The following is a 57,671-nucleotide window of genomic DNA, read 5'->3' on the forward strand; positions in this document are numbered from 1 at the left end:
AAATCCTGCGAATAAGCGAGAATACATGAGAAAAAACCTTAAAACCGAGGGACGATATTTTCCATCTTTACAGACGAGAAGAAACGTATGGCATTAGACAAGGACCCGGCCTTGGGCCAGGTCCTTATCTCATACTGCGAAAGTATGTTTCAAATTCAATTTACAGCTTACGAGTAATTGGACTCGGTTCGCCTGAACCAACAGGGGTTCCATCATCTCCGATGACCGGAGTGACTTCGACTGTCGTGCCTATTATTCCACGTTATGATAAACCTGTTGCACATCCTCTAAATCTTCCAAAGCATCAATCAGTTTATCAAATTGAGCTTGTCCTTCTTCCGGTAAGGTAACGTTATTTTGAGCTAGCATTGTCAGTTCAGCAATGGAAAACTCCGTGATTCCAGCCTTTTTGAATGCTTCTTGAACAGCGTGGAACTGCTCCGGCTCAGCGTAAACCATTACGATCTCATCTTCTTCAACAATGTCACGAATGTCTACATCCGCTTCGAGCAAAATTTCCATAACCTCATCGATGCTTCTATCTTCAATACCGATAACAGCTGTGGCATCGAACATGTAAGCGACTGAGCCGTTTACACCCATATTACCGCCATTTTTACTAAATGCTGCTCGTACGCTAGAAGCAGTACGGTTTACGTTATTCGTAAGTGTGTCCACAATTACCATTGCACCGTTTGGACCGAAGCCCTCATAACGAAGCTCCTCATAAATTTCATCTGAGCTGCCTTTTGCTTTATCGATGGCACGATCAATAATAGCTTTCGGAACATTATAGGTCTTTGCCCGTTCGAGTACAACCTTCAAAGCACGGTTCGCTTCCGGGTCCGGTTCCCCCTTCCGTGCTGCTACATAAATTTCAAGTCCGAACTTAGCGTAAATTCGGCTTGTATTTGCATCTTTAGAGGCTTTCTTTTCTTTAATGTTATTCCACTTACGGCCCACGATTGATCCCACTTTCTATTTATATTTCATTATCTATAATAACCGATTTTCATTTTATATGGAAAAAAAATTAAAATCGCGTCATTTGTCGCCGAATTACGTGGGCCATAAGGTCAGAGTGTATAGAACAAAAGCCCCCGTCCAATGATGATCGGATACTTTTTTGTTTACATAATAATATTTATGTTATCATTCATTCACTTAAGGACTCTTTTTGATAGCATCGATCAGCGTCTTCAAGTAAGGCATATTTCGGTTTTTTAATTTATAGGCCAAATAAAGATCATTCGTTACCCTCAAAGCTTTCCCGATTATTTTTATTTGGTTTGATCGCAAAGCATTTGTCAGCATGTAAGTAGGCAGTATACTGATACCCGCGCCATGCTCGACAGCTTTCAAAATACTGTGTAAATCGGGCAATACATGTGCAGGCTGGATACGAGGACGTTTTTGGAAATGTTCCCGCCAATATCTTCGGATTATCGGCAGTTCATGACCGTAGCTGATCCATGTTTGTGAACATAACCAAGCTTCCATTTGCTCCATTTCATTGAAATCTTCTTCGTAGAATTCAATGGGCGCTACGACAACAAACTCCTCTTGAACATAATGAATGTATTCTACGCCAGGCGCCGATAGCTTTTGCGATGTCACAATCAAATCGAGTTTATCTTCCAATAACAGCTCAAGAATATTCGACGCAATGCCGTATTGAGCAATTATCCGCAAGTTATATTTCCCCAAAAAAGGAGCTATCTTTTCTCTAAAAAACTCGGGGGCTGAACCGATTCTTACGACGGGGCGTGCAGGCGATGAAGTCGCACTGAAGCTTAACGTTGTTTCTTCGAGCTTTTCAATAAGCGGTACTAATTGGGTATATAACTCCTTCCCTCTTTCAGTTGGAAACATTTTGCGCGGTGTCCGTGTAAATAATGGCTCACCTACTTCTGCTTCAAGAGCAGCCAAATGTTGGCTCATGGCGGGTTGAGTCATAATCCGATCTTTGGCGGCTTCCGATACAGAGCTATGTTTGTAGATACTTATAAAACTTCTGTACCATTCAAAATCAACCATGGCATGATCCTTTCCAATATGAGTTTCCACTTATTATACGGGAAATGGTTCGTGTACAGAAATAGGAGCCCCGATTTAAACTCGGGACTCCCTTGTATTTTGCCGACTCCCCCATAAGGTAAACAGAATACCGACGAATGTCACCAGTGCCGCAACCCAAGGAACGGATGGAAGGCCTCCCCCGAAATTGAATTGAATGACCATGCCTCCCAGGTAGGCGCCTAAGGCATTTCCGAGGTTGAATGCTGCGATGTTCAGGGTAGATGCTAAAGTTGGTGCTTCCTTGGCCGTATTCAACATGTGAAGCTGCAATCCCGGGACGGTCCCGAAGGCTGCGATTCCCAGTACAAATACGGTGATCAAAGCGAGAATCTTATGCTGATCCGTCAAACTGAATACCGCTAGAACAACCGCCAACAGGATTAGAATTCCAATAAGCGAAGGCATCAACCTTCGATCAGCCAGTTTACCGCCATAAATATTACCTATCGTAAGCCCGACGCCAAATAAGACAAGAATATAAGAGACTGAGCTGGGTGAAAAGCCCGTAATATCCACTAAAATTGGTGAGATGTAAGTGAAGGCTGTAAATACACCTCCAAAGCCAAACACGGTCATCAGCAATGCAACATGAATCGCCGGGCGCCGTAAAACGCCGAGCTCCTGTCGCAAACTCAACTGTGAAGCTTTGACTTGAGGGACAAGAAACATAACGCCGATCCATGCAATCAGCCCAATTACAGTAATAACCCAGAAAGTAAATCTCCAACCGAAAGCTTGGCCCAAGAAAGTACCAATTGGAACCCCCAGAATGTTCGCCAGCGTCAATCCAGTAAACATAATTGCAATGGCGCCAGCACGCTTCTCTTTCGGAACCAACTGCGCCGCAACAACTGATCCCACGCCAAAAAAGGACCCGTGTGTCAAAGCCGCGACGATGCGTGCCCCCATCAAAATCGTATAATTTGGTGAGAGCGCTGCAAGTGCGTTGCCTGCTATAAAGATGATCATAAGCAGCATGAGAAGTGCTTTACGCTGCATCTTATGAGTTGCCATTGTTATGAACGGAGCGCCGACAGCAACCCCAAGCGCATAACCGGTGATTAGCAACCCTGCTGAAGGGATGGAGACGTTGAGGTTAGCTGCCACTTCCGGTAGCAAACCCATGATAATAAACTCCGTCATGCCAATGGCAAATGCCCCCACCGTTAGTGCGTATAACGCCATTGTCGATCCTTTACTTGACACCAATGATGAATCATTGGGTTTGATTGTTGAACTCAAGTTATTCCCCTCCTTGCTAAAAACAGTAATGCTTAACTTAGTCTCTCAATAACAGCGTGAGTTACGGCTACGGTAGATTGAGGATTCTGTCCTGTTATAAGATTACCGTCGACCTCATAATGCGTTGACCAATTAGGGGCTGCTACAAAAATAGCTCCTAGGTCGCGAAGTCTGCTTTCCAGTAAAAACGGCAGATGTTGCTCTAACGTCGTATCGGCCTCTTCCCTATTTGTAAAAGCATTAACACGTTTACCGGACACAAGCGGTTGACCATTCGACAATGTGACACCAACCAATCCTGCCGGACCATGACATACAGCGGCTACAATCTTGTCTCCTTCATAAAATTCTCGCAGCAATTGTTGAAGTTTCTGACTTACTGGTAGGTCAAACATGGTTCCGTGGCCACCCGGTAAAAATATCACGTCATAATTTTCGGCGGATACGTCATCAATCTTCCATGTATCTTCCAAATATTTTGCCGCATCTAAAATCTCTTTATGTGTATTTTCATCTATACTGCTTGGGTCAATCGGCGCCTTTCCTCCAAGCGGACTTGCTACCTTAATGTCATACCCTTCATTTTTGAAGCCTAAATAGGCTTCGGAAAACTCAGATAACCAAATCCCTGTCATTTTACCTTCAATAATTTTTGCATGGCTCGTTACAACCATTAAAATATGTTTTGCCATCCGTATAGCCTCCCCACTAGGTTTGTTTTTTGCTACATCGCCATTCTAAACACTATATTTTCATAAAACAAATTATGAAATAATGTATCAATCATAAAAATATTTATAGCAAAAATGAAAAAGAGCCGCATCTTCATCAAATTCACATTTCCTACCTGCACCCCTCCCCACTTTCATATCGATCAGTATGTTTCAATTTTATGTTTATTGTACAAAATGTCAACAAATACGGTTGACAGCAAGATTATTTCCGTATATATTTACCTAAACGATTAACGTACCAATCGGTATAATATACTGATTGGTACGTATTTTTAATTTTCAATTAGGAGGATGAAAAATGAAAACACAAGAGGAAGAAGCGGTGCACGTTTCCGCCAAATCCATATCGCGACAAACCGCCACGTTGTTTGCAGCAGCATGCGGTTCAGCAGTTGCCAATATTTACTACGCACAACCGCTTCTTGACGAATTGTCCAAGGCGTTTGGTATTGATCATTCATCGATTGGCATTGTCATTACACTTACTCAAATTTGTTATGCTATTGGTCTTCTATTGTTGGTTCCGCTCGGCGATCTGTTGAATCGCCGCTGGATGATCCCCATTCAGATGCTCACATCCGTGGTTGGTTTGACCATTGTCGGATTGGCTCCGACAAGTACGATTTTGCTGATTGGCATGGCTATCGTCGGTCTTCTTGCCGTTGTGGTGCAAGTGCTAGTGGCATTCGCGGCGACTCTGGCCAGCCCTGAAGAGAGGGGGCGTGTTGTAGGATTGGTAACTAGCGGTGTCGTTATCGGCATTTTGTTGGCCCGAACCTTTGCCGGTATCGTGACGGATCTCGCGGGATGGCGTTCCGTGTATCTGGTCTCCGCGGCGCTTACTTTGATTATGGCTTGCGCATTATTTCGCGTATTACCACATCATGAAAACCAAAAATTGTTGGTTTCTTACCCACAGTTGGTGCGCTCGGTACTTATATTGTTCCTTCAGGAGCGGATCCTGAGAATCCGTGCCGTGCTTGCGATGTTTATTTTTGCAGCGTTCAGCATTTTATGGACGTCTTTGGTGCTGCCTCTCACGGAACCTCCGTTATCTCTTTCGCATTCTGCGGTCGGGGCTTTTGGTCTCGTCGGTGCTGCAGGAGCATTGGCAGCTGCTCGCGCGGGTCGGTTGGCCGACCGAGGTTTTGGTCAAAAGACGACCGGCATTGCTCTCATCTTATTGATGGTATCCTGGTTGCCTATAAGCTACGTCCAGCATTCCGTGACGGCACTGATCGCAGGTGTTCTTATCCTGGACTTAGCCGTGCAAGCCGTGCATGTTACCAACCAAAGTCTGATCCTCACCGTGCGGCCAGAGGCGCGCAGTCGGCTTACTGCCGGTTATATGATCTTTTACTCCATCGGCAGTGCAACGGGTTCGATAGCATCTACCCATGTCTACGCTTATGCAGGATGGCTTGGCGTGTGTGTATTGGGTGCCGTTGTCAGCACGCTTGCCCTACTATTTTGGGCGTTTACCCTTCGTTCACAGTCAACCGGAATCTTGGATCACAACAAAACGACAAAAACCTCAGGAATTTCCTGAGGTTTAATCGATTGCATGAAATCCCTATCCGGCCTTCCCGACTTGAAAACCTCCGCCGTTCCCGGTGGTTACATTCGTATCAACCGGCGTTCCCGCAATCGCGCTTCCCGATAGTTGCTTAATGTTCCAAGTATCGAACGAATGATAACCGCTCCAGCCGATAGACTCGGAGAGCCAGGCGTAAGTCACTTCAGGAAAAGCTTGCATAAGGCTTTGACACGTTAAGCCGGATCCGTATACGCCTACTTCGTAGCTGTAATCATCTTCACTGAGGGACTTGAACGAATCGATAACTCCGCGGATGTATTCCCTGATACCGCCTTGGATATCGGCCAAGGCAGCGTCATAATCTACGGCGAAATAAATGGGAGTTCCAAAAGGCTGACCAATCGTATCACGTGCGTACACGAACGCGTCCTTGCCATCCCTGTTTCCGCTAGTGTAGGAAAAATAACCGGCACTCGTCGGGAAGCCGTTCTCCCAAACGGCTACAATGTACAGGCCAGCTTGAGTAAGAGCGTTGGCTTCAGCACGCGTCAAATTTTTGCCAGGATTGTTTCGGTTATAGTATCTGCATACAAAATCATAACCTGATTCCTTGATTGCAGCTGCCAGCGAGGTGCAGTTCGTCGGTGTATCTACCCCTTTTGCCATAGAAAACCTTCTCCCCTATTAATCAGGATAATTGCGATTACAACTGTTTCATTAAACGGTCCACAAGCGACTGAACGCCAGCGATCGGATTTTGAAACAAGAAATCGATACTCAAGTTTTGTTGTTTATTCATGAAGACAATCTCCATCGCTAATGAGACCTTTCCGCTGCTAACCGCCTGCAATTGCCCTGTAAAGCTGGCAGAGCGTACAGCCAACAATGCTCCTAATCCATATTTAACGATATAATCCGAAACGCCTAACGCGCCGCGAACGGTTTGCTTAACGCCATCTAGGAACTGAGTAGCTACCTTCAGGGCTGCTGTGGCCGTCTCCAAACTGCCTAGCAGAGCAACAATCCTAGGATCCGAATCCACCGGATAAAGTTTGTTCGCGGATTGCGCGGCTGATAATGCCTGTTGAGCTACGGACAATGCCGCATCGGCTGTCTTTTTAGCGACATAAAGTGCTGCTAATTGTGTGCCGTAGTAAGCTTTGCGAGGATCGAACCTGCTCAAGCTATCGATTTTATGCTGCATATCGTTGATTTGATTTTGCAGGGAGTCCACCTTGTCTTTTGCATCGTTGACCGCGGACTGGGCGCTGGCAATATTATTGCGTGCCGTGCTTTGCTGCGAGGCAATCTGTTTTCTCGTATCGGCTATCGTATTATTCAATTGATTAACCTTTGCTTGAGCGTCATTCACTTTGGCCTGTGCGCCGCTAATTTGGGAAATAGCACTATCAGAGGCAGCTTTGAACGCTTTGCCTGCTTCACTTTCGATATACTTGAACAAATCGTCTTTAAGTGCTGCGGTGACGGAGAAATCACCGTTTGTAAAGTTTTTCACCGGTGCGTGCGCCTTGATATCCGCTTGGAAGGCATTAAATATTTTTGCGCCAATATTGAGGTCTACGCTTTTGCTGTTTATATTCACTTCGGCATAACGACTGAAGCCTAGAAGGTTCAATTGCCCGGATAAGTAGAACTGGAGCGGATTGGTTTTGTTGACCTGCAAAGCGAGTGCCGCACCATCTTCCGGGTGCACCCCAGTTAATTGGAAGTAGTTTCCAATACGAATTGGTGAAATAGTGCCTGCGACATCAATGCCGCTATCTCCAACCGCAATTTTCACGATGGCATCAATGCCATAAGCATGCAGCTTACCCTTGAGCGCCATACCTGGCGGGTAGGTTTCAGGACCGATTTTTGCGCCAAGCGGATTAGCCACGACATACACTTGCGCATCCGAGATGCTCACATCGGTTAAAGAAGCGGGGATCGCAGATAAGGAAGAGAACGATTTGACGATGTCGTGCAGCGATACCGTACCTTGAAGCTCTCCGTCCAGCAAATCCGGTACTTCTCCCTCCATCAGCTGACAGGCGACTTTCACTTTGATTGTCTCGTTAAAGTCAATTTCTCCAGCTACCCCAACCTTGAAATCCGGCGACATTTGCATGTCTAGAAACGTATTTCCAATCGCCAGGCCCTTGATCCCAAACGGGTTGTGCCAGATCCCTTGCATGCCGAATGACAGGTCAACCAAACCTGGTGCGACCGCAACATCACCGCGAAAATCCAGCGTGTCTCCATGGAGCTGCACTTCTACATCCGCGTGAAAATCGATTGTCAAAATCGGAGATGGTTTCAGCGCCAAACTTAACCCTTTAAAGACGACGCCGGATACGATTTGTAGATTTTCTTCCAAAGAGGCTTCGAGAATCGTTGATTTGAGGTCCGTTCCGATGGCAGCGTGCACATCTAAACCGTCGATCCGCAGCAGATGGCTGATGGCTTCAAGCCCCTGACTATCCAGTTGGAGCGTAGCAAAATAGTTAAGTCCCGAGATAACGCCCTCCTGTCCTTTGGGCAGCTCCACATTTGGTAATACATAACTGCTATCGGTAAAGGAAGATACAATTAATGTGGAATGCACGAAATTAAGTCCGGCTAATGGCTTGAATATATCGGAGATGTTAGACAGTCTCCAATTTGCATCCGTGACTACCCCTCCAGCAAATTCCCAAGAATCGCTTCGTTTCTGAATTTCTGCTTCAAGAACACCGAGATTTTGCGCATGGGTTCCAAAAACGAGATTGTACGTATCTGCCTGCTTTTCGATATAAATGTTCGTGTGATCGAAAGCAAAATCAGGTAAAACTGACGGATACGCATTTTTTCCGCAGAAATGCTCGATGATCGCTTTAAAGCTGATCGTTGGGATTTGCCCCGCCACTTTAAAGTCGCCCGGAAGCGCCAGACTAACCTGAAAATCAGCATCGGCAATCTGTGCTTGACCCGATAGATGACCTGCCATGGGTGGTTGATGGCTGCTGTCGTAATCGAGCTCCATGGCAATATGACCGATGCTCAGATTCGTTACGCCAAGGGGCAGCGTCCATGTATCGGAGCTTGTTGTCTCGATGGAATAGCTTTTGTTGCGGGGATCGGCTTTAACATTAAGCGTGGCTAGCGAAAGCTCAGGGATACTGGAAGCTGCCGCAGGCAGGAAGTGTTCCACAATCGCCGATACACTTAAAGTCTCTCCCTCAGCAAGATGACCGCTGATCACAAAATTCGGCAGTTCCGCGAGGACCCCGATTTGCACCCCTCCAACCTCCACATCGCCATCAATCTGGCATGCAAACGTACGTTTACTGCTATCGCCTGGTTGTTGAATGGTAACAGCAAGCTGTACCTTTGAAACTGATAATCCATTTTCAACGATAATCCACGGGGCTGTTGTACCGATCGTTGCCCCTACAGAAGTGATCGTTAAATTGTCAGGAATGAAACTAATTACTAATTTTTGAAGCGCAAGTCCTGAGAAATGCTGAATGGCATCCGGCAGCGACTTCCAGAGGTCTCCTTGCAGTTGATTCGCATCGAAAAGTGTGAAGCTGCCTTGAATCGTAATTTCGGTACCGTCTGCTGTGATAACCGGGCTTTCCAGCGTCAGATTGGCATTGGCCAAAAGTCCATTGATCGCTTGAAGCGTAAACGAGTGCTCGCTAAGATCGAGTTTGCCTGCCTTAATGCTGTTTTTCAGTTCGGTTACAATGTCTTGAATGGTTGTTGCGCTCATCGGTTCATTCCTCCTTAAATGTTGGGGCTGTTCTCGTTCTTCATTTCCCACATCTCAGTTATAGCTGTAGGAAATGTCATGTTGACAGTTACGTTTGTCATTCATCTGTCATATGACAGATAAAGCCAAAAAAAATAACCCCAACCTCTAAAGGTTGGGGTCTCTCTGCTCAAGCTCCTGCAGCAGCAACAGCGCTTTGCAACGATCATTGACGCCGAGTTTGCTGTAAATGCTGCTTACATAATTGCGTATCGTGCCTTCATTCATGTACATCGCTTTGGCCATTTGCTTATTCGTCAGTCCTTGCAGCATCAGCTTAGCAACATCCCTTTCTCTTTCGGATAAAGGGTTCAATCCCAATCCCGGGTGAGCTGTTGTTGCTGTAAATGCTGGAGCCGTAGATAGTCGGCTCACATTGGCCGCTAATCGTGCTGCGACCGCTGCCGGCATGATGAGTTTGCCGCTTGCCGCTTCGCGGATCGAGTGTATCAGCTGTTTGCTTTCCATATCTTTCAGCAAATAGCCATAAGCTCCCTGATTCAAGCCTTCGATGATATAACGGTCATTCATAAACGTCGTTAAAAGCAAAACGATCGTATCGGGAAGCACTTCCTTCAACCGTCTTGTGCAGGCAATCCCGTCGAGAACGGGCATTTGTATATCAAGAAGAGCCAAATGCGGCTTTTTCTCAAGTGCCATTTCCAGAGCCTGGCTTCCATTCTCGGCAGTGGCTACGACTTCCATATCCGGTTCCAAATCCAGGATGGTCTGCAAGCCGTCCCTCATCAGCGCCTGATCGTCAGCAATGAGAATCTTTAGTTGGCGCATCAACTCTCCCCTCTCCCAGTAGGATAGGTGGTAAGCGGGAAGGAAATCTGGAGCATCATGTCCCCGCTGCCGTCTGCATTCAAGGACATGCTCCCTTGAAGCTGCTCAACTTGCTCCCGGATCGCCTTCAGCCCAAACCCGAAACGAACATTGTCAGCCACAGTCCCGTTATTACTGAGCTTAAAATTCAGTTCCCCATGTGATACTTGTAACTTGAAGCTAAACCGGTCGCTTCCTCCATGCCGCATCCCGTTCGTCAATCCCTCCTGCAGCGCGTGCAGGACCAGCTTTTTCTGAAAAAACGTTAGCTCCGGCATCTCTTCCCACTCGTAATGAATCTGGATACCTGTGTGGGATATGGTTTCCTCAAGCAGTTGCATGAGCTGTGCGATAAGATCCACGCTTTCCGTCTCGGCAGCCAGGCCATGCACAGATCGCCGAATGTCATCCAACCCTTTCCGGACAAGCATTTGCGACATCTCCAGCTTATCCATCGCCTTACTCGCATCAATGCCGAGTAACCGTTTGCCGGCTTCCAACTGCACGATAGCTGTTGTCAACGTATGGCCGACGGCGTTGTGGATGTTGCGTGTGATGCGGCTGCGTTCTTCCAACACCGAAATCTCCGCCAAAGCCTCATACGTCAACCGCATTGAATCTTGGAGCTGCGTGCCACGCTGTTCAAGCTCTTTCGTCCGTTCAAGCACTTTTGTTTCCAATCTTTCGTTGGCATCCGCCAAAGAGCGCAATATCTGATAAGTACGAATCGAAGTATGAACGGAGGTAAAGAGCTTTTGACGGGTAAGTTCCGTCTTTTCCTTATAGTCGTTAATATCAAAGTCGCGGATGACGGAGCTTTCCGGCGCCTGCCCGGGTTGACCGGTACGCAAAATAATTCTCAACAGCGAGTTGTTAAGCGCCTCACGAACATAGCGAACGACTTGCAGACCGGCATCCTCCGTTTCCATGACCACATCCAGCAAGACCACAGCCGTATCCGGGTGCTCCTTCAGCAGGCGCTTTGCTTCCGCTCCGGAGTAAGCATGGAGGAAGGAAAGCCGGTGACCTTCAAATTTTTGACCTTGCAGGACGATCTTCGTGATGCGGTGGATATCTCGATCATCGTCCACGATCATGAATTTCCAGCCCGTTGATGCGTCTGCATGGAGGGATTGTTCCTCATTTTCGTCTTCGACAAGATCTAATAAATCATTCATGCAAGCTTCCTCCCAACCCCTGCAATTAGTGGAAGACGAATCGTAAATACCGTGCCCTCATTCAATTCGCTTTCACAACGAATGGAGCCTTGCCATAATTGCGTCACGATATTGTAAACAATGCTTAAGCCCAGTCCCGTGCCGCCTTGCCCCCTCTTCGTCGTCACAAACGGGTCAAATATGCGGGAAATCAGGCTGGAATCGATGCCTCTGCCATCATCCCGATAAACGAACTCCAACATTTCCCCATCCGCTTGTGCCTGGATCGTAATCGTTCCATGCTCAACACCTTCGAATCCATGCAAGAGCGAATTCAAGATCAAGTTCGTCATCAATTGGTAGAACGCTCCAGGATAACCAAACAGTTCAAGCGATTCGTCAACTTCAACAAAAAAGCGGTGATTGCTATTTTTCCATTTGGGTCGCAAACTTTGGAAAATGTCCATCAGGTACGACTTTACTTGAAAAACCCGCTCTTCCTCAGCGGTCTGATCGACGGCAACCTGTTTGAAGCTGGAGATCAGCTTCTCGGTTCTTTGCAGATTGGAAAGCAATAAAGACGATGTTTCCTCCAACTCGCTGATAAAGCTGGTCAGTTCCTTTCGGCTCAAAATCCCTTGGGCATACTTTTTGGCCATTTCGCCCGAAAGCGATACCAGATGTGAGGATGCCGTCACTCCAATCCCGATAGGACTATTAATTTCGTGGGCAATCCCAGCTACAAGTCCGCCAAGGGAAGCTAATTTCTCTGCTTGTATCAAGCGTATTTTAGCCTGATGCAAAGATTCCAGCGTATCTTCCAGCTGCACCGTTCGTTGCGTCACCCGATCCTCCAATGCCTGATTCCACTTCGAAATCTGTAAATGAAGCCGAACGCGGGCAAGAAGCTCCGATTTCATGACCGGCTTCGTTAAATAATCGTTCGCACCGGAATCAAAGCCTTCCATCAAATCTCTGCCGAGCGACTTGGCGGTTAACAAAATGATCGGCAACTCGCTTGCCGAGTATGATTTCCTAATCATGGAACATAATTCGAAGCCGGACATTTTAGGCATCATGACGTCTAGTATGAGCAGATCCGGCTTGAAGCCGCTTTCGATCAGGTGCAGAGCCTGCTTCGAATCGGCAGCCTCCGTCACCTTATAACGATCGAAATGCAGATGATCGCGGAGCACTTGGAGATTGACCTGCTCGTCATCGACAATCAAGATATGATGACTTCCGGCATCGCCGATACCTTCGAACTCCTCAACCAAAATTTCCTGAGGACGTACTACCAATTCCGTTGTCTCATTGTGGAGAACATCTTGATTACGTAGCAATGACGACGGCAACAATTCAGATTTAAGCGCTTGACCTCGAACGGTGGGAAGTTCAAACGTAAAGGTCGTTCCGCTTCCCGCAGCATTTTGTACTTGAAGTTTGCCTTCGTGCAGTTCTACCAGCTTTCTGGTAATCGCCAATCCCAGTCCGGTACCTGGCGTCAATGAATCACCAACCTGCTCATACGCTTGGAAGATCCGCTCGTGCTGCTCCTCAGGTATGCCTTCTCCCGTATCCCTTACTGAGATAGCAATCCTTTCTTCGGAAGCCCTGCCTACCGATACTGCAATTGTGCCCGCCTCGGTATGCTTCATGGCATTGCCAAGCAAATTGTGAAAAATCTGCTGCAGCCGATTCTCGTCAGCAAATACCGTCAACCCCTTCGGCACGCCATTCACAAGTTCGATTGGCTTTCCTTGAAGAAGAGGATTGATCAGTTGCATCACTTGATGAACTACATCGTGCAAATCCACTTCTGTGATATGAAGCCTCAGTTCTTTATGTTTTAAGCGGGAATAATCAAGTACATCGGCAACGAGATTGCCCAGACGCCTTCCGCTTCCCACGATGAGCTCCAAATGCCCTAGCGCCTTATCCGGCAAGCGTCCGGCTATCCCATCGAGCAATGACTCAGCCAGCCCGATCATGCCATGGAGCGGCGTTCGAAGCTCATGTGAAGTTTGAGCAAGAAATTCATCCTTCATCTTGTCCATGGACAAGAGCTTCTCCGATAATTGTTCAACGTCCCGGAACGCTCTTGAGAACTTTCGTGCCAAAATGATGGACTGTGCAAAAATAAAAATCAATAGGCCATACGGCGCTAAAGAACCGGTTCCGCTGATCTCGCTCATATAGAGAAAATCATGAACAATCGTTATGGATAGCCCGGTAAAGCCGGCGAAAAAAATCAGCGTATCTTCCCTTTTGATCCGAATCGCCATCCAAAGCACATAAAGGCAGTAGCCGATTAATCCGATCGTATATAACTCCATAGGAATTAGAATCTTGTCATAAATCCGCTGCGGCGTAGCCAGGCAAAATACAGTTGAAAGCGCACTGATCCATTGTGTCAGTCTCAAGACCCGTCGCGAGAAAAATTCGGGGTACAGTGAGTATACCAGCGTCATTACGAGGCTCAGACCGAAATAGAAAACAGCATAAGGAACTTTGCTGAATAGCTCCCAATTCAAATCAGGGAACCAGTTATAAATGTAGCGGTCATTGACAAACAAGATCCGGATGGACACGAGCAGGCAGAATACGCCGAAGTAAAGCGCTGATTGATAACCGCGACGAAGCATATACAACATGAGATGGTAAATCGCCATGAGCGAGCAGGCTCCGAAAGATAAATAAGCACCCTCCACATCCCGTTGATACCGTTCCATCACTTGTTTAGCCGACCCCAGAATCAGGCTGCCTTGAAGCCCGCTCTTGGTGTATGAATAATTGGATAACTGAATGATAATCTCCAAACGGTCCCCTCTCACATGAAAAGGAGCTACCTGCACGATTTGCTTCGGTACAGCAGACGCGGCAGTAGTGCCTACTTTTCCTGCGGCGGCGATCTCATTCCCGTTGACCCATATCCGGTAAGCGCTGAATATATTGTTCGTCTTGATCGCGAGCATCTCATCCATGTGCGGGATACGCGCTGTTAAACGGATTGTGGCGAAGCCGTCAGCAGGTAAGGAGGAGGCGACAGCTCCGCGGTTCCAATACCCTGGCGAGCGAAAATATCCCGATATATCGGGAAGGTTCGTTTGCTGAAAATCGCGCGGAGTCAAAAGACGGGACCAGTAAAATTCCCACTCCCCGTCCAGCGATACTAAGGAGTCGGCGTGAACGTCCCATTCGGACAAATCCAACTGTCCTTTGGCACTAAGTAGATCCGGGCTTTTCGCCCCAAGAACGGTATTGTTGCCGGCGAACAACACCACAATCAGCAGGCACACACCTACGGCAAACCGGACGACTGTCTTCATGATGGTACTATAAGGCAAACCTAAGCGGTGGCCGCATCCGCATCTGAAAGCTGATAGAGCACATTGCCGAGCCGGCACCCTTCAGCAAGCGGCAGGGACCGGCCATCTGCAAAGTCTTTCGGTTCAAAGCTGTTAGAGGCTCGCGAGCGATCCAACAGCCCAAGACGCATATACGTCTCAGCTACAAGCTCGCTGCAAAAGAAATTAGTATAGCCAGCCTGGATATTCAGCTTGCCTTCCAAAAGCTCCAATGCCATGCGAGTCATGGATGGAAAACTGGCACCATGAACCTCCTCAATGAATTGTTGCAGCTCTCGGTTCATTTCGTCCGTTCTTGGCGCCTCCAGCAGACGAAATGCAAATAGCGCATCATATTGCTCATTCACGTCAGTGATGAGCCGATCACGCAAAGATACGAGCATAGGACCGGTCTTGATCGTATGGAGTTCTACATCCTTCAACGTCTCCGTGGTCGTCGATTCCCACAATAGCAGCTCATCATAATCCGGAAGCCGTACGACCATTCCCATATGGGACCAAATCGAACCTTCGACCACCTCAACTTGAAGCGCCTCCTGAAAAAGCCCGTGACAAAACAGCAAATCTCCCGTCTGCAATTGCTGAGCCATATCCTTGTAATTCACACGTTGAACATTCATGAAGATATCCCCTTTCATTGGTAATATGCATACTTGATACATATTGTATCAAAACTAATGCAAAAAAAGGAGAGCCTCAGCTGAAAAAAGCGAGGCCCTTCATCAACTCGAATTAACCGGATATCTTCTCTTCAGTTCTTGAGCAGAGATCGCTACGATCCGTGGCGTTAGCAGTCCTCTTTTTAACTCCAGACGATCTCTGCCGTTCGGATGAATGATGAACAGCAACAACCTTAAATAAATTTGGCTAAGCACGTTAAACAGGCCCTTCGGAAGCTCTTCCACAGTAAAACCCAGCTGTTTGGATCCGCGATGGATCATGGTGATCCCGTAAATCCCTCTGACATTCTGATGGAAATGAACATATTGCGTCATCGCCGGCATAAATCGCTGAACATCGCGAATCATACTCACAGCGAGATGAACCATCGAGCTCGATTCCGAAATCAGTTGGAACAACTTCTCATTATTGAAGTGCAGCTCCACAACCAGATCTCCGGGACGAATCACTTCACCATTGGCCAATTCGATCGTTTTTCCTTTATATTTGCGGACTCGGCTATAAAAGATTGGATGATTCACATCAATGGGATGAATATTGAATAGCCAATGAAAGATTTGCTCCCATTTTAACCATAAGTAAATAAGCATTCTCTTCAGCGGTTTCAAGGTCTTCTGCCGCGCATATAAGTCTGCCTGATAGCTGGCATCTAGGCGCACCATCATAAATCCCCGCCGTGCGCACTCCTCCAGAAATTCCCCAAGTGCGTCCAGCATATAGCCCGGTGCACGCGGATCCGCTCCAAAAGTCTGACCGCTATCGTGAAGCACAATAACATCATTGCTTTTAACTCTGGCATGCAGTTTGGCCAGGAGAGCTTCCTTACCTCCCTTGCTCCTCCAATCCCCAACCATCAAGGACCAAAAAACAAAATGAAATCGTTTCATCAGCAAAAAGTCAAACAGATTGATAATTCCCCATGGCGGCCGGTAATATACCGGCTTGACGCCGATTATGTTTTCGATGATCCTTAGAGAATCGTTCAGCTGCCTACGGACCTTCCACGGCGTCATGAACGCATTGGCCTGATGAACGTAGTTATGAACGCCAATTAGATGTCCTTCTTGGTGCATCCGTACGATCAAGTCGGGATACATCTCCGCCTTGGATCCCAGTACGAAAAAGGTTGCTTTCACCTGATATTTCCCAAGAAGATCGAGCAGTTTTGGCGTATAATCCGGATCGGGACCGTCATCGAAGGTCAGTGCAATGCCCGGGGCCAACGTCCCTTTTTTATACACACCAATGCCGAACAGCCGAACTAGGACGGTCGGTATTAGGGTATATATCAGCAAAAGTATCGCAATCAACCAAAACCATACACTCATGCTCGATCACACTCTTTCTGCAAAGAATGGTCCTGCTCGTACTTTTATGAATATGGAACTTATCGATTTATATGATAAGAATTGGCGGCAACTCCTTTTTTAGAAAAGATACGAAAGAACGCAGCTTCCCCGGGCAGGGAGATCATACATCGTTTCGTGTTATAATAAGTAGGACATCATTAGTAAAGGAGAATCCCTCACAATGGCCTTCGGTATTCGGAGAGAAGAACTTATCTCATGGAAAGCGGCCGTAAGTCGCGGCGAGCTTGCTTTTCTGACCCATTATTGGCTGGATGAACGGTTTCCAGGTATCCGTACCGTGACGAAAGCGGGATGCTCGGATCTAGAGAGATTAGCGAAGTGGTGCGTTAATCATGGTCTGAATCCACAATACATTCATCATCGCCCGCCTTATCCCCACTATGACATTATAGGTCCAAAGCAAAAGGAAATTTTAATCAAAGAAGGTCAATGGGATCAGATTAATCGATTTCATCTTTGAGGTTTTCAAGTATTGATTTTATTTCGACTAAATCATCTATAATGCGATCCGGTTCAACTTCTATTGCGCCGTGATCATTCCGCTTCCATACCCCAATCGCGCCTGCGTTCATAGATGCCTTAACGTCGTTAATCGGATGATCCCCTACGAATATGCAGTTGGAAGCGTGGACTTTCAATCGATTGAATGCCCTCCTGAATATTTCTGGATCCGGTTTGCGAACCCCTTCTTCTTCTGAAATCAAGATTTCATCAAAATAACCCTCGATATGGAGTGAGCCCAAATTAGCCTGTTGGAATTTCGTAAAGCCGTTTGTGATCAAACCGATTTTGATATTCTGATTCCGCAGCCACTTCAGGACCTCTTCTGTGTTCGGGAATGCGACTGTGAATCTGGGGAAATGATCCAAATAGTCTTGAAGCAGTCCTTCCCAGGTTAATCCGACTGGCTCACACTCATGGATCAGCGCTTGATATACTTTATCTTTCCATACATAACCGTGGTTATCCAGCTCAATAAATCTATCGACAAAAATAGTCTTGGGAACATGGTTGAGTTTATCCAAGTAACGGTCATATTGGTCCTGAATAAATAATTTAAGTGAAGTATCCCGATCTAATAGCGTTCCATCTAAATCAAAAAGAACTGCCTGAATCATGGAGTCACGTAATGTCATCCTTCTCCTCCCTTTTTTACATAATGTCTATATCTACCAATTATAATCATTATAAAATAATAGATAAATATTCATTTTTATTTTGTTTACATAATTAATTTTATGTAATCTTTTGAAGCACCGATGCAACTGCCCAAAAATGAAAAAATTTTAATATTCGCCATAGACTTTGCTCCAAGTCCGTTTATCCGTGTTGAATATGATATTAGGACGACATGGATCAAACGAAAGGTGGACATTGCATAGTGCGTATATTAATCATCGCGCCGGAGCAAATTCCAGTCCCTCCTCCTGTTGGGGGTTCAGTGGAACATTGCATTTATCAGATCGCCAAACAAATATCGCCCAAACATTCGGTAACGATTGTCAGCCGTTTGCGTTCTACTCTTCCTAAGAAGAGCGTTCTTGGTCATGTAACCATAATTCGCGTACCCGGAGCTACGAAAAAAGCATATCTTTCAAACGTATTAAGCACGATACGAGGCCGGCATTTCGATGTGATTCAAATAGATAACCGTCCCCGCTTTGTTCATCCTGTTAAAAAGGTGTTCCCAAATACGCCAATCTCTGTCTTCTTACATTCTACAACGTTCATATCGCCTCCGATGACAACGATCAAACAGGCCGCGGCAGATCTAAGCGGCGCTGACCGAATTGTCGGAAACAGCCGATCCTTGCAAAATCATCTAAAAAAAACATTCCCTTCACAAAGCCATAAGGTTCGTTTCGTTCATCTCGGCGTTGATTTACACCAGTTCAAACCCCGGCAAAAACACAAAACGAACGGCCAACCGTTCGTCATTCTTTTCGCTGGCCGGCTAATCCCCCGTAAAGGTATTCCTGTATTAATGAAGGCTACGCAAATCGTTCGAAGATCCGTTCCCAATGCGAAGTTAGTGATCGCCGGAGGTACAGGGCGCCCCAACTACAAAGCGCATTTAAAACGTCTAGCCGCTTCATTACGTATTCCTGTGGCATTCAAAGGGTACGTACCGCGCAGCAAAATGCCGCAGTTTTACGCCTCTGGGGACTGCTTTGTATGTCCTTCCCAAGGCCATGAAGCATTTGGGCTTGTCAATGTGGAAGCGATGTCGTCCGGCATTCCTACCGTCGCTTCGCGCAATGGCGGCATCCCGGAAATTGTTCAACACGGGCGCAACGGGCTGTTAGTTACGAAATACCGCAGCCCCGAAGCTTTTGCCGCACAAATCTTGGTAATTGCGAAAAATAAAGAAAGAGCCAAGCAGCTCGCGAAGCAGGCTCGGCAAGATATGTTGCGAAGATTTAGTTGGAAATCGACGGCAAAGAAATTAACAGGCATTTATTCATCTAAATTTTAAAAGTTGAGGTGCTTAGATGAGAACAACCCGCTCCCGCACGCTGGGCAGTAAATGGACGAAAACAAAAATGCTCTTGTCGAATAAAGAATTAAGCCAATTTGTACCTGAGACAAGAATCTTTAACCATACCAATCTGCTCGCGATGCTCAAGAAATATAAGATGGTGTACGTAAAACCGGTTAACGGCACCTTTGGTCAAGGGGTTATACGGGTAGATAACGTGAGCGCAAAGATCTATCGTTATCGATCCGGTACAGTAACCCGGACCTTCGCGACCTATGACGATTTATTCAAAGCTTTAAACAAAGCCAAGATGAATCGAGCCTATTTAATTCAAAAAGGGATTCATTTGTTAACCTATCAGAAGCGGATATTTGACATTCGTATCATGGTTCAACAAAATCCGCAGCAGGAATTGGAAACAACCGGTTATATCGGTCGTGTCGCCCATCCCCATAAGATTGTCACCAACTTCCATAACAGCGGCAAGCCATTGCCTCTGGAATTATTGCTCAGCCCCTACCTCAATGAGTCTAGGAAGAAAGAATACATCAAGAAACTTAAAGGAATAGGCTACCAAATCGCCAAACAATTTCAAAAGTATCATCCAGGGTTTAAAGAAATCGGGGTTGATGTGGGGATCGACCAGAAGCTCAAGCCATGGATTCTTGAAGTGAACACGGCCCCGGATCCGTTTATTTTTAATCAATTGAAGGACAAACGCATGTTTTTCAAAGCGCTCCGGTATGCGCGATTGCATGGAAGGTTCATCCAAGCGAAGCGAAGAAAATGAAGTATGTTGTCTGAACATTCATGCGAATTGCTTTCTCATTCCGCATTATGTTAATTTTATATGAAGCTATCCGAGATGGATCATTGGAGGCTAAACATTCCACTACAGGTGATTGACGACCATGACTCCTAAACTTAAAGTAACCTTTGTTTTCGTACTCAGCATTCTTTCATTCCTTTGCTTCATCTTTGTCGCTTCACTTTTCAAAGGACCTTGGGTCGCGAAACTCGACAGCTCGATCATTTCCTCCATTCAAGGATCGGAGGCTCCGTGGCTCACAGCGGTGATGAAATGCTTCACATTTATTGGTTCCACCCCCATAGTCATTCTTCTTTCTATCGTTGCCATGGTTTTTCTGTATAAGGTATTACATCACCGATTGGAACTCACTTTTTTTGTGAGCATCATTGCCGGTACTGCAATTTTCAATCAAGTTCTCAAGCTAATCTTTCAGCGGCAGCGGCCCAGTCTGCACCGGCTCATTGAAGAGACCGGTTACAGCTTTCCAAGCGGGCACTCGATGGAAGCTTTTGCTCTCTATGCATCCCTTGCCTTCCTGCTTTGGCGACATATCTCGACTCGCCGCGGAAGAACGGCCGTTGTCATTTTTAGCGTTGCGATGATTCTTCTCATCGGAATAAGCCGCATTTATTTAGGCGTCCATTACCCCAGTGATGTTGTGGGTGCTTACTTCGCAAGCGGGTTTTGGTTTGCTTTATCCGTCTGGATTTTTCAGTGGTATAAAGAGTATCGAAATTACAAAAAGAAAGTACAAAATAAAACCTCCAATCGCATTTAATGCGGATTGGAGGTTTTGCTTTTTAATGAGTATGAGCGTTGCCGAAGAATGACTTTCAAACCCACAATTAGTGCGACTATGAGAATAGCAAGAACGATCCAAAGAGGATGATGAAGCTGCGCATAGTAATGATGCCACGCCTTGCCTAGTTTCTGCCCAATAAATACAAGGATCATGATCCAGGCCAGTGCCCCTGCGCTCGCGATTCCTATGAATTTAAGGAAGCGCATTTTAATGGCTCCAGCGATAAATGGCGATGCATGTCGAAGACCTGTTACATAATAACCAACCAACAGCAAGAGTGATCCGTACTTCCGGAATTGATCGGCCCACTTGTCTAATTTACTTTCCGGAAGGTGAATCCACTTCGTCAAATAGCTAATCCGTTTCAATCCGATTTTTCGTCCAAGATAATAGTTGAAGATCATCCCCATACAGGCGCCAATCCATGCAAAACTGATTAACCATCCAAAATGAAGATTTGTCTTAAGCGCCAGAGTACCGGCACTAAGCAATATGATTTCAACAGGGATCGGTATCCCCACAATACCTATGAAGAGCAGCAAGAACACCGCTGCGTACCCGTATTGAGCAATAAAGAGTAGAAAAGAATGTCCCACTGTATGCCACCTGCCTTTGTATCTTAAGAATACCATATATAAAGTCAAGGTGCATGAGTAGATGATGAGAAAAAGAATGATCTTTCTATGCAACATCCCCTGAACATTCAGGCGGTGATTTGAAGTCTAGATGGATAGCGAAACAGGTTGATTAATGTGATGAATAATATCCGTTACAATATGTACGCTTGCTTGTCTTTTTTGCATGCCCAGCATGCGCGTTCTCACTTCATCATGCAAGCTGGGATGCTCGAGTAATCGTATGATGCTGTTCGTCAAGTCTTGTATACTATCGGAGATCGAGGCGACACCGCGGCTGGAAAGATATTTGGCATTCTCTCTTTCTTGTCCCGCGTATGGTTTATAAATATAAATAGGGAGCTGTATGGCTATCGCTTCCGATAACGTAAGGCCTCCTGCTTTCGTAATAATGCAAGTTGCAGCTGACATGATTTCATGCAAATTGTTAACAAACCCAAGAATGTTTAAATGCGGTTGATTCGGAAAATGGGATTCCAGCTTGAGTTTCAGCTTCTCATTTCGCCCGCAAACGACGATTACTTGACAATTGTCAATGGTAATCAGTGATTCCAGCAAATCTTCGGTATAGCTTGAGGCCCCCTGATCGGAGGCCATAACCAGTATCTTTTTTCGATGCTGTTTCTTGAAGTTCGGTAATTCCATAAACTCATTGCGCACTGGGATCCCGCTGACTTCCACACGATCTCTCGGGAATCCCTTGAAGACAATTTGCTGCTTCAGCTCTTCCGTAGCCACATAATATTTATCAACGGCTGGATGCAGCCAAGTGGCGTGCAGTGCAAAATCCGTTAGCACGGTATAATTATTTATGCCCATGGAACTGCAAATTTCCGGTGATGCGCCAAAAGGGAACGTATTTACGACAGCGTCAGGACGCCCTTCATGAAGGATTTCCTTTAGCTTCTTCTTGCCAAGAGCCGTCATCGAGCGTTGAAATAAAGCGGTCCGCTTCGTTTCCCTCGTTAAATAATAGCTCCACCCGTAATAATCCAGTCCCATTCGGGATATTTGCGTACTTTTGTTCACAAGGGAAGTCGTAACCATATTGATAAACGGGTGACCCTCTTTCATGAGATCGACGACTTTCACTTGTTCCACACCTTGCTTGAAAAATTGCTGCTGCAAAGCTTGCGAAGCTTGGATATGCCCATTGCCATAGCTTGCCGTTAGAATTAAAATGCGTGGATCGCTATTCATGATCAAGGCAGCCTCCTTGCCATTAATTAGATGAGTTACTCATAACCGAAAGCGATAGCCTGCTCCCCAGACAGTTTCGATGTACTCGGATTTAGAGGTATCCACTTCAATTTTCTCCCGCAGTTTACGAATATGAACCGTGACGGTTTGAGAATCCCCAAGCGCATCGATTCCCCATATTCGCTCGAAAAGGTGATCTTTACTAAATACCCGATTCGGATTCATTGCCAGGAAATAAAGCAAATCAAATTCTTTGGTGGTTAGCGAAATCTCTTGCTCATGCAGAAAAACTCTGCGCGAGCCGTAATCAATGAGGAGTCCGCGTATACGGATGATTTCCTTATTCTCTTTCTCCCCGATGAGTCGTTCATACCGGGCTAGATGCGCCTTAACACGCGCTACTAATTCTCCAGGTTTGAATGGCTTTGTGATATAGTCATCAGCACCGAGTCCCAATCCTTTGATGACGTCAATATCTTCTTTTTTTGCAGTCACCATTAGGATCGGTATGTTATGCTTCTCACGTATTTGTTTGCATACCTCAAAACCGCTAATGATAGGAAGCATCAGATCTAGGATGATCAAATCATACTCCCCGCTCATGCCAAGTTTCAAGCCTTGCTCCCCATCTATGGCGATATCGACTTTGAAGCCGCTGACTTCCAAGTAATCTCGCTCCAATTCCGCAATGAGCTGTTCGTCTTCTACGATCAGGATATTCTTCATCTGTCATCACCATCTTCATTCGTTCTAAGCGGCAAGGTGATACTGATGCATGTTCCTTCACCCTTTTTGCTGCTTGCTCGTATCGTACCGTCATGGCCTTCGATTATTTGTTTCGAAATGGCTAGACCCAGTCCGCTTCCGCCGGTATCGCTGTTTCTCGAAGGATCAGCGCGATAGAAACGATCGAAAATAAGCGGGAGCGCATCCGCGCTAATACCTTGACCGTTGTCCTTGATCTCGATGACGACATGGTGGCCGGATCTGTAGGCTCGCAGATCGATTTGTTTCTCCGGTTTATTCATATATTTCATACAATTGTCCATTATGTTGGAGAATACGCGTTTGATTTTATCCCGGTCGATCGATATATAGGTTTGCTGTTCGAACGCGATATCTGACGTATAATGAACGCCGTGTTTTCCAAGCTCAAAGTCAAGTTCATCGGACCAATCCAGCAAAAAAGCACGTAAATCAACAATTTCAAAGTTAAACGGCAGCCGTTTCAAATCCAGCTTTGAATACAGAAATAATTCGTCGATCAGATGATCCATCTCTTCGGCTTTGGATGAGATGATCTCGATATACTTTTGCCTTTTCTCGGGTGTATCTGCAATGCCGTCGCCAATCCCGTCCACATAGCCCCTGATCGCAGTCAGCGGTGTTCTTAAATCGTGGGAGATGTTAGAGACAAGTTCTTTGCGGTTTTCTTCATACTGCATCTGGGTTTGAATGGATTCCTGCAATTGCTTGCGCATCTGCTCAAAAGCCTGACTAAGTTGTCCTATTTCATCTTTATTCGTAATCTCTACCTGAAAGTCCAAATCGCCTAATTTCAATCTCCTCATTGCATGTTTCAGTTTCTGTAAAGGCGTTATAATGCTTCTCGAAACAAAATAAGTGAGCAGCGAATGTGTGAGTATCAGGATAATTAATAAGGTGATAAATAAAATGGGAAAAAACTTTTGCGCGAAATTAACCAGCGGATTTACCGTGGTGACCACAAGCACACTTCCCGGTTGATGGTCTGAATTCATATAATCAAAATGGACCACTTCAAACAGTTGATTGCCGTATCGCTTAGGCTCTTCTTTCTCGATATGACCGGGATGATCGCTTGCCGGCAGCTGATTGAACATCTCCTTGTTTTGAAAGGATGGCGATACATAGGCTATAACATTATTCTTACGTACAATCAGATCGGATTTATTCGTTTGAAGCTCCTGGTTCATATCAGCAAGATACCCCGGATCGGATAAGATCGCCGGATTGGTTTCCGCGGTACGTTTCATTTCTTTCACAAGCCGCTCCACATTGTGGTTCTCGAACAAGCCGCTGTTTGATCCGTATTGGTCGCGGATGCTTTGAAAATCGCCTCGAAAGACGACAACGAGGAGCGCGGCAGTTATGATCATCATCACAAGAGGAATGATGAGCATGGCGGCATACGAAAGCAGTAATTTTAGACGAATAGACATGCCAACATCCCTTTATTAGACTTCTTTACGATCAAATTTATAGTAGCCAAGTACAAAAAATAAGATGCAGCTGGAGAGTAAGAACAATGTCGACGTCAATAGTTTACCGGAAGAAACCGTAGAACTTAGCCATAACATGTGCCAATCAGTATAAGCTGTCGGTGAAAATGCCGAGAAAGCACTGGACAGGAAAGGCGCTATTTTCGCCGCGGCATAGAACACGATGGCGAAAACCATAAAGCCGCTGGCGCTTTTAAAAAACTGGGCGACAAATATAAAGACGGAAGCAATCGCGAGCATGGAAATAAACGCTGCAAAATATGCTTTTAGCATACTTATTCCTTCGGCAAAGCTTACCGCAGTCCCTGCAAACAGATTACAAAAAAATGTAATAATTCCAAGAACAATGAGCAAAACTGCTATCCCTGTTCCGATTGCCGCTACCTTTGCTCCAAATACCTGGTAACGTGTATTCGGCCTTAACAAGGCTAATTTCAAAGTCCGGGATGCCACTTCATTGGGAAATAAATCGGCTGTAAGGGTCAGAATAAACAGCGGGATCCAAATGCCTGTATAAATCGACAGCATCTCAATAGGAAATGAAGGGCTGACGGCTAGCAAACCAAGAATCGGTTGCAGAGCGTTCAGAGAAACAGCCAGCAATATCGGAAGAATAGCTGAGAAAACGGCAAACATAAGCACTTTCTTTCGATAAAAGAGCAGATAAAGCTCGTTGATATAACCCGCTTTCCACCTATGCACGCTCTAATCCCTCCTTCGTAAGTTGTAGTTCATCGATATAAAATTGTTCAAGCGATTGATTATTTTGCAGCAATTCGGACACATAGCCTTCCCGCTTCAATTGCCCATTGACAACGACGCCAACCCGGTTGCAGAGCTGTTCCAGTTCATGAATCATATGGCTCGAGATGATGAATGACGTGCCCTTTTGCTCGGAAAGCTGCTTAACCACTTTACGGAACAAAACGGTCCCTTCGATATCCAGACCATTCGTAGGCTCATCCAGGATGACGAACTTCGGTTCCGGCAAAACTGCGGCTGCGAGAGCTAGCTTTTGTTTCATGCCGGTCGAGAACCCTTTAATCTTCTCTTTTCGAACTTTTTGGAGGCCGACGATGTCCAAAAGCTCATCAATCCGTTTATCTGGGATTCCGGGGTAAAACCGGGCTACAAGCTGCAGGTACTGCTGAGCGCTTAAAAAGTCGTGAAAATCTGCCGATTCAATCATACAGCCGACATGCTGCATACCTTGCTCGAAATGTTCGGCGATATTGGCGCCAAATAGATGGACCGTTCCCTGATCGGGACGAATTAAACCCGTTATCAGCTTCAGAAAGGTTGTTTTCCCTGCCCCATTAGGCCCAAGCAAACCATAGATGTCCCCTTCATGTAGTTGCAAGCTGATATCACGGATTCCCCTCTCCTTGCCGTAAAGTTTACTAAGATTGTTTGTTTCTAGAATGGGCTTCAACTAACATTCCTCCTCTTCATTGGTTTTCACAGGAAAAGGTATACCATAATAAGCAGCAGATAGGCTTTCAAAAGAAAACCTATCTGCGTCTTGTTTTGGATCTACTTACTCATTTTGTCCGTTTTTCTTGCCTTCGTGTCCATGTTTCAATTGTTGAACGGTTTTGCCAGTCAGATCGATGGTATCCGGTGTCGTGCTGTTGAAACCGGACAGATCGGCTTGTACATGGATCGTAACTTGGTGAGCGGTGCCGTTATCGTCTTTACCGGAGACAGTTAAGTCGGCTTCTTGATGTTCCAGGTAGTTAGCTGCATTAACAGTCGCTTTGATCGCTACTTTTTCAATTTTAATATCTTGCGTCAGTTGAGGCGCGGCTTCTTTCAGAACATCTTTTTGGAACGGAATTTCATTCGGTTTATTGCCATCCTGTTTCTCGCCGTCATTCTCCTGTTTCGTTGCTTCTTTGATGGCAATAGGCGCGATCGCGTTCACAACTGCTGGGAGCTGCGCATTGTCGAGCTGCACGGAAATTTCTTTGGATCCGTCCGTTTGGGTATTTACATTCACATAATCTTTCAAGTTACCCACTAATGCGTCTATGACCGTTTCCACTTGTTGAGGGATTTGTCCGTCAGTAGATTCCGTTGCTTTCTTGTGCTTCTCTTGGCCCTCTTGTTTCACATAGTAAGTATCGCTTGCGCTTGATTTCAATATAGTTTGATTGTTTTGCTTAAAGAAGCTCAATGATTGCTTTGTACCATTTGCGGTAATATCAGCGCTTCCGCTTGCCGTTTTAGCAGCTACGCTCACTTTAAAATTCCCGGTTGCATTGGCAAGAACGTTGCCATTGTCTTGAAGGGATGCAGCAGCTTGTACGGCTACGTTTTGAACCGTTTTTGTGTTTTTCAGCGCAGACTTATATGCATCATAGCCCGATGTACTGGCCAGTGCACTAAACCCGGTAGTAACCATCACAATACTGCTAATTCCAACAGCGCTTCCTAGCATTAACCATTTCTTCTTCATTGTTTCCTCCTAAAATGATATAAATTTGATTACATAATCATCATAGGCGCCAAAAATGAAACGCTTGTGAACCAATTCTTAAAAATTTCTTAAATGTTCACCCGCCGTCGTAAATATAAAGAACAGTAAAAACACCCGTTCGACAGGCGACCGAGTGTTTTCAGAATGCTATAACGCATCAATTTGTTCTTCCTCAACTTTTTTCAGATGCGTTTCTTTTATTGAGATCATGATTAGAGTATATTCACCGAATGCAAGAATCCGCTCACGGTAGGACGATGGAAATCCAGGACCGTCAATATCTAATGTATCATCCAGCTCATTATACCAGGGCAGCAGGTTATGCTTAATGACCAGCGTGTCTTTTTTCACTTCTATCCACCTCTAGATTGTCAATTGTCTATGATTCCTATTAGTTTAGTATATGTACAACTTGGAAGTAGGAATTAGACTTATTCAGGGATGGCAAACGAACATCTTTTGTTGGCACGCATAAGATATAGGAGCGCTTCTAACCATTATCCTACCTGCGAATTGGGTGCTGTTGATGCCAAATAGAATCCTTGTCGTTGAAGATGAGGCAAAAATAGCTAGACTGCTGCAATTAGAGCTCACGAATGCCGGGTATATCGTCGAGTTAGCCTTCGATGGTGCAGATGGACTGCGGAGCGCCACGCAAAGCTTATGGGATCTTATTCTGCTCGATATTTCACTTCCCATCTACAATGGGTTTGATTTGATTAAATCGATCAGATCCGCCCATATCGAAACACCCATTATCGTGGTGTCTGCCCGTAGTACCACTTCGGATATTGTGAATGGACTTGATCTGGGTGTACAGGATTATGTTACCAAGCCTTTTCACATGGAGGAATTGCTTGCTCGGATACGTGCCTGCCTTCGTCAACAAAGCGGTGGAACTGAAGTCAGACCTCAGCAGCCGACGGCCTTTACGATACAAGAAACTACATTGAATCTAAGAACTAGAGAAGTCATGCAGAGCGGCAATAAAATTGATTTTTCGCCCAAAGAATTTGAACTGCTGCTTTATTTAATCGAACATCGAGGTGAAATTCTGAGTCGCGAGCAAATTATGAAAGATGTATGGGGATACGGCTTTCTTGGAAATTCCAATCTCGTGGATGTGTATATCCGTTATGTGAGGAAAAAATGGCTTGTTCCGAATCTCCGTATCCGAACCGTCCGAGGTGTCGGTTATTGTCTTGAGGTCCATGAAAAGTGAATGAAAAACCTCCCATTTCATCGTCTGAAATGGGAGGTTTTTCGACTGCTATTCGCCTTAGGATTTCCAGATCGCCTGGATCGACGCCACATCTTCTGCACTGCCCGTATAGGGCAGTTTATATAGGTCCTCTAACGTACGCAGTACGTTAGAATGTGTGATCCGCTGGTCGTAATGTGCAGCTTTAACCATCGGACCCACAAAAATCGTCGGGATATGATTATCCTTGGAAGAATCATCCTCATCCCAGGTAAGTATGAACAGACTATTGTGGCTTTGCGCCCAATCGATATAGGACCCCATATGTTTCTTCAGCCATTCGTCGGCTGATTGAATCGTTCCATCGTGCATATCATGGTCCATGTTAGGGATCACGAACGAAACGGTTGGCAACTTGCTGTAATCGCTTGGAAAGCTTTCTAGCGGCATATTGGCTTCCTTAGGCACATTGGTAAAGTTTACCCAAGGGCTGTGTTTGCGGCCGTACTGTTTATGTGTACAAGCAGTGGAGCCCACGGATGGCAAGTCCTCTGAATAGCCGCCAAACGTATAGCCTGCTGATAGCAGCTCGCTAGCCAAATTTGGTGCCTTGAACGTATGTCCGCAGGAATCGTCCTTAACCCCTTGATTAGAACCGGAGAAAAGGACTAAGTAATTGGGCTGGCTGGGATGCGTAACAGCGTAGGATTGCGTAAAGAACGCTCCCCGCCCAGCTAACGCATTCATATACGGAGCCGAAGCATTTCCGATGATTTTTTCATAGGAATGATTTTCTTCCACAACGATGACGACATGATCGGGCCTTAAGGTCGCAGAGGAATCTTTAGGTGCCTCCGCCTTGCTCGCAGGAGAACTAGGCTGAGGCGTAGGAGCCGGAACCGTTGTTTGAACGGAAGGATTTGCAGGAGCGGAAGTTGAAGCAGCTGCAGCTGCCGTCGCCGTTGGTTGGGGACTCTGAGAAGTGGTTACAGACTGCCCCTCATTTCCGCTGTTCGGATGCGAACATGCTGTTAGAACGAGAAGAAATGATATAAAGAAATATTTGCTTCGCAAATAAATTCACATCCATCTTTAACTAATTAAAACGTTTCTGTGTGTTCGGCCAAACTTTCGCTTCCAATTTTTCATAAACATCGATACATGCATCTCTTAGTTTTTGTACCTGCTTGGAACGAGCGATTAGCTGATGTACGATCGCCGCGGCCAACATCCCGATTACGGCTCCTGCGATGACGTCCGTCGGATAATGAACTCCGGTCCAGACCCGGGATAAAGCAATACAAGCCGCTAAACCAAACCAAACTTTCCCGTCATTTCTGCGGAATAACCAAATCGAAGTCGCGATCACGAAGGCGCCTATCGCATGATCGCTTGGGAAGGAAGCATTAGCGGGGTGCGCAATCAATTGCAAGACGGTGTGGCTGACAAATGGCCGGTCCCGGTAAAAGAAATGGCCCACCAGTCCACTCATCAGCAAACCGACGCATGCGGAAACGAGTGCCTCTGCGACCATTTTCCGATTCGCCTCTCTTCTTGTAAACCAATAGACGGCAATACCTAAGTAGAATAAGTATTCCGCATCCTGCGCAAAAAAACGCATAAGCGGATTCAAGAACGAAACACTCACACCCAAGTGATTAATGATTTGAAACAGTTGATAGTCTAGCTGTCCGATACTCATTTTCATCATCCTTTATATGTTTCTCACTCGTGCCGAGCGATTTACAATTACCTTACATCGCTAACATGAAAAACAAATGAGAAAAGGAAATGAAAATTTAACAAATCGGCAGCTTGATTGTCACTTTGGTACCCTGATTCTCTGCACTGCTGATCAACATCTCGCCATGGTAGTTGTGTACGATCTGCTTCGCAATGGATAAGCCGAGTCCCGTTCCACCGATTTCCCGATTTCGGGCTTTGTCCACGCGATAGAAACGATCGAATACATAAGGCAAATCTTCATGAGGAATTCCTATCCCTTGATCTTGGACAGAAATGAGCACGTGCTTATTTTCAAGATGAGCTTGTACGACAATCCTCTTATGCTCAACCGAATATTTAACGGCGTTATCCAGGACAATGAGCAGTACTTGTTCCAAATGGAGGGGGTTTATCTCGATATCGACGCCGCTAATCTCAGCAGTTTCCACTTGGTAGACAAAGTCAGGGTGGATATTTTCCACACGCTCGACCGTTTGGATGAGCACAGGTTCAAGTGAAACAGGCTCATTATTTACCCATAATCGCGGGGATTCTACTTTGGTAAGTGTCAGCAGCTCTTGCACGATACCTTTCAACCGCCGTACTTCCAGCAGCGAGGCTTCTAACGATTCATTCAATACGGCAGGATCCGCCTTTCCCCATCGATTCAGTAAGGACAAGTGACCTTCCATGATCGTTATCGGCGTCCGCAATTCATGAGAAGCATCTTCGACGAATTGCTTTTGTTGGCGAAAGGAACCTTCAAGTTGGTTCATCAGATCGTTAAAAAGCTCCGCAAGACTGGATAATTCATCCCCATTCTCAATATTGGCAACACGTTCGCGGAGCCCTTTCTGCTTCACGCTTCGGATCGCTGAATCCAGCGCCCGGATCGGCCGCATGAATTGCCTGGCCAGAGCTAATCCGCTAATTGCGCTTATACCAACAGCCAACATGCCCCCGATAATCATAACCCAGAACAAGGTTTGATTAAAATGATCGAAAGTCTCTAAATTGCTTGCAATCTCTATCGTTCCATGCAACGTTGGCGAATTGACAGGGCCTCTTAGAATGAGAATGTGATCTTCGCCATGAGACGTATCCAACAATTGCTGCGTATCCACATGCTGAGGCACGATCCAGTCGGCATCAAATTGATTTGTAGCTACCAGCAAGGGAACTCCTTGCGGATCATTGAATCGAATCATTTCATTGTCCCCTACCAATTTATCCATGTACGATTGCGTTTCGGCAGTTTGCAATGAAACAGCGGCACTTGCCTTATCCAGTAAATACTCTTGAAATTGCCCCATCGTCCGTTGAATGGCGCTCTTCTCTTGATTCAACATCCAATATCTCAAGACTAAATATTGAGCAAAATTGTAGGAAGCAAATAAAAGAAAAATAAGCACTGTAGCGCCCAACATGAGCTTCCATTTGATGCGCATGCGTTTAACTGTCATCGATATCCGTTCGATCATCGCATCACGTATCCGATCCCGCGAACCGTTTGAATGATGCTCTCTTCTCCGGGATTGTCGAGCTTATTTCGCAAATATCTGACGTAGACATCGACAACATTCGTCTCAACAATAGAATCATACCCCCAAACCTGATCCAGCAGCATATCCCTTGTCAGCACCAAGTTAGGATGTCTCATGAAAACGACAACAAGGTCAAATTCTCTCCTCGTAAGTTCCACGCTCTGGTTGTCCTTATGTACGATTCTGGCATCTACATCGACCCTTATATGGCGAAATGACAATATGGCATGAGGTACGCTCTCTGCCATTTCAACTCTGCGAAACAATGCACGCATCCGGGCCAACAGCTCTTCGATGTCAAAAGGCTTAGCGATATAGTCATCAGCTCCGCTGTCTAAGCCGGAAACTCGATCCAAAAGATTATCTCTGGCCGTTAACATAATGATCGGAGTTTTCTTAACAGCCCGAATGCGTCTGCATACCTCAATGCCACTAAGATAAGGAAGCATAACATCTAGCAAAACCAGATCCCAATCTTGTCCCAGCGCAAGCTCCAAACCGCTCTGTCCATCATAGGCGGCTTGTACAAAAAAAGCTTCGTGCTCCAATTCGAGCTGAATAAACCGGACTAAACTTTTCTCATCCTCGATTACTAATATTCGCTTCATCTCGATCTCCTTTTCATGTGGCCCCGTCCCATTATAAAACAAAAAAATGAGAAATGGATGAGGAAACGTCACATGCCGTGCCAGCAAATCTTTTACTACTTAGTTTGAATCAATGGAGATCCACCTATACTTGTGTTAGTTCTGTTCAGGCCCGGTACCACCAACCCATCTTTATTCGCTATCATACCGTATGTCTAATCCAACCGAATCAACACGGTTTCAGCCCAGTGGTTTCAATGAGAATATAGTCATAAAATAAACAAGAGACAACCATGGATAATTGGCTGTCTCTTATTCGTTTTATACGAACAATTCATAAACTCCGATGGCGATCAGCAGCATACCGCCAATGGCATTTGAAAACTTACCGAACCAGGTCTTGGCAATTCGAGCGCCTACTTTCACACCAAGGCCAATCGTAACGATGGAAAAGAAACCTACCGACAATGCAGCCGCCCATGGCGAAATCCCGCTGATACCGGCGCCGAATCCGCTGGCTATACAATTAAGAGCCAGCGCCATGCCCAATGCAAAAGATTCACGAATTGAAATCACATTGTTCCTGTCAACATCAGCTTCGCTCGGATTCGCTAGTAAGGAACGACTTCCTTTGGTTCCGATTTCCGATTTCATTCCCCAAACGCCTATAGCAATAATCATGACACCACCGATATCATTGGCAATATGAGGAGGAATGAAGGAAGACACTAACTCCCCCAGTGTCATTGACAAGTACGCACAGATCATGGATAGCGCCGCAATCATCAAATTTGAGCCTATCGGAATTCGGGTTGCTCGAGAACCATAGGCGACCCCTATGCCTAAATTATCTAAATTCGATGCAATGCCTATCCCTATAATTGACCACCAATGCATATCTGCTCCTCCTTAATTACAACGGACTCAACAATCTAAGATATGCCTTGAAAGTCAACTAGGTTCATGCCTATTTGTGAAAAAGTGTCTACATGTCCTTCACCTTGATCGCCCCATTGTTATAGCCTATCACAATTTTGTTTGCCATCTGTGCAAATAATCCGTTCTCAACAACGCCTGGAATCGTATTAATTTCTTTCGAGAGCTTCTCGGGATTTAAGATGCGTTCAAACGTGCAGTCGACGATGAGATTCCCGTTATCGGTTATAAATTCTTTTCCGTCTTTGACGCGAATTTTAGGGCGGCACTTCAATTTTTTAAGCTGATTAATGGTCAATGTTGCAGCAAAAGGAACGATTTCAACAGGCAAAGGAAAATGGCCGAGATGCTCGACTTCTTTGGATTCGTCGACGATGACAATAAACTGTTTGCTATTCGCCGCCAGAATCTTTTCCCGAAGCAAGGCCCCTCCCCCGCCTTTGATTAAGTTACCGTTTCGGTCAACCTCATCAGCTCCGTCGATGGTAATATCAATGAACGCCAAGTCATCAAAAGCGATCATCGGAATCCCCAATTGCTGTGCCATTTCTTCAGAATTTCTGGAGCTTGCCACCGCCTGAACGGCCAAACCTTCCTTTACCTTTTGAGCGATCCGCTGAATCGCCCAGTACGAAGTTGAACCCGTGCCTAATCCGACGATCATGCCGTCTTTGAGGAATTCAACAGCCTTTTCACCAGCCAATTGTTTAGGATTCATGTCTACCAGCCCATACTTTCAAACCAGACTCCGTTGTTGCGTTCCTTCAAAACAGCCATTCTAATGTAAGAAATCATGTTCTCAGGCAGTTCGTTCACGTTAAACCAACTCAATTCCTCGCACTTCTCGGGCTCCATATTGATAATCTGACCTTCCCAAGCATGTACGTTCAAAAAAAAGTCGACCCACTCCGAATTCGTATTCTTCCGGTGAATAATCCCGACCACCTCGAGATCATCAGGCTTGATGTCCACTCCGGACTCTTCCTTTGCTTCGCGAATTGCAGCGGCTTTTACCTCTTCCCCGCCATCCATTCTTCCAGCGACAACGCTCCATTTACCGTCTTCGAATCCGGTATTTTTCCTTTTCAACAGCAATACTTCGTTATCCCTGTAAAATAATAAATGAACAGAACCGTATAAAATAGGTGTTTTCAAAAAACTTGCCTCCTTGATGTTTAGTCCGTTAAATAATTAGAAATTTCAATCAGATTCATATCGGGGTCTCGGATATATACGGATTGAATCAGCCCTAATGCCCCGGTTCTCCTAACAGGACCTTCCTCGATATGTACATTTAATGCGTTCAAATGCTGAATGACCTCTTCAATCGGAGTTTGTGTAATGAGACAATAATCAGCCGAGCCGGGTACCGGAGTCTTAGCCTTTGGTTCGAACTCCTTTCCCGCTTCGTGCAAATTAATTTTCTGCTCGCCAAAAAGCAGCGCTTTTCGACCGTTCCCGAATTCAACAACTTCCATATAGAGAACGGTTTTGTAGAAATCGATCGTATGATCGATATTTTTTACAGTTAGCACGAAATGATCCAAGCGCTCGATTTTCATGACTTCCTACCTCTTTTTTCGATCCCGAAGATTATTTTCAAGGCATCAAAAACACTGTTCTATTACAATTAATTTTAACGCTTCTGGCTCCAGGTTCAAATCCGCAACAAATTTAGATCAACTCGCAGGTACAGACTCAAAGGAAAAAGTAGACCTTGGAGGTAAAGAAATTCCGATGGTCTACTTTTTTTCGCATGGAATATATAAGCTACTCATCCCTACTCTGATACGATAGCGCAATATCCATGTTCGCATCCTCTTTGCCAATCAAAGCTATATCCTGTTCCCCGTTTCCGTCAAAATCAGCAACAACCAACCGGCTGTTCGCTTGCCCCCATGGACCAAAGACAGAAAGCAGTTTATATTCATTTTCCCCGGTTTGATGATAGACCCGAGAGGTAAGATTTTTGGCGTCCCACCGCAAAATGTCTTCTTTGCCATCTCCGTTAAAATCTCCAAACCGGATGTCACCGAGTTCAGCCGGAATATTGAATGCGACTTTCTTCACTTTCCATTGCAGTCCATCCCGATCCCAATCGAGCTGCACCCCTTGGGACGAATCCGTTTTTGAAAGGAACAAGCTCTGTCTGCCTTCTTTTTTCAAATCTCTAACGATCAACTCTCTGGCTGCATCGGATTTGAAAGTATACGGCTTGATGGCTTTGGCAACGCCATTGTGCAAATAAATGCCCAGCAGCTGTGTCCGATCCTGCGATTGGCCGGCAAGTACGCAATCCCCGCCAGGCTGTCGAAGTTCAAACACATCCAACCACCGATTCGCGGGAATCGTCCACCTGTGATTCAAAACAAAGCGGCTCCCGTTCGAAAAGTAACTTTCCAGCTTACCGGTCGGTTGAACGACCCAAAGCCCTTTTTTTCCGTCACCATTCGTATTATTAAGCGTAAAAGCGGCACCGTCGGCCTTGTTCATTGTCGTCCAAACTTTCGGTGCAGGCTGGGACTCGTTTCGCAGCTCTTTAAAATGCCCTTCAATGACGGAAACATTGCCCGTTTTCTTCTCCCACGTCACGAGATCTGCTTCCCCGCGGCCGGTCACATCACCGATTTGCACATTTGGATCTTTATCATTGCCTACCTTGACACGGTGCGCCGGGGTAAATGGAACGTAGTCATGTATATTATAGAAGGCGTATCCTTTTGCTTCGATTTGAGCAATAAGCTTCTGCAGGTTACTTTTATTCCCCTCTGCATATTGGTACTCGGGCAAGCCGTCCCGGATCACGGTATTTCCTGAACGGTCGACAACCGGCGTCAAATGGCTAAATTCCAGAAAAGGATGGTAAAAAAACGAATTCACCCGATTGGTCTTCCCGATTTGGTTCAAGATGACCTTCTCATCTCTGTTGCCTGGAATATAGGTTAGCGGTGTTGGCACATAAACCGCTCCTAAACTAGGCGCGCCATATCCCTTGTTCAGATCATTATTGTACTGGGCAGCGGCAGGATTGGGGTTAAGCGCAATTTGCGGCTGATACATAAGACCAAAATAGGATTGAAATACATGATCCTGTCCAGGATTCGTATGATAATGCGGAGCCTCCCAGAAATGTGGAAGAAATCCGGCCTGATGAAAAATGCGAATACCTTCGTTCACGCGTTGATCGGCAAATAAAGCCGTAGCTGTTTCATCCATGCCAGGAATGTTGAATTCATTGCCAATGCCTGAGGCATGGTGCCCATCTTCACGAATAACATCGCCAACCTGGTGTGTATACCCATGCATCCCTAACGTTGCTCCTGCACCCACAGCCTGATGAAGCAGCATGTTAAAGGATTGTACATACGAATCACCCATCTGATCCAAAGATCGATCATAACGTATTCCGTCGGAAGATATATTGATCCATCTCGGAACGACAGCCATGCTGAAACGGACATGACGATCATGCAAAAACTCGAATACCGCCCTTAATTTCCCTAATCCTTCCGAGGAACCATAATAGCCGCCGGGGCCGATATCCTCTAGGCGTATCATCACAAAGCGCGGATTGTTATCGGCGCCTTCAACCGTCATCATTCGACAAAGACCTACAAACAAGCTGAAAGAAATGATGCAGGGAATCAGATATGTCATCCATTTATGTTTTTGCAGGTAAACCCGCATATGGTAAAGCTCCCCTCAAGATGATCGATCCTATTGGCTTTGTTTTACTATATCTTCCCGGTTTTGTCCATATCAATATCTTACAAAATAAATCGGTAATTCGACATCGGTTATCGCGGTTTGACTCCATAGGTTTGAAGTGCTACAATTCAAACAAATTTGGTTTCAAACCGTGAATGGAGGAGGTTGTGCTGCCTCATTTTACGCGAAGACACGTTTGGATGTTATGGATTTGGATTACGCTCGGTTTGTTTGTTTTTCCGTTAACGCCGCCTATATCTCAGCACTTTCCTGCGGATGTTGAAATATTAGTCGAATCGAACACGACACAGGTCTTAAGCCATCAAGAAACCTTGCCTAGTAAAGAAACAATATTCACAAATGAAAACAACATACACTGGTACGACGATTTTCATAAAGAATATTTCATTACGGTATTTGTCGTCTTCATCCTTTTTCTCGATTCAGATGTTCGGGAATTATTGAAAGGAACTCTGCTTGCTTTTCGCAAATTCACCTCATTGTACGTAGGCCTCATTCATTCATCCATGTTGAATTAATCAAATGAATGAATTGTGGAAAGAGGGAACCTTCGATGTCGAACGCAACAACGCAAGCGAAACAAATACAATCCCAGCATCAAAAGTTAAAAAGATCTAAATTTTTAAGAAGAATTTTGTTCATGTTGATCGGATCCGCCCTGTTCTCGGTTGGATTGGAAATTTTTCTCGTTCCTAACAATATTATTGACGGCGGCGTTGTCGGTATATCCATCATTATTTCGCATTTGACCCACCTGCCTTTGGGCGTGTTTCTAGTCCTGCTCAACTTGCCGTTTTTACTGCTTGGTTATAAACAAATTGGCAAAACGTTCGCGATCTCAACGCTTTTCTCCGTCATCATTATGTCGATTGGAAGCTCACTGCTTCATCCCGTTCAAGCGATTACCATCGATCCGCTGCTCGCGGCTGTGTTTGGCGGCATCATCTTAGGGATCGGCGTCGGTCTGGTCATCCGCTCAGGCGGCTCGCTGGACGGAACTGAAATTGTAGCCATTTTAGTTAGTAAAAAGACACCGTTCTCCGTCGGCGAAATCGTCATGTTCTTTAATCTTTTTATCCTTGGCAGCGCCGGTTTCGTATTCGGTTGGGATCATGCCATGTATTCCCTCATTGCCTATTATATTGCTTTCAAGATGATCGATATTACGATCGAGGGGCTGGACCAGTCCAAATCGGTATGGATCATTAGTGATGAATCGGTACGGATTGGAGACGCCATCACACATCGGCTAGGCCGCGGAGTCACTTACCTCATGGGAGAAGGTGCTTTTACCGGGGATGACAAAAAAGTCATTTTCAGCGTCATTACGCGCCTGGAAGAAGCGAAGCTGAAGTCCATCGTCGATGAACTCGATCCGAGAGCCTTTCTCGCCATCGGCAACATTCATGATGTAAAAGGCGGACGCTTTAAGAAAAAGGATATTCACTAAAAGAAAAAGAGGGATTAAGGCTGAATGGGCCTTGATTCCTCTTTTTTTGCTTCTATTCTTGCTTGTCATCCCATGCTAAGCCTGTAGATATTGAAGAAAGATCTGTTTAAGAATTCGCAGCTGACGCTCTGGCTCCATCTCCATTTGCGGCAAGAGCACATTGCGCTGTGCGGACAGCTTCTTGGCATAAGTGCCAAAATTATTCGCTATCGCCGACAGGATCTCTTGAACCGAAATACCGGAACGAATGGATCCGTCATAAACGCCTTGTTCGAAGATACGCTTATAAATCGCAATAATTTTTCGAGACGCCTTTTCATAGACTTGAATATCCTCTAAGGGTTCAACCGTTAGGGATTGGTAGCTTTCGAAAGCTTCCAACAGCTTCGTATTCTGGCTATGCGCCTCTTGCGTGTAGGAGATAAACAGATCCAGCAGTTGCGAACGGCACCAAAATCGTCGTTGTCGATTTCAATCAACAAACCGGGGAAGAAACCCTCCAACTCATTCAACAGGCCGGCGGCGAAGGTATTTTTGTGCAAGCGAATGTCTCCATACAAGCAGATGTGCAAAACTACGTGAATAAAGCAGTTGAAGCTTACGGTCGCATCGACGTCTTTTTCAATAATGCCGGAGTCTTGCAAACCTTCGCTCCGTTAACAGGTATCGAAGAATCCGAATTTGACCGCATTATGGCAGTGAATGTGAAAGGCGTATTCCTGGGGCTGAAGTATGTGCTGCAAGTGATGGAGTCGCAAGGCAGCGGAGTCATTATTAATACGGCATCAACGGCAGGACTTCGCAGCGAACATAGCTTGGCCGTTTATTCCGCCAGCAAGCACGCTGTAATCGGTCTTACGAAATCGGCTGCACTCGAATACGTGAAAAAAGGCATCCGCGTCAACGCGATCTGCCCTGGCGGTGTAGCGACAGCACTAACCGCTTCCGTTCTTGATATGTTTGCCAAAACAGGCTATGTGCCTGAAGAACTTCCGAACATGAGAATTGGGCGTTATGCCGAACCTGCGGAATTAGCGGAAGTCGTCGCATTCTTGGCTTCGCCGGCTGCCAGCTACATGACAGGTTCCATCGTTGCGGCAGATGGCGGTTTGACCCTGTAATTGACATAAAACAATCGAGAAAAGGGACCTCAGCGAGGCCCCTTCTTTTTTCAACTGGCTTCCATTTTTCGGGGCTTCCTATCGGCTCTGCCGAATTGAAAATGATACAGCAATAAAATACACAAATACAATATCACAATAACAAAATATATATTGCTGAATACAAACGCTTCTGGATGTAAATTTACCGGATTCCACTTGGAAACCGAGCCTTGGTCTACCATCTTGCTGAATACACTGGCGGAGACGGCCCCGGCGATAAAGTTCAGCATGGCCATGAGTCCCATTCCCACCCCGATCTGTTCTTTGGGCAGTGTCTGTGAAATGGCATTGGACAGAGAAATATAGATGAATGTTTGCCCCACATTACCGAGGATGAGGAAAATGCCGATGAAAACTGGCGAAGCCCCTGCAAAGCTGGAGAACAATAGAAAACATGCGAGCAGCAGCACGGATGCTGTATAAAATAGAAACGGGTTCCCTTTTGCATCCGCTAACTTTCCGGCTTTTCGACTCAGAATGGCCGAAGTGATCGCCGCAGGAACCATCGTAAACCCAACGAGCCCTGGAGCCAAATGATTAACTTGTGACAACAACTGCGGGCTTAGAAAAGGAAGCGAGTAACCAATGGCGGTTACGAGAAACGCAATCATCAGTCCTAACGAGTAACTTTTGTTTTTGAACAGATTAGGCCGAATAAAGGGTTCCGCTGATGTCCGAATATGAATTACAAAAAATACGGCCATGACCAGAAAGCTGACGGCCAGTTCCCACGTCTCATACGTGATAGCTAGAAGCAGTAAAGCCACCGTTCCAGCAAGCAGCCCGCCGCCAATCCAATCGATCTTGGCTGACTTCCCGTGTTCATCGTCCAAATATTTGCGGTAATATGGCAAAGCGAACAACGTAAAGAGCGGCATGCAAAACAGCCATCTCCAATGCACGACACTGACCACTAAAGCGGCAACAACCGGTCCAATCGCGCTGCCGATCGCTAAACCGCTCATTGATATCCCCAATGCGCGTCCTCTGCTTTCCGGTGGAAAAAAGCGTACGGGAATGATTCCAGCCGTTGCCGGAATAACCGCAGCCCCCACCGCTTGTAAAATTCGTCCCAGGAGAACCATCCAATATTCTTGAGCGGCTAGCCCGATCATAGAACCGAATGCAAAAAATATGAGACCGAATGTAAGCAAATTTTTGAGTTTGTAGATGTCGGCCAGCTTCCCGTAGATAACGGTTCCGATCGCATAGATCAGCAAAAAGGCTGACGAGACCCAGCTAACTTGCGCGAAAGAAAGATGAAACTCCGCACTGATCTGTGGCAATACAATATTGAACATGGTTGCGCTCATAACGGATATGACTAGCGTAAAAGCAAGAATGCGAATTATTTTTTCTCCATGTTGAACTCCGGTTTCCATTCTCTTATCCCCACCCTCTATCTGTTGAATCCTTCTGTTCCTTGCAATCTTTTTCCCGGGAGTTTGATTGTTCTCATGCACAGATTTAGTTTATAATGAATTTTATATAAATAAAAATATATCTTATTCAATATAATTCATGCCTTCCAGTATATGAATGGAGGAATAATGAGGATGGAACTGCTTCAACTTCAATATTTTCGTACAGTCGCCAGACTCGAACATATGACCAAAGCTGCCCAAGAGCTGCGCATTGCCCAGCCGGCGCTCAGCAAAACAATTGCCAGATTAGAAGAAAATTTGGGCGTACCGCTCTTCGACCGTCAAGGCAGACAAATCCGGCTCAACACGTTTGGAAAAGCTTTTCTGGAGAAAACCGAAACAGCCTTAACAGCTCTCGAAGAAGGCCGCAGACAAGTCAGCGATCTTGCAGGAATGAAGAATGGGAGCATTTCTCTTGCGACATCTACTTTGAACCGTCTTTCGGAACCATTGGGGCTGTTTCTTGCCCAATATCCGGAGGTAAACTTTAAGATTTCCCAAGCTTCCATGGATGAAATTGCCAATTTGATTGAGAATGGGAGCGTCGACTTCGGCTTCACCGCTTTGCCGATCCAACGGCAGGGAATAAGCGAACAGACTGTATTGAATGAGGAAGTCTTATTGGCACTTCCGCCTGGGCACCGCTTGGCCAATCGGCTAAGCGTCTCCTTGAACGAAGTGGCTGATGATCCTTTCATTGGATATAAGGAAGGCTATTTATTCCAGAAGATGAATGATGAGTTCTGCAAAAAAGCTGGTTTCACGCCGAAAGTCGTCTGTGAGGTCGATGAGCCTGGCGCAATAGCCAATCTAGTCCGTGCAGGTCTTGGCATCGCGTTCATTGGTTCTTGCAATAGCGATGATACGTCACTTGTTTCACTGCCGATTAATAACCCTGTCTGTAGGCGTACTTTCCAATTGGCATGGAATGACAAGCATTATCTATCGAAGGCAGCCCTTGAGTTTCGGGACTTTGTCATCCGGTATTTTGACGAGCTGCAATGAGAAAAACTAGATGCTGGCGGTCACTAACAAAGTCCGATTGGCCATAGCCCCCTTATTTAATTGCAAGGGGTTATTCCTCCATCTTCTCGTCTGTAAAGATGAAAAATATCGTTCGAGACGCGATTCCAACATGCCTCCATGTCTTTTACGATGATAATCATCTTTCCAGCATCGCTCAGCATACAAAACTACTTTTTTTCTCGTCTCTAAGTATTCAAAACATCGTTAGAGATACGATTTCATTTCCCCTTGCCTACTTTAACGATGAAAAACACCTCTACAGGTGTGCACTTTTAGCAAAGGTATCCCTAACGCTCTATCTGTAAAGGATTTAAACATTCTAAACTAAGTAAAAAAACCTAACGACATGGACATCGTTAGGTTTCTTCTAAGCCCTCTTCACTTAGGGCTTTTTTTGCTTAACGCCAGTACGTGCCAAGATCGATCTTCTGCCCGCTCTTCGCGCTCTCCAGAGCGCCGAGCACCATCGCCATGCTTTTGATATTGTCGCGGCAGTCCGTCTCCGCCCGGCGCCCTTCCTGCAGCGCGGCGAACATCTCGTCGAGGCAGCCTGCGTGTCCGCCTCGGCCCGGCCAACGAACGTCCGCCTCCACCCGCTGGTGGTCGCGGACGAACTTACCGGCTTGGTCGCCGGGCGCCACGATCTCGGCGTACGGCGCGCCGAGCCCGTCCCAAATGGCCGTGCCGAGCTCGCCAGTCACGCGCCAGGCGGCCTCCCAGGTGGTCGGCGCTCCTTCCGCGCACCAAGAGCCGCGGTAGCAGAACACAGAGCCATCTGACATCTCGTAGATGCAGATGGCCGAAGCGTTTCCGGCGTACCAGGAGCCGGGCGGGTTAAATTCGTGGCAGTACACCGTAACGGGGTCTGCCCCAGTAATCAGGCGAGCCTGATCGAACGTGTGGATCGCCATGTCCAGAATCAGCGGGCTTCCCATCGCATCGCGAAAGCCGCCAAAATGCGGCGCCAGGAAGAAATCGGCGCCCACATACCCGACGCGGCCAATCGTGCCCGCGTCAATTAGCTCCCGCAGCGCGCGGATATTCGCGTCGTAGCGGCGGTTTTGCATGACGGAGAGCGACCTCCCCGTCTGCTCGGCTATGGCCACGATCTCGCGAGCTTCCGCCATCGTGGCGGCCATCGGCTTTTCGCCGAAGACATCGCAGCCGTGCCGGAGCGATGTCGTACAGACCTGGTAATGGCTGGACGGAACAGTGATGTCCAGCACCAGATTCGCGCCGGTCTCTTCAATCGCCCGCGTCACATCGGTATATACCGCACATGTCAATCCATGGCGTTCAGCCATTGCCTGAGCGAACTTTTCTTGAATATCTACCAGTGCGACAATCTCCGCATATTCGCGCTCCAGCACATCTTTCACCCATACATTCGCCATCCCGCCGCAGCCGGCGACAACGACCCGATACATGCTCATTGGTCAACACTCCTCCAGCGATCATTGTGTCATTCCGTATTGTTCATCATTCCAAAATTGGTTATAGTTATCGTAATAACCCCATTCTAAACCTTAATTTCACGATCTTCTCTATCCAATCTTGTGTTTTTTTAGCTCAATCTTGTGTCTGGAGGACGAACAATGGCCTACCCTCAGGAGCTTTGGGAGGACACCCGATTAAACGACAGCAACTATCCGATTAACATCTTTCATAATCAGGCCAAATCGGTACAGAAAGGCACAATGATCTTATTCATGCACTGGCATGAACATTTCGAAATCATCGTTATGAAAGCCGGTCAAGCTGTATTCCATATTGATGGGAAGCCCTATGAAGCCGAAGCGGGCGACATCCTCATCGTCCATTCGGGCAGCCTTCATACGGGCTATAGCTCAAGCGGGCATGATGTTGAATACGATTCGATCGTCTTCAATCGATCTCTGCTTCGAAGTCTAGTGATGCCGGATCCCGCACACGCGATATGGGTTGAGCCCTTCTTAAATGGTCATGTAACTTTCCCGGTCAAACTGGCTCGAGACAATGACCGGACTCTTACTTTTAGCACCCTTCTACAGCAAATTACCCAAGAATTCGATCTTAAAATGAACGGTTACGAGCTTGTCATCAGAAGCTCGCTTTATATGTTAATTACGCTTCTTTCGCGTGCATACATGCCTATTTCAAGCCCAGAAGCGACATCGCCTGCACTCCTTAGAAATCGCGCAAGATTCAAGCAACTACTGCTGGATATAGAGACACAGTTCCATGATCCAATGACCGTGGAACAAGCTGCTAAGCAGGTGAATCTGAACGTATTTCACTTCTGCAAAACGTTCAAAAAGACGACCGGCAGCACATTCATCGAATACGTGAATCTCATTCGAGTGCGTGCTGCCGAGCGTCTTCTTATGGAAACGGATTGGACCGTAACGGAAATTGCCGATCGTATCGGCTGCGGCAATCCGAACTATTTTACCAAGTTATTCAAGCAGTATAAAGGTACGACTCCTTCTCAGTTCAGGAAAAACGCGCCAAGTTAATCAACGTGCTGATACCTGCTCATGCATTCTTTCTTGAGAAACCGGGATCGGATGAGGCGCCGCGGGCAGCTCATATTTGGACCAGTTCACCACGGACTCCAGCAACACGGATAGAAGAACCCCCATCGCCAGCCCGTTGCTCACTAGCGGTCGAATATAAAGTGGGAGCAGCGAGTAAGCTTGCGGGGGAATGTTCATGATACTAACCCCAAGCAGAACAGGCATTGCGATCCGGTATATCGTTTTGGAATTGAACGGTATGCCTTGAATCGTCCGGAGCGAAGTGCCGAACATTTGCAAATAAGCGACGAACAGCACGGCATTTCCGACACTCGCGGGCAGGGATGAAAATAGTCCGCTCAATGCCGGAATAAGGCCTAAAGATGCGAAGAGCGCACCGCCTATAATTAGCGCCTTACGTTCCAGTATTTTCGTGCTTTCGAGTAATCCCACCGAAGAGGTAAACAGACCGAAAGGCAGCAGCCCGAAACAAGACGAGAACACCGTAAATACGCCGGTCAATACGTAGGAACGCTTATACTGTGCATCCGAAGTTTTGGTCTGGTACAATTTTTCCACGGTAGATAAACAAGTGATGGTGTTCGTCATGTTGATTAATCCCACGATAAACGCCGTAATGATGATACCAATTTGCATATTCGGTTTTCCCCAAGGAAATAACGCAAAAAAAGAACCGGCTTGCTGCTGCGCTTGATGCGTGCTCGGAAATAAAATTTCAAAGGCGATCCACCCGGCAACAATGCCGATTAAAATCGAATAGCTGCTGACAACGCGCGAGCCTTTCAGGTGAATGATCGCTACGAACAAGGCGATAACAATAGATAAAGCCGTGATCTTTAAATCCATCACACCTTGGCTATTCATCCCGAGCATGCCTTTGAAGAAATTCATGACCAACTGAATGGTCAGCAGAAATAAAGAAACACCCATTACGATCGGCGTGAATATTTTCTTCAGCACAACGTGAAAGCCAAGACTGCCGAGTATGATCATGGTCAAACCGGCTAGCAAAAACCCGCTCGCGAGTCCCCCGCCCACTTCCGTTAAGCTCATTCCTACCGATTGTGCCGATGCGCAAAGGTTCAGCACGAGTCCCCACCAGATCCCTGCAGGCCCATCCATCACCGCATACCGATGGCCCCACAAGGCTTGAAGAATACAAAGTACGCCGGTCAAAATGAAAGAACGCTGCAAAGAAGCCGCGATCTCTTCCGGGGCTAATTGAAACGCGTGTCCTATTGAAAGCGGTACGACAATCGTGTTCGTAAACATGAAAAACAACCACTGCACGCCGGCGAGCCCTATTTTCGGCGATATTTTAGTTAACATAAATCATCACTCACAACCTTTAATTGATCCATGAATCCATCCGTCCTTCCTTTACGCAACCCAGCTGTTTTGTGCGATTGACCAAACGCATTGTGCAAAAATATGATAACATGGGATTCAGCATAGGAATAATATATATTTTGTATCTTTCCCATACGATTTTCATATATCAAAGGAGCAATGAGTACGTTGGATATCAAACAACTCCGCTATTTTATCGCCATCGCCGAGGAAAAACAGATTACAGCAGCAGCTAAAAAGCTGCACATGGCGCAGCCTCCGCTAAGCCAGCAGTTAAAATTGCTGGAACAGGATTTGGGGGTCAAGCTGTTTGAAAAAAGAGGACGTTACTTGCAGTTGACCGAAGCCGGCACGACCTTATACCACTATGCCGTTAAGATCACGAAGGATATGGAGGAGGCGCAAACGGAGGTTACGCAGATCGGCAGCGGCGTCCGCGGCAAGTTATCGATCGGGATTAATACTATCTCGTATTACCCGCTGCCTAAATTGCTGCGAACATTCCGGGAAGCGTATCCGCATATTACTTATAAAATCCAGCAAAACGAGTCCGCCCAGCTCGCCAAACTGGTTAAAGAAAAAGTCATTGAGCTGGCTATCATCCGGTTGCCGCTGCTGCTTGACGATTTCGCCGTCCTGCAATTGCAAAAGGAGCCCTTTTACTTCGTGACATCCGAACCGCAGACGCAAGATACGAAGCGAATCACACTAGAGCAAATAGAGCTGTATCCCCTTATTTTGCCTAGCACAGACGGCTTGGGCATTTTCCATTTAATATTGGAAGAATTCCGAATCAGGAATCTAAGTCCCCAAATTATTGGGGAATGTTCCGACATTTCCATTCTGATGGAGCTCGTCTCATCGGGATTCGGTAGTACCATCGTTCCGGAGACCGTACTCAAGAAACACCGCGGATATCGGGTTCAAGCTTTCCCCCTTGAGGATTCGGAAGCTGCGGCATCTTCGGCGCTAATCTGGCTGAAACAACATTATTTATCGAAAGCTGCACAGCGATTCGTAGAACTGCTCACCTCATCATCCAAGTGAAATATAAAAGGAGCCTTGCCGGCATGATCGCCGGCTCTGCCCCCTTTTCAGCTATCGATAAGATTCAAATAAGTTGAACATGCCATGCATCGCTTCCTCTTCATCCTTCCCTTTCGTAACCAGACGTATCGACGTTCCCGCCTTTATCGGGACAAGGAGCATGCCCAGAAGACTTTTCACATCAACGACATGCTGTACTTGGTTATGCGGGTATTCAATCAAAATATCGGATATGAAATGGGAAGATTTACTGGAGATGTCGATAAGGTCGCTCCGCTCTATGTCCGCGTGTATCACAAACTCATGCACTCTCATTGTGCCACCTACCTTGCTAGCAAAATTCTTATCCGATGACCGTCAGTTCTTTCGGAAAGCTCGTTAACACTTCTACCCCATCATCTGTCACTAGCACGTTATCCTCTATTCGAACGCCGCCAAGGCCTGATATATATATGCCAGGCTCAGCCGTATAAACCATGCCTGTACGCAGTAAATCCGGATTGCCGCTATAGATGGACGGATATTCGTGGATTTCAAGACCCAGCCCATGTCCTGCACGGGTAATGAAGTACTCGCCGTAGCCTTTACTCGCAATCACTTGGCGTGCCGCTGCATCCAGACTGCCGATAGCCGCACCGGGACGTCCGGCCTCGATCATGCTCAAATTCGCTTGTAACACCGTTTCGTAGATTTCTTTGTGCTTGGCGCTGATCTCGCCAACGGCAAACGTCCGGGTGATGTCGGACGCATAGCCATCAACAAATACCCCCGCGTCGATGAGCAGCAGCTCGCCTTCGCGAATTGGACTGTTGCCCGGCACGCCATGAGGTAGACCCGATTTCTCTCCGGCTAATACCATCGTCTCGAACGAAGGCCCCTCGGCTCCCAATCGTTTCATGCGGTATTCCATTTCCGCAACGATATCTAGCTCCGTTACACCTGCTTTTACCAGCGGTAAGGTCGTTCGGATCACTTCCTCAATGCAGTGAATCGCGCGCTTCATGACGGCCACTTCTTCCTTACTTTTCACAACGCGAATCGATACAAGACCCGGCCCTAAATCCACCGCTTGTTCCGCCCCCGTCATCTCCATCAGAGCATGATAGCGCTTAACATTCAAATGCTCTTCTTGGATCCCGATCCGTGAAATTCTGCCTCCCAAGTATGGTTTCAACGTTGCGTACGGGTCTTCTTCATCTTTGTGGGAATAAATGTTATTGATACTTGAAACTCTAGCTGCTTTCTCATGATCCAGTACCGGCACAAAGAGGAAGGGCTCTTCCCCTTTAACGCAAACAAGCGCCATAAAGCGTTCATGCGGATCCGAGTAAAATCCCGTAAAATAATAAATTAGCTTAGGCAGTGTAATAAAAGCAACGTCCAGTCCCTGCTTTTCAAGAAGTGCGTTTAACTGATTCAACCTTTCGTTCATATGCATTCAGCAACCTTTCTCCGCGTTCGTAAGTTCTTCGTTCAACATCCAAATTGTACCACGGGTCCATCATCGAAACCACTTCATCTACTTCCGAAAATATTTGTAATTTCCTTCTATGTGTGGTATTATACAAAGATATTTTTGCAAAGTGAAGTGTTGAGATCATGCTCTCTTATTTATTACTAGATTCCCATATGAAAATAAATCCAAATCCCTTGACCAACCGGTCGAGGGATTTTTTTTCCTTGGGGAAACACTTCTGAAGGAGGTCATCTTTGATGAGCACTGACAACAAATCCTCGGTTTGGGCGATATGGATTTCCCTCATCAGCAACATTATTTTGACTGTAATCAAAATCGTGATTGGACTGCTCTTTTACAGTGAAGTTCTACTGGCAGACGGCGTTCACAACGCTGGAGATATTATTGCGACGATCGCTGCACTCAGCTCGATGCAAATATCGAAACTCCCTGCCGATGACGACCACCCCTATGGTCATGGCAAAGCAGAGGTGCTTGGCTCCGGATTTGTCGCCTTTATTTTAGGAATAGCTGCACTTTATATCGCTTATCATTCGATAGCAGGTTTTTTCGAAGATCCTAAAGCACCAAGCATAATCGCGTTAACCGCGGCAGCCGTTTCATTGATTTGGAAATATGTCCTTTATGCGTATACGCTGAGAATCGGCAAAAAAACGAACAGCAAAGGTCTTATTGCGACAGCCAAGGATCACCTTGCCGATGTTTATGCTTCTTTGGCGGCTGTTGTCGGGATTGGACTTGCGTTCCTTGGCGAAGCCTACCACCTTCATGTTCTAGCTTACGGCGATGCAGCGGCAGGAATTATTGTCTCTTTGTTAGTTTTGAAGCTTGCGATTGAGATGGGCAAGGAATCCTTTGACATTTTGATGGAAAAAACAGTCGACCAGCAGAAGCTGCTTCAATACACTTCGCTGATTCAAGCGATTCCACAAGTGAAACGCATCGACCGCATTCGCGCACGGGAGCATGGCCATTATATTTTGGTCGATGCCAGAGTTTCTATTCCGGGTGAGCTGACCATTCAACAGGGGCACGATATCTCTCGCGAAATCAAACGATCAATCATGGATCGCCATGCCGACGTGGATGAGGTGCTCATACATTTGAATCCGTGGTATAAAGAATAGCAATGCCAGAAAAAAAAGACGTAACTGGGATCATTTTTCCGCAGTACGTCCTTTTTTTATATATCTACTCCCTATGATCCTGTGATGCTAGCATTGATTATTCAGCTTCTGATACAACCGTGAATCGTTCGTTTCGATGCTGCGGATTCTCAATTTCATCCAATACGGCAATGGCATAGTCCGCATAACTGACATAGCTTTGACCCTGTGCATTCAGTAACAGATGGTCTTTTCCTTTTTGGTAAGCACCGGTACGTTTGCCAGCTGGATTGAAGAAAGCCGCCGGACTGAGGAATGTCCATTGAATGGAATCCGATTGCTGCAATTCCTTCAGATTTTCACCTTGGTTCAGTGCTGTTTGTAAATATTCTTTAGGGAATTCGGGCGTATCTACCAGACGGACGGTTTTGTCAGGATCGACATACAAGCTGCCTGCTCCGCCAACGACGAGGAGTCTGGTACTTGGAGCGCCTTTTAACGCTTCAATCAGTACTCTTCCTGCTTCTACATGTTTAAACTCCTGCCCCGGCGCTGCGCCAAATGCATTCACAACCACATCGAAACCGCTCAGATCCCCTGCTTTTAGTTCGAATACGTCTTTTACCAAAACCGCAACTTGATCATGATCAACTTTAGCTGCGTTTCTTACGATCGCTGTAACCGAATGCCCTCGATCCAACGCTTCCTTCACAATCACATTTCCCGCTTTTCCACTTGCTCCAATAACTGCTATTTTCATCTGACAATCCCTCCATAAATTGGCGTTTTCGTTGTAATGATTTTCGTTACAACTGACTTTGATGTAATCATTATAGTTACAACTAAGTTGAAATGTCAATACCTTCTCCAAATCTTATTTTAAATGGCTTGTCAGACTCCATTATTCCTTTCTCAGCATTCATTATTTACATAGTGAATATGACCACTCCATAACCAAATAGCGATAGCAGTATGGATCCAATCAGGCCTGCTGTAAATGATTGCATACCAAAACGACGGAATGCGCGGATGTTCACGCTGAGTCCCAGACCCGCCATCGCCATGGCAATAAAGAAATAGGCAGCATTAATTAGATCGTTAGTGAGTTCCTTCGATAATACGCCAGACGTATTCATGAAGCACATAACAATAAATCCAAGAATGAACCATGGAATGGGAACGGATCGCCATCTTTTGGATTCAGACACCCTATCCTTACCCCTACCTTCACACTTCTTGTCTTCTAAACGTCTAGTCCATATTCCAATCCCGATAGCTATGGGTACAAGCATAGCGACTCGCGTCAGCTTTACCATGACAGCCATATCCTCAGCTTCACGACCAACGGGTGCAGCCGCTGCGATGACATGGGCAATTTCGTGCAAAGTTCCGCCTGCCCAAATGCCATATCCTTGCGGCGTTAAACCCAAGTAAGGGTAAATCATCGTATAAACCATAGTGAATAACGTGCCTAATATCGCGACTGATGCCGCACTGATCGCAGTCTCTTCGTCACTTGCCCGCATTTGTGGCGCTATCGCTACTATCGCCGCGGCACCGCATATTGCCGTCCCGCATGCTGTGAGCATCCCGAGTCTTCGTTCAACTTTGAACAGGCGGGAAAGACCATAAACAACACAGATAGCGAACGCGATTTGAAGAATCGCTATGATAAGAAGCTGAGGGCCTGCTTGGATCAAATCATTCATATTCAACCGCATTCCTAACAAAATAATACCAAGCCGCAGCAATTTTTTACTTACGAATGAGGCGCCTGCAAATGTTTGCTCGGATACCCCCCTTGCTGCTTTCCAACCGATTCCGAGCATAATGGCAATAACTAATTGCCCCATGATGCTGAGTATGGGAAAACCGGATAACCCTTTTGCAATCAATGCCAGTGCTAGAGTAAGACCGATTCCTTTGGCGAATCCGAAACCCATTTGCTTCGTGTAGTAAGGAACTGCCTTGGCTCGTGCCATTGTGATCACTCCTTCGAGTTTTGCTTGGTAACCTCACTATAAGACGATGAGTTTAAGAATGGAAATACGAATCCCGCATTTGTACCATAAGTAAAACTTATGATAGACTTGTTAATACTGGGATTGTCTGAACGGAGGGGTATATTTTGATAATTGACACGTTAGCTGTTTTTGCTGCGGTATGCGAGCAAAGAAACTTCTCACGCGCCGCCGAGCTGCTGCATATCTCTCAACCCGGTGTCAGCCAGCATATTCGCAATCTTGAAGCCGAGCTCGGTGCAAAGCTGCTTCACCGCTCTCCTAAACAGGTGAAGTTAACTGAGGCCGGCGAAATTCTTTACAAACGCGCGAAGCAAATCATCGCGATCTATGAAGAAGCCAAGCAAGAAATGAACCTGCTGCAGCACAAGGTCAGCGGCTCACTCAAAATTGGCGCAAGCTTCACGATCGGCGAATATATGCTTCCGCGATTACTGGCTGATTATGCAAATCAATATCCGGAGGTTGACGCTAAAGTAAACATCGGCAATACACAAGAAATTGTCCAAGCTGTTCGTGACAATGATTTGGATATCGGACTCGTCGAAGGTCAAGTCTATGACGATGAACTTCGTATCACTCCTTATATGAAGGATGGATTAATTCTGATTGCACCGCCTAATCATCCCTTGTCCGGGCAGCGTTCTGTCGACCCGGATCGGCTTCAAAATCAAATCTGGATTCTTCGCGAGAGCGGTTCCGGAACGCGTGCATTCACCGAGCAATTCATTCGAGACGCTGGTCTTCATATCAAGCGTTCCTATGTGTTTAACAGCAGCCAGGGCGTTAAGGAATCTGTTGCCGCCGGCCTTGGAATTGCGATCCTATCACGCTGGATCGTTCGAAAAGAACTTGAAAGCGGCGAAGTGAACGAAATTCATCTGAAGGGACATGCATTTACGCGCGATTTCTTCATGATAAGTAATAATAATCATTCGCCTACAATGGCGATGACTGTTTTCGCCCAGAAAGTTACGAATGTGGGGGATGTTTTAGGCTAGAAAAATGGGTATACAGCCCGGCTTTCGGCCCTGGGCGCATATCTAAGCCTGTAAGGGCCTTTCGGGCTCTTTCAGGGGGACTTGCGACCTTTTTTGCTGCTGTAGCGGACAAAATGGGCGTTACAGCTTGCTATTTCCTTCCAAGATACATTTTTTCCGCCTGTAAGGCCAATTTTGGCTCTTTCAGGGGGACTTTCAAACTTTCTAGCTGCTGTTGCTGCCAAAATGGGCGTTACAGCTTATTTTATCTGCCTGGGCACAAAAAGCTCTAGCCGCTTCCAGTCTGCTCCTGCTCCTGCTCCTGCTCCTTCTCATTCTCCTTCCCCCTCTACCTCTACCTCTACCTCTACCTCTCCCTCACTCTCCACTCCTAACCCCCCCAATTACTTAATATCATACAAAAAGACGCCACTCGGAGACAAAACCTTCTCCTTTGGCGTCTTGCAATCAAATATGTGTAATGTTAGAACTTCTCCGAATTCCCATTTTCACGAAAGAATCGCAGATAAGCACCGTAGCCTTCCTTTTCCAAATCAGCAACAGGAATAAACCTTAACGAGGCGGAGTTAATGCAATACCTTAATCCTGTCGGTCCCGGTCCATCCGTAAATACGTGGCCTAAATGTGAGTCCGCCTCCTGGCTGCGCACTTCGGTCCGAACCATAAAGTGGCTCGTATCGATTTTTTCTTTCACCGTGCCTTGAAACAGCGGTTTCGTAAAACTAGGCCAGCCACACCCGGAATCAAACTTGTCGAAGGAGCTGAACAACGGTTCTCCGGAAACAATATCAACGTAAAGCCCCTCTTCGTGCGAGTCCCAGAACTCATTGGCAAACGGACGTTCCGTGGCATTATTCTGCGTCACTTCGTATTGCAGCGGAGTCAGCTGCTTTTTGCGCTCTTCTTTATCCCTGGCTGTGTTCCAGTGTTGCTCAATAAAAGCATCCCGTCCCGAGCCTTTGCGGTACGCTTTATAGCGCAGAGGATTTTTATGGTGATAGTCCTGATGGTACTCTTCCGCTTCGTAGAACGTTTCGGCCGGAACGATTTCCGTCACGATCGGACGGTTAAACCTGCCGCTTCGCTCCAACGCATCCTTGGACGCTTCAGCTTGCGCCCGCTGCTCATCATTATGATAGAAAATCGCTGTCCGGTATGACGACCCGCGATCATGGAATTGGCCGCCGGCATCCGTCGGGTCAATTTGACGCCAGAAGATTTCGAGCAATTTATCGAATGGAAAAAGTTCAGGATCGAACGTGATTTGTACGGCTTCCGCGTGACCTGTTGTCTCCGAACACACTTCTTTGTACGTCGGATTGCTCGTATGCCCGCCGATATAGCCCGAAATCACCGAAATAATGCCCGGCATCTCCTCAAAAGGCGTCACCATGCACCAAAAACATCCACCGGCAAAAGTCGCCAGCTCATAATGATTATGTCCCGTTTGTTCAACCATTCCAATCCACCTCTCTTCTCGTTTATCTCTTCTATGATATCAAAAGTATGGCAAAGAACCAAAAAACACCGCTCATTACGAACGGTGTCTGAAGTCTACAGCTATTGCTTACAGGTTATTGAAAACATCCGTTAATACAGGCACGATTTGCGATTTGCGCGAAACAACGCCTTTCAAGGTCGCTTTCTTATCTACCAAAGTCACGTTGTACGCCTTCTCAACTGCGTCTGTTTTACGGCCAAGCGCCAGTCCTACGGAATCATTGTTCAAAATGTCTGTCACAACGAACAGGAACAGATCGAGGTTTTTCTCTGCAATAATGCTAGTTAGTGCAGCTTCAAGCTCAGCTTGTTTAGCTAATACATCATTCACGTCAACCGCATTCACTTGCGCGATTTCCACTTTGTAGCTGCCCATTTGGAATTCTTTCGCATCGAGGGAAATCAATTGAGCGATCGTCTTGTCGCTAAGATCCGCGCCTGCTTTCAGCATGGCCAAACCGTAAGTATCAGCATCAACGCCTGCGATTTCAGCCAGTTCGCGAGCTGCGGCTACATCTTGCTCTGTGCAAGTTGGGGATTTGAACAGCAAGGAGTCAGAAATGATAGCGGACAGCATCAAACCAGCGATATCTTTATCGATCGCAACGCCGTTTTCTTTGTACAATTTATTTAAAATAGTCGCTGTGCAACCGACAGGCTCTGCGCGGTAGTAAAGCGGATGGCTTGTTTCAAAGTTAGCGATCCGGTGGTGATCAATAACCTCAACGACGCGAACTTGATCGATGTCGCTAGCGCTTTGTTGACGCTCAACGTGGTCGACGAGGATCACATTTTTCACTTCGTTAGCAACCGTTTCAACTTGGCGGGGCGCTGCTACCTTGAATGTATCGAGTGCATATTGCGTTTCGCCGTTTATGCTTCCCAGACGAACGGGCTCGACGTTTTGGCCTAGTTTAGTTTTCAAGGATGCGTAAGCAAGTGCAGAACAGATCGAATCGGTGTCCGGATTTTTATGTCCGAAAATGAGAGTTTTTTCCATTTCAAAGCTCCTTAATCGTTTTATGGTGACGAGAGTTTCAATCTCTAACTACGATTATACTAAAATATTGATGTAAATCCATTACTAATCCAAAAGCTTTAGTATGAATTCAAGATCCCCTTCTTTTGGCTGGGAAATCAGCCGCATCCGGATAGTCGAACAATTTTTCACTTGACAATTTTTCCATCCAGAATTAATCTACAATCATTAGATTATTCTATATTGTTTAAATTACTGAAACCATAAAGGAGTTAACAACATGCAATCTATTCAAGATTATCTTCAAGATCAAGAACCAACGATTCATTCTATTGCTTATTACGCAGATCAATGCATTAAACAATCCTCGCTTTCTGTACTGACAGAGCACAACAATGAGCTAACACACTTATTTAACGAGCACGGCGATCGTGCTTATGGGGTCTATATCCAAAAGTTTATGGCTCCCTTTTTCAAACAACTGAGCGACTATGGTCTTATTACGCGCCCGGGTTTTAACTTGGCTGATTCCGTCGAAAACTGGGGTCCCCCCGAAGAACGGGAACGCTGTGCATGGTATGTGATCAAGAAACCGGATGAGACTTTGCTTGGCACACTAATTTTGCAGGTATACCATTCTCATGTGAAATTTAATATTCCGAAAGCACCGCGGGCATTTGCACTGGAGGAAACTGAACGCGAAGCCATCTTGAATGCCCTATCCAACACAATGGTACGCATCCATCAAGATCCTAAGGATACTCTCCCTGATGTCGTTCCTGATGACTACTACCAGCAATGGGAGTACCATTATGAATCCGGACTTGGTGATATCTTGAAGAACAATAGCGGAAGGACATTAGGGCTGCTTATTGACAACTCGCTTTCCTGCTGGGGTCGTCACGGTTGGGAACTCGTATCGTTCGTTCCGCAAAATGAGCAATTGCTCGCTTTCTTTAAACGACCTGTCAGGTAACGTTATGCTTGATCTGCCGGACCCAGGTTCGAAAGCTGTCAACTCCACGCACGACGATGCGATGAAGTTCATAACGGTTCTGGGACGATGCAGCCCAGCCTGGCTTAGTAGTGAATGAGTAACGAAATCCCGCCTCCTTTAAAATCGCCAGCGTCTCCTCGTTATACTCGCCGTACGGATAAGCGAAAATATCTGCAGTCGTCCCGAGCTGAGCTTCGATCTGCCTGCGCGATTCCGTAATTTCCTCGCGCTGCTGGGCCGCTGTTAACTGCGGCAAATGCGGGTGCGTCATACTATGGGGCTGCACCTCCCACCCGGCCGCCAACATCTCCTTGATTTGCGGCCAGCTGAGGTAATTCTCGTGTCCGATGTTACCAGGCAATACGAACACTGCAGCCGGAAAGCCGTACTGCCGGAGAAGCGGAAGCGCCAACTCGTAGTTATCGACATAGCCGTCATCAAAGGTTAGCAGCACTGGTCTCCGCGGGACGACCTTTTTCTTCTCCAGCATAAGCGCGAAGTCGGACAGCGAGATGGGGGTATAATGATGCGCTGCCAAATATTTCATCTGGCGAGCAAAAGCATCGGGGTGGAGCACGTACGGGTTACCCGGTTCGATCCCAATACTATGGTAGTTAAGCACGGGGAGCGATACTTCGCTCTGAGGAGTATCCGCGGCAATTAGCAAAGATGTAAAGATTACGAGCAGAAGTAGAACAGTGAGCTTCCGTAATTGTTTCATTCAAACCTCCGTAAACGGACAAGAATCCTTCACTTTTCAGACGGGTAATTAACCGCTGCCATTCAACTTTTTCGCTCGCATCTTGCGCATCCATCCGACCCCTAGGATCAGAAAAGGGTACAAAAGCCCGAGAAGCAGCGACAATGGAATCCATGTCACGTCATCCCATTTCTGCTGATAAGCTTTGTTCGGATACACGACCAGGGAAAGGACAGTGATAATGATACCGATAGGCACACACAATATTTTATAATCGCGTAATTGGAGCACTGCCGCTAAACCTTTTATTGTCGCATAAAAAAAAATGGATAGTTTGAAATAGATAGATACCAACCAAAGGAAGGCTACAATAACTTCAATTCTTTGCAAAAAATTGCCGACATTAATTCGTTGGGCAAGCGCGTAACTAGGATACACTTGAGTAGCTGCATTATCCGCTCCTAACACTAGAATGCTGGCGACAACAATTGACAACAAAATCAAACCACTAACCACCACCCCTATTAAATAAGCTTTCTGAGCCTTCTGCAAACTAGTAACTTGATGCGTGATGACGCCGAAGGTAATAAACATGGAAATATAGGAGTAGGTTGTTACTTTTAGAGATGCCCCTATAACCGGCATGACAGAAATTTCCCCTATGGGCAATATTTGATTGGGCTCCACACTGGGAATAATAACCACGATGAACAAAATAAACAGCAGAACAATCCAA

Annotated in this window: 55 protein-coding genes and 1 pseudogene (1 of these 56 running past the window's edge); 15 read left to right on the plus strand and 41 right to left on the minus strand. The window is 46.2% G+C overall.

All coding sequences use genetic code 11. The annotated features are described in order from the left end of the window. Window positions 1–252 precede the first annotated feature (252 nt). The 4 genes from ACFQZT_RS22835 to ACFQZT_RS22850 all read right to left on the minus strand — a co-directional run bounded on the left by ACFQZT_RS22835 (window position 253) and on the right by ACFQZT_RS22850 (window position 4,013). A complete protein-coding gene (locus tag ACFQZT_RS22835) occupies window positions 253–963 on the minus strand; it encodes a YebC/PmpR family DNA-binding transcriptional regulator (protein WP_379303449.1) in 711 nt (236 codons plus the stop codon). Between the two features lie 201 nt (window positions 964–1,164). After that, window positions 1,165–2,037, minus strand: a complete 873-nt coding sequence (locus ACFQZT_RS22840) for a LysR family transcriptional regulator (protein ID WP_379303452.1) — start codon at window positions 2,035–2,037, stop codon at window positions 1,165–1,167. A 75-nt stretch (window positions 2,038–2,112) separates the two neighbouring features. Next, window positions 2,113–3,321, minus strand: coding sequence for an MFS transporter (locus ACFQZT_RS22845; protein WP_379303454.1), 1,209 nt, complete (start codon window positions 3,319–3,321; stop codon window positions 2,113–2,115). A gap of 32 nt (window positions 3,322–3,353) precedes the next feature. Then, window positions 3,354–4,013, minus strand: a complete 660-nt coding sequence (locus ACFQZT_RS22850; RefSeq protein WP_379303456.1) for a type 1 glutamine amidotransferase domain-containing protein — start codon at window positions 4,011–4,013, stop codon at window positions 3,354–3,356. Window positions 4,014–4,353: 340 nt separating this feature from the next. On the opposite strand from ACFQZT_RS22850, the gene ACFQZT_RS22855 reads away from it, so the two are divergent. Continuing rightward, window positions 4,354–5,604 carry an MFS transporter gene (locus ACFQZT_RS22855; protein ID WP_379303458.1) on the plus strand — a complete coding sequence of 417 codons (1,251 nt, stop codon included), beginning with the start codon at window positions 4,354–4,356 and terminating at the stop codon, window positions 5,602–5,604. 24 nt (window positions 5,605–5,628) lie between these two features. Here the strand turns inward: ACFQZT_RS22855 and ACFQZT_RS22860 are convergent, their stop codons facing one another. The 7 genes from ACFQZT_RS22860 to ACFQZT_RS22890 form a co-directional block, all read right to left on the minus strand. Then, window positions 5,629–6,258, minus strand: a complete 630-nt coding sequence (locus ACFQZT_RS22860; RefSeq protein WP_379303460.1) for a DUF1906 domain-containing protein — start codon at window positions 6,256–6,258, stop codon at window positions 5,629–5,631. A gap of 37 nt (window positions 6,259–6,295) precedes the next feature. After that, window positions 6,296–9,346, minus strand: a complete 3,051-nt coding sequence (locus tag ACFQZT_RS22865) for a hypothetical protein (RefSeq protein WP_379303462.1) — start codon at window positions 9,344–9,346, stop codon at window positions 6,296–6,298. A 147-nt stretch (window positions 9,347–9,493) separates the two neighbouring features. Continuing rightward, window positions 9,494–10,174: a response regulator transcription factor gene (locus tag ACFQZT_RS22870; RefSeq protein ID WP_379303464.1), complete on the minus strand. Its 681-nt coding sequence runs from the start codon at window positions 10,172–10,174 to the stop codon at window positions 9,494–9,496. Then, window positions 10,174–11,391, minus strand: coding sequence for an ATP-binding response regulator (locus ACFQZT_RS22875; protein ID WP_379303466.1), 1,218 nt, complete (start codon window positions 11,389–11,391; stop codon window positions 10,174–10,176). Before ACFQZT_RS22875 ends, ACFQZT_RS22870 begins: the two co-directional genes overlap by 1 nt. Beyond that, window positions 11,388–14,699 (minus strand): ATP-binding protein, encoded by a 3,312-nt coding sequence (locus tag ACFQZT_RS22880; RefSeq protein ID WP_379303468.1) that lies wholly within the window; start codon window positions 14,697–14,699, stop codon window positions 11,388–11,390. Before ACFQZT_RS22880 ends, ACFQZT_RS22875 begins: the two co-directional genes overlap by 4 nt. A 20-nt stretch (window positions 14,700–14,719) precedes the next feature. After that, entirely contained in the window at window positions 14,720–15,358 is a 639-nt protein-coding gene (locus ACFQZT_RS22885; protein ID WP_379303470.1) for a hypothetical protein, read from the minus strand. A gap of 102 nt (window positions 15,359–15,460) precedes the next feature. Then, entirely contained in the window at window positions 15,461–16,747 is a 1,287-nt protein-coding gene (locus ACFQZT_RS22890; RefSeq protein WP_379303472.1) for a polysaccharide deacetylase family protein, read from the minus strand. A 202-nt stretch (window positions 16,748–16,949) separates the two neighbouring features. Here ACFQZT_RS22890 and ACFQZT_RS22895 point away from each other — a divergent pair, with 202 nt between their 5' ends. After that, on the plus strand, window positions 16,950–17,249 hold the full coding sequence (locus ACFQZT_RS22895) for a hypothetical protein (RefSeq protein ID WP_379303475.1): 300 nt from the start codon (window positions 16,950–16,952) through the stop codon (window positions 17,247–17,249). On the opposite strand, the gene ACFQZT_RS22900 is transcribed toward ACFQZT_RS22895, so the two are convergent. Beyond that, entirely contained in the window at window positions 17,230–17,907 is a 678-nt protein-coding gene (locus ACFQZT_RS22900; RefSeq protein ID WP_379304185.1) for an HAD family hydrolase, read from the minus strand. The genes ACFQZT_RS22895 and ACFQZT_RS22900 overlap by 20 nt on opposite strands. 263 nt (window positions 17,908–18,170) lie before the next feature. On the opposite strand from ACFQZT_RS22900, the gene ACFQZT_RS22905 reads away from it, so the two are divergent. From ACFQZT_RS22905 to ACFQZT_RS22915, 3 genes are all read left to right on the plus strand, one after another. After that, entirely contained in the window at window positions 18,171–19,265 is a 1,095-nt protein-coding gene (locus tag ACFQZT_RS22905; protein WP_379303477.1) for a glycosyltransferase family 4 protein, read from the plus strand. 16 nt (window positions 19,266–19,281) lie between these two features. After that, window positions 19,282–20,058: a YheC/YheD family protein gene (locus ACFQZT_RS22910; protein ID WP_379303479.1), complete on the plus strand. Its 777-nt coding sequence runs from the start codon at window positions 19,282–19,284 to the stop codon at window positions 20,056–20,058. A 121-nt stretch (window positions 20,059–20,179) separates the two neighbouring features. Then, entirely contained in the window at window positions 20,180–20,857 is a 678-nt protein-coding gene (locus ACFQZT_RS22915) for a phosphatase PAP2 family protein (RefSeq protein ID WP_379303481.1), read from the plus strand. On the opposite strand, the gene ACFQZT_RS22920 is transcribed toward ACFQZT_RS22915, so the two are convergent. The 8 genes from ACFQZT_RS22920 to ACFQZT_RS22955 form a co-directional block, all read right to left on the minus strand. Next, window positions 20,854–21,477 (minus strand): DedA family protein, encoded by a 624-nt coding sequence (locus ACFQZT_RS22920; RefSeq protein ID WP_379303483.1) that lies wholly within the window; start codon window positions 21,475–21,477, stop codon window positions 20,854–20,856. The genes ACFQZT_RS22915 and ACFQZT_RS22920 overlap by 4 nt on opposite strands. A gap of 126 nt (window positions 21,478–21,603) precedes the next feature. After that, a complete protein-coding gene (locus tag ACFQZT_RS22925; RefSeq protein ID WP_379303485.1) occupies window positions 21,604–22,716 on the minus strand; it encodes an MGDG synthase family glycosyltransferase in 1,113 nt (370 codons plus the stop codon). 39 nt (window positions 22,717–22,755) lie between these two features. Further along, window positions 22,756–23,442: a response regulator transcription factor gene (locus tag ACFQZT_RS22930; protein WP_379303487.1), complete on the minus strand. Its 687-nt coding sequence runs from the start codon at window positions 23,440–23,442 to the stop codon at window positions 22,756–22,758. Next, entirely contained in the window at window positions 23,439–24,917 is a 1,479-nt protein-coding gene (locus ACFQZT_RS22935) for a sensor histidine kinase (protein ID WP_379303489.1), read from the minus strand. Before ACFQZT_RS22935 ends, ACFQZT_RS22930 begins: the two co-directional genes overlap by 4 nt. 15 nt (window positions 24,918–24,932) lie before the next feature. Further along, window positions 24,933–25,679, minus strand: coding sequence for an ABC transporter permease (locus tag ACFQZT_RS22940; protein WP_379303491.1), 747 nt, complete (start codon window positions 25,677–25,679; stop codon window positions 24,933–24,935). Continuing rightward, window positions 25,672–26,409 carry an ABC transporter ATP-binding protein gene (locus tag ACFQZT_RS22945; RefSeq protein ID WP_379303493.1) on the minus strand — a complete coding sequence of 246 codons (738 nt, stop codon included), beginning with the start codon at window positions 26,407–26,409 and terminating at the stop codon, window positions 25,672–25,674. The genes ACFQZT_RS22940 and ACFQZT_RS22945 overlap by 8 nt, the downstream gene beginning before the upstream one ends. 105 nt (window positions 26,410–26,514) lie before the next feature. Next, the gene (locus ACFQZT_RS22950) at window positions 26,515–27,435 is read right to left on the minus strand and encodes a hypothetical protein (protein WP_379303495.1); all 921 of its coding nucleotides are present in this window, start codon (window positions 27,433–27,435) and stop codon (window positions 26,515–26,517) included. 168 nt (window positions 27,436–27,603) lie between these two features. Next, the gene (locus ACFQZT_RS22955) at window positions 27,604–27,807 is read right to left on the minus strand and encodes a hypothetical protein (RefSeq protein WP_379303497.1); all 204 of its coding nucleotides are present in this window, start codon (window positions 27,805–27,807) and stop codon (window positions 27,604–27,606) included. A gap of 175 nt (window positions 27,808–27,982) precedes the next feature. Between ACFQZT_RS22955 and ACFQZT_RS22960 the strand changes: the two genes are divergently transcribed. Further along, the gene (locus tag ACFQZT_RS22960) at window positions 27,983–28,678 is read left to right on the plus strand and encodes a response regulator transcription factor (RefSeq protein WP_379303499.1); all 696 of its coding nucleotides are present in this window, start codon (window positions 27,983–27,985) and stop codon (window positions 28,676–28,678) included. Window positions 28,679–28,735: 57 nt separating this feature from the next. Here the strand turns inward: ACFQZT_RS22960 and ACFQZT_RS22965 are convergent, their stop codons facing one another. The 9 genes from ACFQZT_RS22965 to ACFQZT_RS23005 all read right to left on the minus strand — a co-directional run bounded on the left by ACFQZT_RS22965 (window position 28,736) and on the right by ACFQZT_RS23005 (window position 37,136). Then, window positions 28,736–29,731: an alkaline phosphatase family protein gene (locus ACFQZT_RS22965; protein ID WP_379303501.1), complete on the minus strand. Its 996-nt coding sequence runs from the start codon at window positions 29,729–29,731 to the stop codon at window positions 28,736–28,738. A 22-nt stretch (window positions 29,732–29,753) separates the two neighbouring features. Next, window positions 29,754–30,359, minus strand: a complete 606-nt coding sequence (locus ACFQZT_RS22970) for an undecaprenyl-diphosphatase (RefSeq protein ID WP_379303503.1) — start codon at window positions 30,357–30,359, stop codon at window positions 29,754–29,756. Window positions 30,360–30,456: 97 nt separating this feature from the next. After that, a complete protein-coding gene (locus ACFQZT_RS22975) occupies window positions 30,457–31,863 on the minus strand; it encodes a HAMP domain-containing sensor histidine kinase (protein WP_379303505.1) in 1,407 nt (468 codons plus the stop codon). After that, a complete protein-coding gene (locus ACFQZT_RS22980) occupies window positions 31,860–32,534 on the minus strand; it encodes a response regulator transcription factor (RefSeq protein ID WP_379303507.1) in 675 nt (224 codons plus the stop codon). Before ACFQZT_RS22980 ends, ACFQZT_RS22975 begins: the two co-directional genes overlap by 4 nt. A 300-nt stretch (window positions 32,535–32,834) precedes the next feature. Continuing rightward, window positions 32,835–33,410, minus strand: a complete 576-nt coding sequence (locus ACFQZT_RS22985; RefSeq protein WP_379303509.1) for a manganese efflux pump — start codon at window positions 33,408–33,410, stop codon at window positions 32,835–32,837. 88 nt (window positions 33,411–33,498) lie between these two features. Next, a complete protein-coding gene (gene rpiA / locus ACFQZT_RS22990; protein ID WP_379303511.1) occupies window positions 33,499–34,167 on the minus strand; it encodes a ribose-5-phosphate isomerase RpiA in 669 nt (222 codons plus the stop codon). A 2-nt stretch (window positions 34,168–34,169) separates the two neighbouring features. After that, complete coding sequence (locus tag ACFQZT_RS22995; protein ID WP_379303513.1) at window positions 34,170–34,604, minus strand: NUDIX hydrolase; 435 nt, start codon at window positions 34,602–34,604, stop codon at window positions 34,170–34,172. A gap of 20 nt (window positions 34,605–34,624) precedes the next feature. Continuing rightward, the gene (locus ACFQZT_RS23000) at window positions 34,625–35,011 is read right to left on the minus strand and encodes a VOC family protein (RefSeq protein ID WP_379303515.1); all 387 of its coding nucleotides are present in this window, start codon (window positions 35,009–35,011) and stop codon (window positions 34,625–34,627) included. 208 nt (window positions 35,012–35,219) lie between these two features. Next, window positions 35,220–37,136 carry a DUF2334 domain-containing protein gene (locus ACFQZT_RS23005; RefSeq protein WP_379303517.1) on the minus strand — a complete coding sequence of 639 codons (1,917 nt, stop codon included), beginning with the start codon at window positions 37,134–37,136 and terminating at the stop codon, window positions 35,220–35,222. A gap of 188 nt (window positions 37,137–37,324) precedes the next feature. Here ACFQZT_RS23005 and ACFQZT_RS23010 point away from each other — a divergent pair, with 188 nt between their 5' ends. Both ACFQZT_RS23010 and ACFQZT_RS23015 read left to right on the plus strand, forming a co-directional pair. After that, window positions 37,325–37,696, plus strand: a complete 372-nt coding sequence (locus ACFQZT_RS23010; RefSeq protein ID WP_379303519.1) for a hypothetical protein — start codon at window positions 37,325–37,327, stop codon at window positions 37,694–37,696. Between the two features lie 35 nt (window positions 37,697–37,731). After that, window positions 37,732–38,628 carry a YitT family protein gene (locus tag ACFQZT_RS23015; protein ID WP_379303521.1) on the plus strand — a complete coding sequence of 299 codons (897 nt, stop codon included), beginning with the start codon at window positions 37,732–37,734 and terminating at the stop codon, window positions 38,626–38,628. A 75-nt stretch (window positions 38,629–38,703) separates the two neighbouring features. Here the strand turns inward: ACFQZT_RS23015 and ACFQZT_RS23020 are convergent, their stop codons facing one another. Then, complete coding sequence (locus ACFQZT_RS23020) at window positions 38,704–39,009, minus strand: hypothetical protein (protein WP_379303523.1); 306 nt, start codon at window positions 39,007–39,009, stop codon at window positions 38,704–38,706. 59 nt (window positions 39,010–39,068) lie between these two features. On the opposite strand from ACFQZT_RS23020, the pseudogene ACFQZT_RS23025 reads away from it, so the two are divergent. Continuing rightward, a pseudogene (locus ACFQZT_RS23025) lies at window positions 39,069–39,749 on the plus strand (SDR family NAD(P)-dependent oxidoreductase); the annotation flags it as partial. Window positions 39,750–39,799: 50 nt separating this feature from the next. Here the strand turns inward: ACFQZT_RS23025 and ACFQZT_RS23030 are convergent. Then, complete coding sequence (locus ACFQZT_RS23030; protein WP_379303525.1) at window positions 39,800–41,173, minus strand: MFS transporter; 1,374 nt, start codon at window positions 41,171–41,173, stop codon at window positions 39,800–39,802. Between the two features lie 174 nt (window positions 41,174–41,347). Here ACFQZT_RS23030 and ACFQZT_RS23035 point away from each other — a divergent pair, with 174 nt between their 5' ends. Then, on the plus strand, window positions 41,348–42,220 hold the full coding sequence (locus ACFQZT_RS23035; protein WP_379303527.1) for a LysR family transcriptional regulator: 873 nt from the start codon (window positions 41,348–41,350) through the stop codon (window positions 42,218–42,220). Between the two features lie 419 nt (window positions 42,221–42,639). Here the strand turns inward: ACFQZT_RS23035 and ACFQZT_RS23040 are convergent, their stop codons facing one another. Further along, window positions 42,640–43,674 (minus strand): Gfo/Idh/MocA family protein, encoded by a 1,035-nt coding sequence (locus tag ACFQZT_RS23040; RefSeq protein ID WP_379303529.1) that lies wholly within the window; start codon window positions 43,672–43,674, stop codon window positions 42,640–42,642. Between the two features lie 162 nt (window positions 43,675–43,836). Between ACFQZT_RS23040 and ACFQZT_RS23045 the strand changes: the two genes are divergently transcribed. Beyond that, the gene (locus ACFQZT_RS23045; protein ID WP_379303531.1) at window positions 43,837–44,736 is read left to right on the plus strand and encodes a helix-turn-helix domain-containing protein; all 900 of its coding nucleotides are present in this window, start codon (window positions 43,837–43,839) and stop codon (window positions 44,734–44,736) included. Here the strand turns inward: ACFQZT_RS23045 and ACFQZT_RS23050 are convergent, their stop codons facing one another. Beyond that, a complete protein-coding gene (locus ACFQZT_RS23050) occupies window positions 44,737–46,086 on the minus strand; it encodes a uracil/xanthine transporter (RefSeq protein WP_379303533.1) in 1,350 nt (449 codons plus the stop codon). Between the two features lie 189 nt (window positions 46,087–46,275). Here ACFQZT_RS23050 and ACFQZT_RS23055 point away from each other — a divergent pair, with 189 nt between their 5' ends. After that, window positions 46,276–47,154 carry a LysR family transcriptional regulator gene (locus tag ACFQZT_RS23055; protein WP_379303535.1) on the plus strand — a complete coding sequence of 293 codons (879 nt, stop codon included), beginning with the start codon at window positions 46,276–46,278 and terminating at the stop codon, window positions 47,152–47,154. A gap of 51 nt (window positions 47,155–47,205) precedes the next feature. Here ACFQZT_RS23055 and ACFQZT_RS23060 read toward each other — a convergent pair whose 3' ends face one another. Then, entirely contained in the window at window positions 47,206–47,469 is a 264-nt protein-coding gene (locus ACFQZT_RS23060; protein ID WP_379303537.1) for an HPr family phosphocarrier protein, read from the minus strand. 28 nt (window positions 47,470–47,497) lie between these two features. Next, complete coding sequence (locus tag ACFQZT_RS23065; RefSeq protein WP_379303539.1) at window positions 47,498–48,586, minus strand: M24 family metallopeptidase; 1,089 nt, start codon at window positions 48,584–48,586, stop codon at window positions 47,498–47,500. Between the two features lie 281 nt (window positions 48,587–48,867). On the opposite strand from ACFQZT_RS23065, the gene ACFQZT_RS23070 reads away from it, so the two are divergent. Next, window positions 48,868–49,758 carry a cation diffusion facilitator family transporter gene (locus tag ACFQZT_RS23070; RefSeq protein WP_379303541.1) on the plus strand — a complete coding sequence of 297 codons (891 nt, stop codon included), beginning with the start codon at window positions 48,868–48,870 and terminating at the stop codon, window positions 49,756–49,758. 97 nt (window positions 49,759–49,855) lie between these two features. Here the strand turns inward: ACFQZT_RS23070 and ACFQZT_RS23075 are convergent, their stop codons facing one another. Then, window positions 49,856–50,497, minus strand: a complete 642-nt coding sequence (locus tag ACFQZT_RS23075; protein WP_379303543.1) for an NAD(P)-dependent oxidoreductase — start codon at window positions 50,495–50,497, stop codon at window positions 49,856–49,858. Window positions 50,498–50,663: 166 nt separating this feature from the next. Beyond that, window positions 50,664–51,719 carry a YeiH family protein gene (locus ACFQZT_RS23080; protein ID WP_379303545.1) on the minus strand — a complete coding sequence of 352 codons (1,056 nt, stop codon included), beginning with the start codon at window positions 51,717–51,719 and terminating at the stop codon, window positions 50,664–50,666. Between the two features lie 146 nt (window positions 51,720–51,865). Here ACFQZT_RS23080 and ACFQZT_RS23085 point away from each other — a divergent pair, with 146 nt between their 5' ends. Then, on the plus strand, window positions 51,866–52,759 hold the full coding sequence (locus ACFQZT_RS23085; protein WP_379303547.1) for a selenium metabolism-associated LysR family transcriptional regulator: 894 nt from the start codon (window positions 51,866–51,868) through the stop codon (window positions 52,757–52,759). Window positions 52,760–53,222: 463 nt separating this feature from the next. Here ACFQZT_RS23085 and msrA read toward each other — a convergent pair whose 3' ends face one another. Together msrA and ACFQZT_RS23095 are read right to left on the minus strand one after the other, a co-directional pair. Next, window positions 53,223–54,218 carry a peptide-methionine (S)-S-oxide reductase MsrA gene (gene msrA, locus ACFQZT_RS23090; RefSeq protein ID WP_379303549.1) on the minus strand — a complete coding sequence of 332 codons (996 nt, stop codon included), beginning with the start codon at window positions 54,216–54,218 and terminating at the stop codon, window positions 53,223–53,225. Between the two features lie 108 nt (window positions 54,219–54,326). Further along, window positions 54,327–55,259: a manganese-dependent inorganic pyrophosphatase gene (locus ACFQZT_RS23095; RefSeq protein WP_379303551.1), complete on the minus strand. Its 933-nt coding sequence runs from the start codon at window positions 55,257–55,259 to the stop codon at window positions 54,327–54,329. Window positions 55,260–55,518: 259 nt separating this feature from the next. Between ACFQZT_RS23095 and ACFQZT_RS23100 the strand changes: the two genes are divergently transcribed. Then, window positions 55,519–56,214 (plus strand): DUF6022 family protein, encoded by a 696-nt coding sequence (locus tag ACFQZT_RS23100; RefSeq protein WP_379303553.1) that lies wholly within the window; start codon window positions 55,519–55,521, stop codon window positions 56,212–56,214. On the opposite strand, the gene ACFQZT_RS23105 is transcribed toward ACFQZT_RS23100, so the two are convergent. Together ACFQZT_RS23105 and ACFQZT_RS23110 are read right to left on the minus strand one after the other, a co-directional pair. Further along, window positions 56,207–56,956 (minus strand): polysaccharide deacetylase family protein, encoded by a 750-nt coding sequence (locus ACFQZT_RS23105; RefSeq protein ID WP_379303555.1) that lies wholly within the window; start codon window positions 56,954–56,956, stop codon window positions 56,207–56,209. The genes ACFQZT_RS23100 and ACFQZT_RS23105 overlap by 8 nt on opposite strands. Window positions 56,957–57,004: 48 nt before the next feature. Further along, window positions 57,005–57,671: the 3' portion of a GerAB/ArcD/ProY family transporter gene (locus tag ACFQZT_RS23110; protein ID WP_379303557.1), read on the minus strand. 446 nt of this gene lie beyond the right edge of the window; the window shows 667 of its 1,113 coding nt (coding positions 447–1,113); its start codon lies beyond the right edge, outside the window — the gene reads right to left on this strand; the stop codon is at window positions 57,005–57,007.

Origin of the sequence: Paenibacillus sp. GCM10027628, assembly GCF_042676385.1 — a bacterium.
In the GTDB taxonomy this organism is placed as follows: domain Bacteria; phylum Bacillota; class Bacilli; order Paenibacillales; family NBRC-103111; genus Paenibacillus_E.

Coding starts and splice junctions, on each gene's coding strand:
- ACFQZT_RS23070 (WP_379303541.1), top strand. CDS start 48,868: ATGAGCACTGACAACAAATCCTCGGTTTGGGCGATATGGATTTCCCTC.
- ACFQZT_RS22975 (WP_379303505.1), bottom strand. CDS start 31,863: ATGATCGAACGGATATCGATGACAGTTAAACGCATGCGCATCAAATGG.
- ACFQZT_RS22980 (WP_379303507.1), bottom strand. CDS start 32,534: ATGAAGCGAATATTAGTAATCGAGGATGAGAAAAGTTTAGTCCGGTTT.
- ACFQZT_RS23005 (WP_379303517.1), bottom strand. CDS start 37,136: ATGCGGGTTTACCTGCAAAAACATAAATGGATGACATATCTGATTCCC.
- ACFQZT_RS23065 (WP_379303539.1), bottom strand. CDS start 48,586: ATGAACGAAAGGTTGAATCAGTTAAACGCACTTCTTGAAAAGCAGGGA.
- ACFQZT_RS22875 (WP_379303466.1), bottom strand. CDS start 11,391: ATGAATGATTTATTAGATCTTGTCGAAGACGAAAATGAGGAACAATCC.
- msrA (WP_379303549.1), bottom strand. CDS start 54,218: ATGGTTGAACAAACGGGACATAATCATTATGAGCTGGCGACTTTTGCC.
- ACFQZT_RS22890 (WP_379303472.1), bottom strand. CDS start 16,747: ATGAGTGTATGGTTTTGGTTGATTGCGATACTTTTGCTGATATATACC.
- ACFQZT_RS23040 (WP_379303529.1), bottom strand. CDS start 43,674: ATGAGCATGTATCGGGTCGTTGTCGCCGGCTGCGGCGGGATGGCGAAT.
- ACFQZT_RS22935 (WP_379303489.1), bottom strand. CDS start 24,917: ATGTCTATTCGTCTAAAATTACTGCTTTCGTATGCCGCCATGCTCATC.
- ACFQZT_RS22970 (WP_379303503.1), bottom strand. CDS start 30,359: ATGAGTATCGGACAGCTAGACTATCAACTGTTTCAAATCATTAATCAC.
- ACFQZT_RS22985 (WP_379303509.1), bottom strand. CDS start 33,410: ATGCATTGGTGGTCAATTATAGGGATAGGCATTGCATCGAATTTAGAT.
- ACFQZT_RS22865 (WP_379303462.1), bottom strand. CDS start 9,346: ATGAGCGCAACAACCATTCAAGACATTGTAACCGAACTGAAAAACAGC.
- ACFQZT_RS23060 (WP_379303537.1), bottom strand. CDS start 47,469: ATGAGAGTGCATGAGTTTGTGATACACGCGGACATAGAGCGGAGCGAC.
- ACFQZT_RS23035 (WP_379303527.1), top strand. CDS start 41,348: ATGGAACTGCTTCAACTTCAATATTTTCGTACAGTCGCCAGACTCGAA.
- ACFQZT_RS22840 (WP_379303452.1), bottom strand. CDS start 2,037: ATGGTTGATTTTGAATGGTACAGAAGTTTTATAAGTATCTACAAACAT.
- ACFQZT_RS23000 (WP_379303515.1), bottom strand. CDS start 35,011: ATGAAAATCGAGCGCTTGGATCATTTCGTGCTAACTGTAAAAAATATC.
- ACFQZT_RS23015 (WP_379303521.1), top strand. CDS start 37,732: ATGTCGAACGCAACAACGCAAGCGAAACAAATACAATCCCAGCATCAA.
- ACFQZT_RS22850 (WP_379303456.1), bottom strand. CDS start 4,013: ATGGCAAAACATATTTTAATGGTTGTAACGAGCCATGCAAAAATTATT.
- ACFQZT_RS22930 (WP_379303487.1), bottom strand. CDS start 23,442: ATGAAGAATATCCTGATCGTAGAAGACGAACAGCTCATTGCGGAATTG.
- ACFQZT_RS22910 (WP_379303479.1), top strand. CDS start 19,282: ATGAGAACAACCCGCTCCCGCACGCTGGGCAGTAAATGGACGAAAACA.
- ACFQZT_RS22925 (WP_379303485.1), bottom strand. CDS start 22,716: ATGAATAGCGATCCACGCATTTTAATTCTAACGGCAAGCTATGGCAAT.
- ACFQZT_RS23030 (WP_379303525.1), bottom strand. CDS start 41,173: ATGGAAACCGGAGTTCAACATGGAGAAAAAATAATTCGCATTCTTGCT.
- ACFQZT_RS23105 (WP_379303555.1), bottom strand. CDS start 56,956: ATGAAACAATTACGGAAGCTCACTGTTCTACTTCTGCTCGTAATCTTT.
- ACFQZT_RS22915 (WP_379303481.1), top strand. CDS start 20,180: ATGACTCCTAAACTTAAAGTAACCTTTGTTTTCGTACTCAGCATTCTT.
- ACFQZT_RS22960 (WP_379303499.1), top strand. CDS start 27,983: ATGCCAAATAGAATCCTTGTCGTTGAAGATGAGGCAAAAATAGCTAGA.
- ACFQZT_RS23095 (WP_379303551.1), bottom strand. CDS start 55,259: ATGGAAAAAACTCTCATTTTCGGACATAAAAATCCGGACACCGATTCG.
- ACFQZT_RS23045 (WP_379303531.1), top strand. CDS start 43,837: ATGGCCTACCCTCAGGAGCTTTGGGAGGACACCCGATTAAACGACAGC.
- ACFQZT_RS22900 (WP_379304185.1), bottom strand. CDS start 17,907: ATGATTCAGGCAGTTCTTTTTGATTTAGATGGAACGCTATTAGATCGG.
- rpiA (WP_379303511.1), bottom strand. CDS start 34,167: ATGAATCCTAAACAATTGGCTGGTGAAAAGGCTGTTGAATTCCTCAAA.
- ACFQZT_RS23100 (WP_379303553.1), top strand. CDS start 55,519: ATGCAATCTATTCAAGATTATCTTCAAGATCAAGAACCAACGATTCAT.
- ACFQZT_RS22855 (WP_379303458.1), top strand. CDS start 4,354: ATGAAAACACAAGAGGAAGAAGCGGTGCACGTTTCCGCCAAATCCATA.
- ACFQZT_RS23050 (WP_379303533.1), bottom strand. CDS start 46,086: ATGTTAACTAAAATATCGCCGAAAATAGGGCTCGCCGGCGTGCAGTGG.
- ACFQZT_RS22880 (WP_379303468.1), bottom strand. CDS start 14,699: ATGAAGACAGTCGTCCGGTTTGCCGTAGGTGTGTGCCTGCTGATTGTG.
- ACFQZT_RS22895 (WP_379303475.1), top strand. CDS start 16,950: ATGGCCTTCGGTATTCGGAGAGAAGAACTTATCTCATGGAAAGCGGCC.
- ACFQZT_RS22885 (WP_379303470.1), bottom strand. CDS start 15,358: ATGAATGTTCAACGTGTGAATTACAAGGATATGGCTCAGCAATTGCAG.
- ACFQZT_RS22950 (WP_379303495.1), bottom strand. CDS start 27,435: ATGAAGAAGAAATGGTTAATGCTAGGAAGCGCTGTTGGAATTAGCAGT.
- ACFQZT_RS23080 (WP_379303545.1), bottom strand. CDS start 51,719: ATGGCACGAGCCAAGGCAGTTCCTTACTACACGAAGCAAATGGGTTTC.
- ACFQZT_RS22870 (WP_379303464.1), bottom strand. CDS start 10,174: ATGCGCCAACTAAAGATTCTCATTGCTGACGATCAGGCGCTGATGAGG.
- ACFQZT_RS22860 (WP_379303460.1), bottom strand. CDS start 6,258: ATGGCAAAAGGGGTAGATACACCGACGAACTGCACCTCGCTGGCAGCT.
- ACFQZT_RS23075 (WP_379303543.1), bottom strand. CDS start 50,497: ATGAAAATAGCAGTTATTGGAGCAAGTGGAAAAGCGGGAAATGTGATT.